Genomic DNA, 57,671 nt, shown 5'->3' with positions numbered 1-57,671 from the left:
GCCTCGCCTACACCAAGTCCGACGAACACGCCTGGTCCCCGGGCACGTTGTGGCTCACCGCCCGCACCCTGCTGTCCGTCGTCGACGACATCGGCCGCTCCCTGGCCGCCGGCCCCGTGCGACGGCTCGCCTTCCTCAACGCGCACGGCGGCAACAGCGCCCTGCTCGGCGTCGCCCTGCGTGAACTGCGCACCCGCCACGGCCTGCGCACCTTCCTGCTGCACGCCTCCCTCCCCGCCGACCAGGGCGGCGCCTCCCCGGCCACGGAACTCGGCATGGGCGTACACGGCGGCCTCAAGGAGACCTCCGCCATGCTCCATCTCCGCCCGGACCTGGTCGACATGAGCCAGGCCCGCCGCGCCGTCCCCGAACACCTCACCGCCTACGAGCACATCGGCTTCGGCAAACCGGTGTCCTTCGGCTGGACCAGCGACGACTTCGCCACCGGCACCGGCGTCGTCGGCGACCCCACCGGCGCCACCCCGGAACTGGGCCGCAAACTCCTCGACGCCTCCATCGCCGCGGCCGCCGCCGCCCTGCGCGAATGCGCGCGCTTCAGGCCCGACCGCCCCGTGTCCTCCTAGGGAGCCCGCCATGGCCAACCCCCCGCTGCACACCCCGCTGCGCGACATCACCGCCCACCACATCACCGCCGGCGACACCGTCAAGCTGGCCGTCCTCACCGGCCCCCGGGACGGCTCGCCCACCACCGTCGTCTTCGAGGTGTGGGAGCCGGGCGGCGCCCAGCCCCTGAACTGGCACCCCGAGTCCGTCGAGACCTTCGTCGTGCTCGCCGGCCACGGCCGTGCCGCCAGCGACGAGCACGAGCGCGACCTCGCCCCCGGTGACGTCCTGGTCCTGCCCACCGGCTCCAAGCACCGCATCGTCAACACCTCCGCCACCGAACGCCTCTACACCCTCACCGTGATGGCCCCCGACGAAGGCTTCGCCGACCTCATCGAACGCGGGCCGCTCGCCACGCTGGACGAGCAGGACCTGGCCGTGCTGCGCGCGGGAACATCGTGACCGTGGATCTTCTCGACGCCTTCTGGGCATACGAACGGGCCCTGGCCGCCAACGACGTGGCGGCCCTGGACCACTGGTTCCTGGACGCACCCGACACCCTGCGGGCCGAGGGCGACACCGTGCTGGTGGGCCGCGCCGCCATCGCCGACTTCCGGCGGGGCAGGGGCGGGGCTCCGGCGCGGGTGGTCGAGCGGGTGCACGTGGTCCGGCCGGCACCGCAGGTCGCCGTCGTCACGGCCGAGACGCTGCGGCCGGACGGGACGCGCGGGCTGCAGACGCAGGTGTGGCAACACACCTACGCCGGGTGGCGGATCGCCGCCGCGCACGTCAGCGCCGTGTCCGCACCCGCGCCGGACGACCGCCCGGATCCGGCGGTGTGGCGGGTGGCCGGCCCGCTGGTGGCGTCCACCGGGAAGGGCCCGCTGGCGCACGTCCGCCTCGCCGTGAAGGATCTGTTCGCCGTGGCGGGACAGCGCGTCGGCGCCGGAAACCCGACGTGGCTGGCGCAGGCCCGTACCGAAGAGGCGCACGCGCAGGCCCTGCGACGCCTGCTGGAGGCGGGTGCCGAACTCACCGGCATCGCCCAGACCGACGAACTCGCCTTCAGCCTCGCCGGGACCAACGCGCACTACGGAACCCCCGTCAACCCCGCCGCACCCGGCCGGATCACCGGCGGCTCCAGCAGTGGCCCGGCCGCCGCCGTGGCCCGCGGCTGGGCGGACCTGGCGCTGGCCACCGACACGGCAGGATCGATCCGCGTCCCCGCCTCCTACTGCGGCCTGTACGGCTGGCGGCCCACGCACGGGACAACTCCCGCCGCAGGCCTGCTGGCCCTGGCGCCCTCCTTCGACACCGCAGGACTCCTGGCCCGCGACCCCGCCCTGCTGAGGACAGCGGCCGAAGAACTGCTGACCGCCGCCGGGACACCCCTGCCGGTCACCGAACTCGTGGTGGACGAGGACCTGGTGGCACTCGCCGAACCCGAGGTCCGCGCCTCCTTCAGGGCCGCCTGCCGCGCGTTGCTCCCGCCTGTGACGACAACGGCCACCGGGGTGGCCGAGCACCTGGACGACTGGTTCGCCGCCTTCCGCACGGTCCAGGCCGCCGAGGCCTGGCAGCAGCACGGCACCTGGATCACCGCACACCCCGGCGCGCTCGCCCCGGACGTCGCCGCACGCTTCGACAACGGCCGCCGGGTGACCGAGGCCGAACGGGCGCAGGCGGAAGAGACCCTGGCGGACGCGCGGAAGGTGCTGGACGCCGTACTCGCACCCGGCACCGCCCTGCTGCTGCCCGCCACCAGCGGCCCGGCCCCCCGTGTCGACGCGCCGCCCGAGGAGGTGGAGGCCGTACGCGCCGCCACTCTCCGCCTGACCTGCCTCGCCTCACTGGCCGGGCTGCCGGCGGTCGTCGCCCCGCTGCTGCGCGTGCGGTCACTGCCCGTGGGTCTGTGCGCGCTGGGCGGCCGGGGGAGCGACCGCGCCCTGCTGGACCTCACCACCGGATGGAGGAGCCCCGCACATGCCTGAGGCCCGGGGCCTGATCGGGCCCAACCCCCGCAACGCCTGGAGAGTCGACGGCAAGACCGTCGTCCTCGCCCGCCCGCACCGGCAACCGCGCCCGGTCACCGTCGAGGCGCTGCCGCAGCGGGTGACCGCCGACCTGGCCGCCACCGCGGTGATCGTCGTCGACATGCAGAACGACTTCTGCTCTCCGAACGGCTGGCTGGCCTCCATCGGCGTGGACGTGACCCCCGCCCGCGCCCCGGTCCCCGTCCTCGCCGGCCTGCTGCCGGCGCTGCGCGCCGCCGGCGTTCCCGTGATCTGGCTCAACTGGGGCAACCGCTCCGACCGGGCCAACCTCCCGCCCGGCGTGCTGCACGTCTACGACCCCGACGGCACCGGCGCCGGCATCGGTGCCCCGCGGCCGGGCGGCCGGGTGCTGGAGCAGGACAGCCCCTCGGCCGCGATCGTCGCGGGGCTGGAGACGGCGGACGGTGACCTGTACGTCTCGAAGTACCGGATGAGCGGCTTCCAGGACACCGTCCTGGACAGCGTGCTGCGCAACCTGCGCGTCGACACCCTGCTGTTCACCGGCGTCAACGCCGACCAGTGCGTCCTGGCCACGCTCATGGACGCCGCGAACCTCGGCTACGACGTCCTCATGGTCCAGGACGCGGTGGCCACCACCTCACCCGCCTACTGCATGGACGCCACGCTCTACAACGTCCGCCAGTGCTTCGGCTTCACCCTCACCGCCGAAGCCCTGAAGGAGGCCCTGAAGGAGGCCCCGGAGTGAAGCTCCTCCAGCCCGGAGCCGGCCCGCTCGACGGCGAGCACTACCTGCCCGCCGACCCTGCCCGGGTGCACTGGGGCCTGCTGCCCAATGCCACCGCGAAACCGGTGCTGACCATCCGCTCGGGCGAGACCGTCACCTTCGACACCATCAGCCATGAGGGCATCCTCGAAGACCAGGGCCGCGACCCGGCCGCCTTCTTCGGCGCGGCCGGCATCCTGACGAGCGATCTGCTGTACGACACCGTCGAACTGGCCGCCTCCGCACGCGAACACCTGCCGCAGACACAGGGCCCGCACGTCGTCACCGGCCCCGTGGCCCTGCACGGTGCACGGCCCGGCGACGTCCTGGAGGCCGAGATCCTCACGCTGCACCGCCGTGCGCCGTACGGCGTGATCAGCAACCGGCACGGCAAGGGCGCCCTGCCCGGCGAATACCCGCAGACCCCCGCGGGCCGGCCTGCCAGCTTCGTCGCGACGGTCGCGGAAGACGGCCGGGGCCGTCTCCCGGTCGGTGACGGCCGCCAACTCGCCTTCCCGCTGCGGCCCTTCCTCGGCATCATGGGGGTCGCTCCGGCCACCGAATCCGCCGTCCACTCCGTCCCACCGGGCCCGCACGGCGGGAACATCGACGTCCGCCACCTCGGCACCGGCGCCCGCCTCTTCCTCCCCGTCCAGGTCCCCGACGCCCTCTTCTACGTCGGCGACCCGCACTTCTCCCAGGGCGACGGCGAAGTCGCCCTCACCGCCTTCGAAGCCCCGCTGCGCGCCACGCTCCGCCTCACCGTCCACAGCGACCCGGCCACCCGCTCCCTGGCCGCCCGCCTGCGCGCCCCCTTCGCGGAAACCCCGACCGAGCACATCGTCCTGGGCCTGGACCACGACCTCGACGAGGCCCTGCGCAACGCCGTACGCGACGCGCTGACGCTGCTGACAGACCGGTTCGGCATCCCCGGCCCGGTCGGCCTCGCCTACCTGAGCGCGGCGGCCGACTTCCATGTCTCCCAGGTGGTGGACATCGTCAAAGGGGTCCACGGCCGGATCTCCAAGGCGGATCTGCCGGGCTGAACCCGGCGTATAGCCTGACTCGTCTGCCGCCAACTGCGGCTTTGCCTGGGAAAGGGCCTATGACCTGTGGCGGAGGCTCCTTTCGGTCTTTCGGGGGCTTGCCGCGTTACGCGGCTGAAAGTCCCTCGGAAGTCCCTCAGACAGGGCTGAAAGTCCCTGAAAAGTCCCTAGCGCAGAGGAGCAGGCCACGCCTCTCAGCTGGTTCGGATTGATCGGACATACAGTTGTTGATCTGCCCGCGGCTCTGCAACTGCCGTGCTGGCGCAAGGGGGGCCCGGTGGACAACCGGTGGACAGGCGTGCGTGACACTCCATCAGGCACCCATGCTGCTCCTAGGGCGATGGGTGAAATCCACCCGTCTCCGATGGGACGACAGGGCGTCGTCGGCACTGTCCGGTCCGGACAGGTCTCGCGTCCGACTCGAGTCCTGGCGATGGTTGGCCGTGAATGCACGCAGTGGCCGCCAGGGATGAGGACGCGAGCACCGGCGCCGGCCTGGAATCCTCCTGAGGGGCCCAGTGTGCGGGCTTCCGCGCCGACCCCCCTCAAAGGAGGAGCTCCCCTCCGCTATGTTGGCCCTCGGCCGGCTCGAGGACGGGATAGGGCTGGGATCGTGGGAGGGGTGAGCGGCACGTGGAAGGAATCGCCCGGATTCCGCTGGACGGTGGGGCCTCGGTGCTGATCGAGGCCGCGCCGGAATTCGACGGGCCGGTGAAGGCCGGGAGGATCAGCGATGCTATCCATGACCTTCCGGTGAGTCTGGCAGCGGCCCTTGAACCAGTGACGGACATGTCCCGGACGGTCCTGAGGCAGCTACGAAGGGCCAGCCCTGACGAGATCGAGGTCGAGTTCGGCGTCAATCTGGCTGCACAGGCTGGAGCGGTGATCGCCAAGACTGAGACCAGTTGTCACCTGCGGGTGAAGGTGGTGTGGAAGGGCGACGAATCCGCTCCGGACGCACCCGAAAGTCAGTGAGATATGGCCTCATGGACGTCGTTCCTGTGTCCTCCGGGCATAGTCAAGGGGCAGGTCTGACCACTGCGGTCGCTCAGATCCTGGACGCCGCGGGCCGTACGGTGGGGGCAGGATTCCTGGCCAGCGAGGGCGTGGTCATCACGTGCGCACATGTGGTGGCGGAGGGCGGAGCCGGTCCTGGTGGCGCCGTTCGGCTCGCCTTCCCGCACGTCGGAGGCAGGCCAGAGGCGTACGGGCTGGTGGTCGCGGAAGCGTGGCGGGCCCCCGAGGACGAGGACATCGCCTTGGTGCGGCTGGAGGAGACACCGGCCGGAGTCCCCGCATTGGCGCTGGGCTCGGCTGACGGTTGCCGGGGGCATCGGGTCCGCACGTTCGGCTTCCCCGGTCAGGCACCACCCGATGGCCACTTCGGCTATGGCGTTGCCGGTGACCTTCTGCCCGCCCACGGGCGCTCGTTACTGCAGCTCACGCACGCCAACGACCTGACCACCGGCTTCAGCGGCGCCCCGGTCGTGGACGATGTGACCGGCCTGGTGATCGGCATGCTCAGCGCCATCACCGCGCCCGACACCTTTCTGAGAGGCCAGGGCATCGCCTATGCGACACCCAGCGAAGCCCTGCGAGAGGTCTGGCCGGCACTGGTCGAACGGCAGGTCTGTCCGTATCGGGGGCTGGAACCATTCACGGCCGCGCATGCCGAGTGGTTCCACGGGCGCGACGAGGCGGTCGATCGGGTACTGACCGGCCTAGCCGAGCACCGTCAGACGCTGCTATTGCTCGGGCCTTCGGGGTCGGGGAAGTCTTCCCTGATTCAAGCTGGAGTGCTGCCCGCTCTGGCCACCGGAAGGCTGCCCGGCAGTGACCGCTGGCTGCCCGTCCTCGTGCGCCCAGGGCACGACCTGCTGGCCGAACTCGATCAAGCCGGGTTATCGGGTGCGAACGCTGATGGGATTCTCGCGGGGGTCACCCGCAGGCTGGACACCGACCCCACCTGTGAGCGCATCGTCCTCGTCATCGATCAATTCGAGGAATTGCTCACCCAGCCGGACAGCGAGCGGCAGCTGGACCAGCTCTCAGCCGTGGTCGGCTCGAGCCCTCGGCTCAGCGTGCTCCTGATCATGCGGGACGACTTCTATCCTCTGCTGGCCTCGACGGCCCCGGAGTTGTTGGAAGCCACCGCACCGGGCCTGGTCAACGTGCCGGCCACCTTGAGCGTTCAGGACCTGAGGGCGATCATCACCCGGCCCGCCGAGGCAGCGGGGGCCCGCTTCGAGGACGGTCTGACCGAACGAATCATCGCCGATGTCCTGGCAGGCGACCGCACCGGTCCAACCGCCCGCAGGGCGCCGGCCACATTACTGCCCCCGCTGGCACTGGTACTCAGCCAACTATGGGAGCGACGCCGCAACGGCTTCCTCACCCACGAGGCATACGACGCCATCGGAGAAGTCACCGGAAGCCTGGCCACCTGGTGCAACGCCGCACTGGACCGATTGTCGAGGGCCCAACGGCCCACCGCAAAGCGCATCCTGACGGCGCTGGTGCGGCCTGCCCCGGATTCCCACCTCGTCCCGGCAGTCCGCCAGCAGCTTCCGCTGTCCGTTCTCCGTGACCTTGCTGTGGACATGAACGCTGGCATCCCGTCGGCGGCCTCCGACGTTGATGAAGTGCTGGCCTCGTTGACCCGGTACCGGATCATCACGACGCGTTCGGAACAATCACCTGGTCACCCTGAGTCGACGCCGGGCAAACCGGTGGCCGAACTGATCCATGACACGCTGATCCGTGACTGGCCCGACCTGCGCGCCTGGGTGGCCGAAGACCACGGTTTCCATGACTGGCTGCGCCGCACGAGCGAGCGGCAGGCCAGATGGGCGGAACTGCCCGGTTCCGGAGAACTGCTCACCGGGCGAGATCTGGCGGAGGGCCTGGAGTATTCCCGGCAGCGGGCGTTGCCCCAGGACATCACCGGGTTCCTCCGCAGAAGCCACCGGCACCAACAATCCGCGATTCGCCGCAGTAGACGCCTCAACGCCTTATTGGCATCAGCTCTCGTGCTGGCTCTGATCTCCGCGGGATCCTTCCTGTGGCAGCGGCAAACCGCTGTCACCGCACAGCGAGTCGCGGAGTCCCGCCAACTCGCCGCGCAGTCAAAGGACCTGATCGACAGCAACCCGGATCTGGCCTCGCTCCTTGCCATCCGCGCCTATCAGCGCAGCCATACCACCGAAGCCATAGCCAGCCTCTACGCTGCGGCCGGCCTTCCCCTCCAGCACCGCCTCACCGGCCACAGAGGCGAAGTGAGCGCAGTGGCCTTCAGCTCTGACCGTCGAACGTTGGCCACCGGCGGCGACCGCACGGTCCGCCTCTGGAGCGTGACCGACGGGCGTGCAAAGACCACGCTGACTGGTGCAACTGACCTTGTTCTCTCCCTCGCCTTCAGCCCGGACGGCCGCACCGTGGCCGCGGGCATGAAAGACGGCACGGCACGCTTGTGGGATGTCGCCACCGGGCAAAGCCATGCCCTCATCGCCGACCGTACGGGCAACTCGGTGGAAGCCATCGCGTTCAGCCCAAGGGGTGGGATTCTGGCCACTGGCGGACAGAACGGTAACGTACAGCTGTGGGACGCGCGCTCCGGGCACCTGCGGACAAAACTCACCGGTCACACCGGTCCTGTGCGCACACTGGCGTTCAGCCCCAAGGGCAGAATTCTGGCCACCGGCAGCGGGGACAAGAGCGTGCGGTTGTGGGACCTCGCCAGCCACCAGACGTTGAAGAAGCTCACCGGCCGCGCCGGCATCGTGACGTCGGTCGCCTTCAGCCCCGACGGAAACACCCTGGCCGCCGCTGACGGCAATCGCACACGGTTGTGGGACACGGCCACAGGGAACGCCCGCGCCACCCTGACCGGCCATACCGACCGCGTACTGTCCGTGGCGTTCAGCCCCGACGGCAAGACACTCGCAACCGCCAGCGCCGACACCACGGCACGACTGTGGAATACGGCGAACGATCAGACGCAGATGGTGCTCAGCGGCCACAGCGGCACGGTGGCGTCGGTCGCCTTCAGTCCCGACGGGCGCCACCTCGCCACCGGAAGCACCGATCACACAGCGCGGCTCTGGGCCCTCCCCACCAACAGTGTCCGGAATGTACTGACCGGCCACACCGGCAGCGTACTGTCCGTGGCGTTCAGCCCCGACGGCAAGTCGCTCGCAACCGGCTCCGACCAAGTTCGGCTGTGGGACGTCGCCACGGGCCGCCCTCACAGAGCCACCTTTCCCAGTAAGGCCTCGTCGCTGGTCTTCGCCCCCGACGGACGCACCCTCGCTACCGCCGCCTTCCTCCAACCAGCGCAAGTGTGGAATCTGTCCACCGGCCACGTCCGGGCGACACTCACCGGCCGGGCAAGCGAGGCGATATCAGTGGCGTTCAGTCCCGACGGCAGGACACTCGCAACCGGCTCCGATGACGGAACGACGGGCCTGTGGGACGTAAACACACTCCATACCCGCATCGTCCTCCCAGCTCGCCCGCACAGCGCTGTGGCATCCGTGGCCTTCACCCCCGACGGACGGACCCTCGCCACGGGCAACTCGGATGGCACAACTCAGCTTTGGGACACGGCCTCCGGTAGGCGCAGGTTCACCCTCCCCGGCGGACACAGCAACGTCACCTCGGTGACTTTCAGTCCCGACGGGCACACCCTGGCCACCGGTGACGACGACGGTACGACGTGCCTGTGGGATGTGGCCACGGGACGCGCTCGCACGCAATTTAGCGGCACGAGCACCATCACATCAGTGGCTTTCAGCCCCGATGGGCACACCTTGGCGACCGGCAGCATCGACGGCGCGGTACGGCTGCGGGACCTGCAAACTGGCCAAGTCCGAGTCACCCTCACCGGCCATGAGGGTGCCGTGGACTCGGTCGCCTTCAGCCCGGACGGAGACACCCTGGCGACCGGCAGCGATGACCATACGGCGCGGTTGTGGGAAGTGTCCCTGCCCGACCCATACGAGGCGATACGGATGATCTGTCGAGCCGTGCATCGTGATCTGACGCGGCAGGAACAGTCCGACTACCTGCCAGGTCAGGCGCGCAGCCCCGCCTGCCTGGGCAAGTGAGAGCAGAGCTGGAAGAGAGTAACGAGTACTCAGACAGAGATCTCCCTCCGGTGCGCCGCTGTCACACCGGTGGGGGACAGTTGGAACATCGGTTCAGCTCGGCAGAAGGCGGGGCGTTGAGATCCTCAAGCCGCTGACAACCCAGCCGTGGGGGCGGCGCCGTTCAGTGTGGCTGTGCGACCCAGACGGCAACATCGTCAATCTCTACCAGGAGGCGTGACGACCGGCCCCCACACCTCGCTTCGCTCATTGAGCTTCTTCGAGTTGGCCACCGATCGGGTGACGGGCCGTGAAGCGCAACGAGCGAGGCCCCCGGGCTGTTGATCGAGATGTCTGACGTCTCAATCACGTTGCTCGGGGGCCTCGTTGGTCATCCATGCTGCCGCACTCGACCTGCCGCATGCACTCGTGGAGTGGGTCACCATGCTGCTCATCACCCGTGAGGGCGACCGGCGCTGCAAGCTCCGTCCGTCCCAGCGCGCGATGGTGGCACTGGTGTACCTGCGCGAACACACCATCCTCGCGAAGATCGCCGCCGGGTTCGGGATCAGCGAGTCCACCGCCCACGCCTACACCAGCGCGGTGGATCTGCTGGCCGAACGTGCACCGGGTCTGCTGAAGACGCTGCGCGAGCACGACCCCGACTTCGTCCTGCTCGACGGCACCCTCGCCGACGGCGACCGGGTCGGCGACGGCCGGGACGACTACTCCCACAACCACCGGCGCCACGGCGTGAACGTGCAGGTCGTCACCGACCCCGGAGGCCAGCTGCTGTGGCTCTCGCCCGCCCTGCCGGCCCGCACCGATGACCTGACTGCAGCCCGCACCCACCGGATCATCCGGATCTGCGAGCGCCAAGGCGTTCCCATCCTGGCCGATCTTGCCTACCAGGGCGCCGGCACATGGCTGACCACCGCTATCGAACGCAAGCCCCTGCAGGAACTCACCCCTACCGAGAGGACTCTCAATCAGGCACTGGCCGCAGCGCGAGCACCCGTCGAACGCGGTGTCGCGAGGCTGAAGTCCTGGCGGATCTTCCGCAGGTCCGATGCAGTCCCCATCGCATGACGTCAATCGCCAAGGCCATCCGCACGCTGGAGCGGCAACGCTGAAGAAGCTCATTGTGGGACAGCTTTTAGGCCACCGAACGCCTATGAATGTGTGACGCACATTGCGATGAGTGTCCATATGTTGAACACTCGTAAGTTCGCCTGACGCGTCTGCGCGACGGTGGCGCGCCCCCGTCCCAAGGGAGCAACGCATCCCGGAGGCACGCGGTGTTGGCAGTGTCGTGGTTATACGCGGCAGCTGTCGATGTGGGTGACATCGCGGAAGTCGGCGATGACGGGGCTGGCCATGGATTCGCGGTAGACGACTACTGCGCGGCCGTAAGGCCAAGTGGTGTCGTTGGAGAAGTCCTGTGCGGCTTCGGAGCAGCCGTCGAACATCAGGCCGCGGACGTTGTCGGTCCAGTTGGCGTCGTCGTGGTAGTCCTGCCCCTCTGGGTACGTCCCGGGGCCGAAGGTGACGAACATGGTCTGCGCTTTGGGGTTGAAGGTCACAGTCACGCTCTCGCCCAAGTACTGCTGCTGCCCCTGAAATATGGAGGCCGTGTCCTTGACCAGACGTCGAGCGGCGGCCCTCTCCGCAGATGTGGCGGGCAGCCGGGCGGCGTACCATTCGTCGACGGTCGGCTGGGCGCTGTCGCTGCGGGTGTATGCCGGTGACGGGGCGCCAGCTTGCGGGTTTACCGACGCGAGTTGTACAGCGGAGACGGATGGCGTGGGGCTGCTGCCTCGACGGCTGGGGGAGGGCTTCGCCGTAAGAGTAGGGGTACCGGTTATCGCTGTCGGCCGGCTACTTGGTGCAGAAGCCTGTTCCCGTGAGGCATGGGATGACTGGGAGGCCGCGACAGTGCCGCCGAGACCACCCAGAATGGCAGCGGCCGCGCCAACGGCCAGATACAGCCGGGCACGGCTGCGGCGTGACAGTCCAGGCCAGGAGGGTTCGTCTTCGGACGGCAGATCCCAGTGCAGGCTGACCAAATCGGATATCAGCGTAGGTGGCTGGTGGCCGACCGGGGAGATGACGGCGGTTGCCTGGGCCGCGAGCAACGTGGTGCAGACGTCTTCGAGTTCGGCGGCACTCGGCCGGTCGGACGGCTTCTTGGACAGGGCCTGTTCCACCAGGGGTCTAAGGTCAGCCGGTATACCCTCCAGATCCGGCTCGGCTGACATGACGCGGAAGGCGACAGCGTCCGCAGCGCCGCTACCGAAGGGAAGACGGGCGGTCGCGGCGTAGGCGATGAGGGCTCCCCAGGCGAAGACGTCGCCTTCCGGGCCGACCGCGCCGGTTCGGTAATGCTCGGGGCTGATCCAGCCCGGTGTACCGGTCATCACTCCGGTGCGTGTGAGGGAAGTGCCGTCCAGGGCGTGGGCGATGCCGAAGTCCAGCACCCGCGGGCCGGACGGGGCCATGATGACGTTCTGCGGTTTCACGTCCCGATGGACGATGCCCGCCGCGTGCACCGCGGTCAGTGCGGCTGCGGTGCCGGCTGCCAGCGCGTACAGATGCGCTCCGACCAGGGGGGCGTTGGCCGCCAGATGTCGATCGAGGGTGGGGCCAGGAATGAAGGGCGTAGCAAGCCACGGGGTCGCAGCTTCGGTGTCGGCGTCATGGACCGGTACCAGACATGGCCCTATGACCCGCTGCGAGAGCTGTACTTCCCGCCGGAAGCGAGCACGGAACTCATCATCCGCAGCCTGCGCCGGATGGACGATCTTGACGGCCATCCGCTCTCCTGCCGCGCTGAGCGCGGCATACACAGTGCCCATGCCCCCAGCGCCAAGTCGTCCCACGATGCGGTAAGGACCTACACGGCGTGGGTCGCCCTGCTGCACTGGCTGAACACGGCTGGACACGACATTTCCCCCTGGTGATCAACGGCGCACATCGGGCCGCAGCAGGATCAATCGTATCGTCTGCCACACTCTGAGCTGGTTCGACTGCTACAGAACTTGTGGCGGAGACGCTCCTTCGCATGGGGCAGGATGGGCAGCGTAAGTAGCCGCCAAGGTAGCCATGGGGAGGTGCATCCTGCGTGTTACGCAGGTGATAGCGCTGCGGAGACTCTCCCCGGCGCACAGGCCGACCTTCCGTCCACAGCAGCCAAGCCGCCCGTCCCCATCCCCCAGACCGAACGCCTGCCGACCCGGCCGAGTCGGCGTCGAGGGGCTGAACGGCAGAGCCGAGAGCCACGGCATCGACAGTGCCGACCCCCGCTGACGCCTCGCCCACGGCCGCGTCGGGGCGGAGTCCTTCCCGCCGACCCGGGTTGTTCCGTACGGGATCCAGCTCAAGGCCGGCCGGCCCGGTTGTTCCCGCCAACGCGGGGGCCGCACGCCCGTCGACGGCTCCAGTGCGCAGATCGCACCGCAACGACCCCCCAAACGCAGGCGAACAAGCCGCTCAACGGCAGCTCCCGGCCCCGCCGACGTTCGGGCATCCCATCGAACAAGCCCCGGAAACCAAAGATCCCGCCCGATCAAGAAGATCAGACGGGATCTCGTCAACTGCTCCTGAGCCGACTCAAGAACAGTCGTGTTGACCAGGACGCGGTCAGCACAGGGGAGGGTGTTCCCCCGTCATGGCCGGTCAGCCGACGGTCAGGGTGAAGGGGCCGCCCAGCACCGAGTAGCCGTCATTGGCGAGGTAGTACACGTCATACGTACCCGCGCCGCTCAGTTTGCCGGTCGAAAAGGTCAGGGCGCCGCTGGCGTTGGGGGCGTAGGACCAGGTGAGGGAAGCCTGCTTGCCGGGGGTGACGCCCGTCGGGTAGATGCCGATCCAGTTTTTGGCGCTCACCTGGGAAGGCGACGGCACCGAGTAGCGGAAGGTGACGTTGCCGCCGCTCGCGACCGCGTTCAGGTCGCCGGTGAGCGTGGGGGTGGTCGCGGTGGACGGCGCGAACGCGGCGTTGAGTGGTGTCGCGTAGGTGTCGTTGGCGGTCAGTGGGGGCAGACCGAGGGCCGCCTCGATGGTGCGGCCTATGCCGTAGTGGTCGTAGTGGATCGGGCTGCTCGTGCCGGCCGGGACGGTGCCCTGGGAACCGACAACGGTGGTGACGATGTGGTTGTAGGCCTCGCCCTGGCTCTCGTCCCACGTCAGAAGCAGGAGCGAGCGCTGCTGGGTGAAGGCCGCAGAGGCGAGGACCGGCGCGAGGGTCTGCTTCAGCCAGCCGTCCTGGGTCTTGAGGCTGGTGGCATTGCCGTTGCCGGAGGCCTCTCCATCGTAGTAGTCGTCGGCGGCGATCCAGGAGAAGTCCGGGGTGGTGGCCGCGGACTTCAGGTCGGTGGTCAGCTGCGTGGTGTCGAACAGGTGGGCCGCGCAGCGGGAGGCGTTGCCGCTGATGTCGGTGTAGTTGATGAAGGGAGCGTCGTCGGGCTCGTAGTAGCTGTCGTGGTCGTTCTTGGTGTTGCAGGGGGTACCCATGCCCTGCTCGTAGGCCTTCCAGGTCTTGCCGGCCGCCTCCAGGGTGTCGCCGAGGTTGCGCTGAGGCGAGTTGATGTTGGGAAAGTACGTGGCGCCCTTGGCGTAGGTGTCGCCGCCGGCGATGGCGAGGTAGTTCTCGTCGCTCGGGTGGTAGACGCCGTGGAAGTCGGTGAGCGTGGCGCCCTGGCTCATGAGGCTGTGCATGTACGGCGTGTCCGCCGGGTCGTTCATGACCTCGGAGTAGTCGGTGTTCTCCATCATGACCATGAACACGTGGTCGTAGCCGGGGACCTTGGAGACCGGCGGGGCGGGCGGGGCCGGCGCGTCGAGCGGGGTGTCCAGGGTGAGGGCGAGGTTGTCGAGGTAGCCGGTCTCACTGCTCGTCGACAGGAACTGCACCTCGACCTGGATGGAACGGGTGCCGGCCGGGACTGCGCCGGTGGTGCTGCGCGAGAGGAACTTGGTGGCGAGGCCCCGGTCGCTCGCGGAGACCGTGGGCAGCTTGGCGACGGGGCCGATCGGGTGGCCGCTGCCGTCGTGGAAGTGGAGGCTCACCGCGGCATAGCCGCCGTAGGTCGTCCAGCCGCCGAGCCAGCCGGAGAGGTCGTAGTGCACACCCCCGCCGTCGATGGCCGAGGCGGCCGAGGAGACGTCGACGGTCTGCGTCATCGCGCCGTCGCCGAAGTTTCCGGGCCCGAAGAAGGCCTTGCCCGGGGCCTTGCCGTCGCTGGGGTACCCGAAGGCGGCGACGGAGTGACACATGACGTTCAAACCGCCGGCCTCGGTGGTCCAGCCGGGGACCGCAGTGGCCGCCGCCCAGTCGCCGGTGCAGTAACCGCCGCTCTCCGCATCGCCGTTGACGATCAGGTTGCCGCTGATTCCGGCCGCCCGGGCGGGGGAGGGAACGACGACGATCAGTGCTCCGAGGAGGGCGAGAAGCCCGCCGAGGGATCTCCAGCGCAGTCGCATACTTGGTACCTCGTCCCCTTTGGTAAGGATGCCGTGCGGGACACGCCTGCACGGCCTGAAGGTGCGCAACGAACGGGACATGACTACTGGTTGTCGCTGTCGAGCGGAAGAACCCCGCCCGAACTTGACCAGACAAGTTCACGGCGGATGAGCCTTGATCGCCGCGCAGGCCATGACGGGATCTCTGGTCGCCGTGGAAGGTGCACGCAACCGACCAGGCCGCCAACCTCAAGACGACGGCCAGGCGGGACGGGCGGCCCCTCGTCCCTCGCACCGCCTTTACCGCGTGGCTGTGCACGCGACAGGGGACTCTGGCCCACTCCATGCGAATGCGCGACGTCAGGCGCCCGCAGCCGGGGCAGGTCCTCTGCCGGGCCGTACTCAGGGACTCCACCCGGACGACCCTGCCGGTCCATCTCATGCACGCTGGCCGACGGCACCGCCGGGGCCCGCCTGCACCCGTACGCCGACCGAAGTGGACGGGGTCCCGAATTCCGGGAGGGGCCTGAGCGGGAACCCGCTGGCCATCGGGGTGAATGACAGCGTGTCTGCAACGGGTTCAGCAACCGTAGTCCGCAGCCGTTCAGGGTATGTAAGAACGCTGTCACCCTGGGGAAAGGGGGTGCCATCGTTACCCGTAGTCCTGCGCCGCCTCGGTTTCCTTCCGCCCTGGGGGACGTCCTTGAAGGCTAGGCGGTGCTTACTCATGAACCGCACCATGCATTCCTGCAGGTCGGCGTACTCCTGTGCGGTCCCAGCCGCATCCCCTGATTCCCCACGCCATCTGGCGACGTTGCCTCGGACAGTGAGGGGTGTGGGGGTGGTCCTCGCCCAGCACCAGCACAACGTGCTCCAGCAGGCCGTTGAACCCTTGCGCGGCCCCGGCTGCATCTCCCGCCCGCCACTGCCATAAGGCAAGGTTGCTTCGGGCGGTGAGAGTGGTGGGACGGTCCACGCCCAGCGTCCGCTCCATGTGGCTCGAGCAGGTCGGCGTACGCCTGCGCGTTTGGCTCCGCACCTGAACCGCTCAACGGTCCCCAGGGGCGTGCTGGGGTGTTGTGGAGCGCTTCGCGGCGTTGTAGGGCGTGCGGGAGGCTCCCGCGAAGAACAGAGTGTGCTCCCATACGCCGGGAACACACAGCGGGCGAAACGTCTGCGGTGGTCGGAAGAGCGGCAGGGGCATTGCATGTTCGGGATCGGTCCGGTTCGCCGGTCTCGTGCATGATGTGACGTCATGTCCCGGCCTGGGCAGGGATGTTCCCCGGGAAGCAGAACAGGCACGGCGCCGATGATGATGTGGTTGTCGAAGACCCATGAGAACCGAGCGAGACCGTGCCTGCCCGAACATCGTCACCCATGCGCTCCGGGCTGGGACAACTGGCCCTCCCGAACCTTCACGGCACCCCACAGGACGCCGCTGACCTGCGTCGGTTCCTGATCTGGGCGCCTGATCCACGCGGCCATCGAGGACGGCGGTATCCGACGCTGCCCTTGTTGTGTGCGGCCGCCGCGGCCGTGCTGGCCGGCGCCCGCTTCCCTTGATTCTTTTCCGACATCGAGGCGATCAGCACGGCCACCCGTTGCGGGCTATCTGAGGGACGCGTCGGTGGTCCCGCACCATGCCCTGCTGCCCGAGGGCTTCTACGACGGTACGGGAGCCGCACCGTTTCCCGGCTACGAGTAGCGACGATTGCGCGGAGTTCCTCGCGTGCCTGCTCGATCCGTTCCTCCAACGCCTCGTACCACTGCTCGCCCTGCGCGCCGCAGTTGTCCCGGATGCCGTGCTTGAGGTCGAAGGTGTTGGCGTTCAGCTAACGGACCATGCCGAGCCCCTGGTCGACCTGCCTCCGCAGCTCACACGCGAGTGGGACAGCTGTGCCACGGCGTCACGTATCTCGGTGCGCGCGTCTGCTCAGATCGACGGCCCACGCCGCAGGGCGGCCCGCACCGTCGGATCGCGCAGCACCGACTCGGCGAAGCCGGCGGGCAGCGCTTCGAGAGCCGGAACCGGCCAGGTCGGCCAAGCCCCCTGAACTCCACCCCGGCTGCCAGCACCACCTCGTGCCCACGAGCCTTCAGCTCAACGCCGAGCACCACGAACGGCTGCACGTCACCGCGCGAACCAATGGTCAGCAGGACGATCCGCGTCGTTCTCCTCGAGTCCGTCACTCCGCCGGACGCGCGTCAGGCCGGGGTCAGCGTCAGGTACCGCTGCTGCCAGAGTTCGTACAGCTCGGCACGCACCTCGTCGGGGACGACGCCGGCCTCCTTCGCCAGCTCGCCGACGGTGCGCACGCCGTCCACGACGCTGAGCAGCGTGAACAGCTCCTCCGACACCCTGGTCACCGGAGCTCCGGCGTAGTCCAGGAAGATCTCGTGCCAGGCGGGACCTGCTGCGGCGGCCCCGGTGCCGAGCCGGCGCGCCAGCCTGGTCACCGGCCGCAACCGGGGAACGAGTGTGTCCAGGTCGGCCGATGGGGCCGCCGAACGCCGGCGCACCAGGAAGTCCTCGACCACCAGGTAATCCAGATCGGTGGTGAGGAAGCACGTCACAACGTCGTCGATGGTCTGCACGATCGGCTCTGCGTTGTTGTTGAAGGACGTGTTGAGCAGCACCGGTGTCCCGGTGCGCTCGCCGAAGGCCGCGACGAGCCGGTGGAACCGTTCGTTCGCGACCGGGTCGACGACCTGCACTCGCGCGGTGCCGTCGATGTGGGTGACCGCGCCCAGTTCCGGCCGGCGCTCCTTGCGGACGGGAACCACGTAGGACATGAAGTCGTAGTTCGCCTCGGTGGCGGGCAGGTCGAAGTAGTCGGCGGCGGCCTCCGCGGTGACCACGGGCGCGAATGGCCGGTAGCTCTCCCGCTGCTTCACCATCGCGTTGATCCTGGTCTGGTTCTCGGCCGGCCGGGCGTCCGCGATGATGCTCCGGTTGCCCAGCGCCCGCGGGCCGAACTCCGAACGTCCTTGTGCCCAGCCCAAGACCGCGCCGTCGGCCAGCAGTCCGGCCGCGACCGGCACGATGTCCTCGTGCCGCTCGAAGTCGAGCACCGCATCCCACGCGCCCAGGCGGTCGCGGACCTCCGCCTCGGTACCCAGTGCGGGGCCTGAGCTCGCGGTGCGGGACCGGCGGACCGGCCGGGCCGCACCGCCGAGCTGGTCGGCCGCGAGGAAAGCGGCACCCTCGCTCGCGCCGGCGTCGTGCGACGCCGGGTGCACGAACACCTCGCGGAACAGCCCGGAGCGCAGGATGTTGCCGTTCAGGGTGGAATTGTGGGCCACGCCGCCGCCGAAACACAGCCGGGACAGGCCGGTCGACTCGGCCCAGTGCGTCAGCACGTGCAGCACGATCTTCTCCAGCGCCTCCTGGGTCGCGGCGGCGAGGTCCTTGTGTTGCTGGGTGAACGGCTCGCCCTTGCGGCGCGGCGTGATGCCTCTCGCGAGCATCGATGGGCCGACCAGGTCGGGCACCGTCATGTTCGGCAGCAGGTTGTAGTCGCCGTTGTCGCCCAACAGGTACAGCGAGCTGAGGGCGTCGCGGAAGGTTGCCGGGTCGCCGTAGGGTGCCAGGCCCATCACCTTGTACTCGTCGCCGAAGCCGTAGCCGAGCAGCTGGGTGGCGTTGAGGTAGAGCATGCCCAGTGACTTGAAGACCGGGTAGTCGGCCAGCTTCTCCAGCTCTCCCCCGCCCGCCCGGTAGACGGTGCCGGAGTTCTCCTCGCCGCGGCCGTCCAGGACCAGCACCAGCGACTCCGGCATCCCGGACCGGGCCACCGCCGCTATCGCGTGCGCGTCGTGGTGCGGGGTGAAGACGAGCTTGTCGTCGCTGAGATCCCAGTCGAACTCCTCGGCGAACCACTGCTTGATCAGCTGGCGGCAGTACACCGTGGGCACCTTCGGGTGGACGGTGTAGAAGAAGTTGAGCGTGGTGTCGACGAAGTCCTCAGGGAAGTAGTACGCCACGCCGTCGAGCTGGTCGACTGTCACCCCCGCCACATCCAGGCACGCGCGGATCGCGTTGACCGGGAACTTGGTGGTCTTCTTGATCCGGTTGAACCGTTCCTCCTCGACGGCGGCGATCACCTCGCCGTCCCGCACCAGACACGCAGCCGAGTCGTGGAACACCTGGTCCGGCAGGAGGGGAACCAGATCCGAGTCCCGCGCGGAGAAGTTTCCGCTCAACCCGAGCACCAACATCGTGACCACCCCAACTCGTCGTTGACTTGACTACCCGCCTGCCGTCAGGCTGCGGCCCTGCCGGACCACGCCACCGAGTGGATGCGGGCCCTGAGAGTTCTGCAGCAGCCTAAGCGGGACGGATAGCGGATGAATATCGCCGACGGCTGGACCGGACGCGCCTGGTCAGGACGACAATCCGTTGCGCGGCAGCGGAAGCCGATACCGCAGGCTCAGGGCTCCCGGTGGCGTCCGTGGCCGGCAGGGTGGCCATTCAGGCGATCCGCACGGCCCCCGCTCTCGAGGCTGCGGAGCTCGGCCTCACCGAGTTCGGCAAGCAGTTCGGCGCGCAATACCCCGGCGCGGCCGATGTATGGCGGAACGCCTGGGACGAGTTCGCCCCGTTCCTCGACTTCCGCCCGAGCTTCGCAAGATCGGGTACACCACCGACGTGATCGAATCCATCACCTTCCGGCCAGCGGGAAACACCGGCTGGGGGCGAGCTCAGCCGGCGTAGTCGGCCACGTACCGATCGAGTAGCCGATCGAGGTGGCCGGCGCCGCCCGGCAGGACGGCGGTCGGCAGCAGGGTCCGCAACCGGGCGGTGGAGACCGTCGTGCGCACCGGCGGGGCGTCGACGACCTCGAGCCGGGCCGGCACGCCCATCCGAGCCCGCACCCCGGCGGCGATCTCGGTCACCGGAACCGGTGTGCCAGAGGCGACGTGCACCACCTCGCCGTGCACGCCGGCCGCCAGCAGACCGTCCACAGCGGACACGACATCGCGCACGTCGACCAGATCTCGGTAGGTGTCCCGGTACAGTCGGACGGTTCCCGAACGCACCTGCTCGACGAACGCGGGCAGCAGTTGGTGCGGCCGCTGTCGTGCGCCGACGACGTGCGCCAGCCGCAGCACGAGCCAGTTCGCGCCCGAGTCCGCCACCTGTCGCTCCAGCCCGAGTTTGTGCCACCCGTAGGGCGAACTCGGCGAGATGGGTTCCCGTTCCTCCACGATGTGGTCGGTCGAGCCGTACATCGCGTGCGACGCGGTCGACAGCACCACCGCGGTCAGGTTCTCTCGCAGGCAGCGCTGCGTCACATCGGCCATGAGTGCCCGCTCCCTGGCGTACTCCGCCGGATCGGTCACCCGTATGCTGGACACACCGGCAGCCACCACCACAGCGTGCGGGTGCCGGTCGGCGATCGTGCTGAGGTGGCTTGCGATGAAGCCCCGGCCGATGACGAGCATCACTGTCCTCCGGACACGGTGACGACGCGAGCCGATGCCCTGATGGCGTCAAGAAGTTCGGCGGTGCGCAGAGTGTCGGCGTTGGACGCCGCTGCCGAGTTCGGCACGCCGGCTCGGCGGGCTCGGACCTCGGCGGTGAAAGCAGCAGCCGATCGGGCGAACTGGTCGGCGGCCGGCGTCACGATCTCCTCGGCATGGTCCTGTTCATCGATGCGCAGCACCGGCTGGTGGGTCGCGGGTGGAGTGAACGCGCGCTCCAGCAGCAGCTGGGCGGACGAGCCCCACAGCCGGTAGCGGGAACCGTAGCTGTGCCGGAAGCCGAACTCGGCCGTCACGACCACGTCGCCGGTCGTGAGCAGCACGCTGCCGGACACGTCGACTCCGGTGACCGGATCCACGTGCAGCACCGCGCCGGCGACCTCGATCTCGTTGCCGAACAACAGTTGTGCCGCCCGGATCGGGTAGACACCGACGTCCAGCAACGCCCCGCCGCCCAGTTCGGGCCGGTATCGCACGTCGGCGACGGGAAGCGGCGGGAAGCAGAACGAGCTGGTGAAGTGCCGAGGCTCGCCGATTCGACCGGCGGTCACCAGCTCCCGCACGACGGCGTGCACCGGGTGGTGCAGGAACGTGAAGTTCTCCCGCAGCACGAGGTTGTTCACTTCGGCCAGGCGCACCAGATCAGCGGTGTCGGCGGCGCACGTCGTCAGCGGTTTCTCCGCCAGGACGTGCTTTCCGGCCGCGAGCGCGGCCGCAGCCCACTCGTGATGGAGGGAGTTCGGCAGCGGGACGTAGACGGCGTCGACGTCGGCGCGCTCCAACAGCGCCGCGTACCCTTCGATCGGCTCGCCCCCGAACCGCTCTGTGAACGCCGCGGCCCTGGACCGATCCCGGCTCGCGATGGCCGCGACCGACACCCCGGCCGTACCGGCCAGAGCAGGTAGCATTCGCCGCCACGCGGTGGATGCCGCCCCCAGCACACCGATCCGCACCGTCGCCGCCGGGTCGAAGTCCGCTCCGGGGACGGGTTCCGCGAGAGGCCGGACCATCAGGCGCCCCCACCCGGCGCGACCGGACTGTCGTCATCGAGGCGAGCCACGAGGCTGTGCAGGCACGCCACCAGAGTGCGGGCCTGCACGTTCACGTAGTGGCTGTGCCGTAGCAACCCGACGATCTGGGCCATGGTCATCCACCGGTGCCGGGCCGGTCCGGCACCGTTCGCCACCACCGGGTCGACCTCGACGATCACGTACCGGCCACGGGCGTGGTAGAACCGTCCGCCCTCCTCGGAGAGTTCGGTCTCGAACCGGATCCGGTCGGCCGGCGCGGCCAGCACGTCGTCCAGGAAGGGCGGCCAGGCCTCGGCCGGCAGGTGCTCGTAGCTGTCCGGCGTGCACTGCACCGTCGGCGCCAGCTCGACGAAGTCCAGATGCCCCGGCTCCACCTGGGCGCCGACCAGTATGTGCAACACCCCGGAGAACCGGGCGACCAGGAACGCCACGACGCCGAGCCCGTGCGGGGCGATGATCGGCTGCGTCCAGCTGTCGATCTCGCGGCCCCCGCCGTCCACCGCGACCGCGCGGATGTCGAAGAAGACACCCGTGTCGTGAGTGATCCGGTCGGGCAGCCGGCGCCAGCCGCGCACCTCGCGCAGCGGGATCGGGGTGGCCTCGACCTCGCGGCGGGACCGCAGGTCGGTGATCCAGCTCAGGATCTCGCCGTCGGTGTGCAGTGCGCCCCACTCCGTTCCGATCGACCGCACGAGGGCCGACCGGAACCCGGACGCGCCACAGCCCAGCTCGCCCACGAGGTTCGGTCCGGAGAAGGACAGGCAGGACAGCACCGTGCGCGTGTTCATGTTGACCAGGTGGTCCTCGGTGAGCAGCGCGTGCACCTGGCCCAGTGACAGCCAGCAGAAGCCGGGCAGCACCTCGACGTCCGCGGTGGCCTCCACGACGATGTTGCGGTTGCGTTTGCGGTAGAACCACGAGCCTTGCTCGGACTGCAGCACGTCGGCGAGCACCGACTGCGGTGGCGCGGACAGGAACATGTCCAAATAGGGCACCGATCGGCCGCGGTGTACTGCGGTGTAGTTGCTCCGCGTGGCCTGCACGGTCGGGGACAGTTGCAGCACGTTGCAGTTGCCCGGCTCCATCTTGGCCTGCATCAGGCAGTGCAGCACCCCGTCGAACTCCTTGACCAGGATGCCCAGCACGCCGGTCTCCGGCTGATTGATGATCGGCTGCGACCAGCTCGCCACCGGGCCGTGAGCGGCGGCCACCGACAGGCCCTCGACGGCGAAGAACTTTCCGCTGTCGTGCACCAGGTTCCCGGTGTCGTCAGCGAAACGCCAGCCGACCAGGTCGGCGAAGTCGATACCGGCGACCGTGGTGGTCCTGGCCACGGCTAGCTGTTCGGCGAACCAGGACCGGAAGTCCGGTGTGGCCGTCACGGTGCCCTGGGTGGACAGTGCTGATCGGACGACACGCAGCGCCGCCGACGGGTCGTGGGTCCGAAGTAGACCACCGGGGGTGACCTGGGATGCGGTCATTCGGACTCCTTCGTGGATACCCCGACCTGCAGGCCGGGAAGAGAACGAACTTCTGCGGAGCAGGACAAGAAACGGGGTTCACCCGGAGGGCGAACGAGCGTCGTGTGCGTTCGGTCAGCCGCTCCGGGGCGAAACCAGGCTGCGGACCGGCCTACCACCGGGCCGGCGGGGATGAAGACTGTGGAGCTCGCGCAAGACCGATGGCCGGCACTCCGGCCATCGCTGTGAAAGCGGGTCGACAACGGGCCGTGAAGCAGAAAGTGCGACTCGCGAGGGTCGGATCTCCCTGCAACAGCCAGGAGAGCGGTCAAGGTTCCTCCAGTTCCCACTGGGGAAGGGCTGCCACCGGAAGCCGTCAGCGCCGGGTGACGGCGTGCTTCTCGATGACGTCTGCGGCGGCGGCCACGCCTCGATCAGCGCGCACCGCCGCCGCCAGCGCCGCCGCCCGAGTGGCGATCGCCGGATCGTCGATGGCGGTTCGCACGGCGGCGGTCAGCCGGTCGCCGGTCAACCGGGAGAACGGCACCGGCTGCGGTGCGACGCCCAGCGTGGCCATCCGGCTCGCCCACACCGGCTGGTCTGCATAGCAAGGTACGACGACCTGTGGCACGCCGGCGGACACCACGGCCGCGGTGGTGCCCTGGCCGCCGTGGTGCAGTACGGCGGCGGCGCGGGGTAGCAGCCAGACGAAGTCGGCGCTTTCGGTCCGGATCGCCTCGACGCCGGCGGGCAGCGGGCCGTCCGGGCCGCCGATGACCACCAGCCGGTGTCCGGTCGCCGCCGCTGCCGCCACGCTCGCCGCGAGCAGGCCGGGACCGTCCACCGCCCAGGCGCTGCCGAAGGTGGCCACCAGCGGCGGATCGCCGCGTTCGACGAACTCGGTCACCTCCGCCGGATTGTCCCAACGCACGTTGTCCGACCAGTACCCGGTGATGTGACAGTGCTCCGGCCAGTCTGCGGGCGGCGCGAACACGTGCGGGCTGAACTGGTACAGCAGCGGCCGGGTGACCCCGTCGTCACGGAAGGGTGAGCGGAGCCCGAGTCGCGGCAGCCCGGCGGCGGTCCGGCCGCGGTTCACGCTGGGCCGGTACACCAGCCACTCCAGCGCGCCCATGGCCCGGTGGGTGAACCGGTTGTAACCGCCGCCCAGCGACAGCTCCGGCGCGCCCAGCGCGGGCCACGCCGCGGTCTCGGTCACCGGCCAGGACGCGACCGAACACCACGGCACATCCGGCCGGGCCAGCGCGCCGATCCGGGTCAGCGTGGTGTTGACGACCATGTCCGCGCCCTCGCCGACGGCCACCATCTCGTCGATCAGGGCCTGCTGTTGGGCACCGGTCAGCCGTGGCGCCGCCAGGGCCATCCGGTATATCGACGGCCCACGCCGCAAGGCGGCCTGCACCTTCGGATCGCGCAGCACCGAGTCGGCGAAGCCGGCGGGCAGCGCTTCGAGAGCCCGGAAGCCGAGACCGGCCCGGTCGGCCATGCTCCTGAACTCCGCCCCGGCTGCCAGCACCACGTCGTGCCCACGAGCCTTCAGCTCAGCGCCGAGCACCACGAACGGCTGCACGTCACCGCGCGAACCAATGGTCAGCAGGACGATCCGCATCGTTCTCCTCGAGTCCGTAACTCCGCCGGACGGGCGTCAGGCCGGGGTCAGCGTCAGGCACCGCTGCTGCCAGTGGTCCTCGCCCGTCGATGAGCTGACAGCCCGCCCGCTATCGAGCAGTCCCGGCCAGGCCGAGCCTAGGCGGGACGGATAGCGTCCGGATATCGCCGGACAGCGGAACCCGGCAACCACGACACACCAGGCATCTCGTGTTCGCCGCGAAGTGCTCACTCGTCTCGCCTTAGAGGTCGTTTTCTCCCGTTGTTTCATCCCGGGATGCGAATTTGATCCGTTGATGTCGCGTCGCGTCAGGAGATGGTGTTCTCGCCGGTGATGCGGCGGGCCATCAGGTCGGTCATGGCGAGATGGATCATGGCTTCGGAGCGGTGCGGGTGGGTTTCGTAGTCGCGCGCCAGACGGCGGTGGAGCATCAGCCAGCCGTAGGTCCGCTCGACCGTCCACCGTTTCGAGATTGGGGTGAATCCCCGGGGCCCGGGCGCGCGTTGGACGACTTCGAGGTCGATGCCGAGGGTGGCGGCCTGCTCGAGGAGGGTGCGGCCGGCGGTGGAGTCCTGGACGCCTGCCGCGGTGACCAGCACCGCCAGCAGCAGGCCGAGCGTGTCGGTGATGATGCTGCGTTTGCGGCCGACGATTCTTCTTGCCCGCGTCGATGCCCTGCGTCCTGGCGGACACGGAGGTGGAGGTCTTGACGCTCTGGGCGTCGATCACACAGGCCGAAGGGTGGCGGTTCTTGCCTTCCTGCTGGCGCACCAACTCGCGTAAGAGGCAGCTGAGCTGGGCGAAGATGCCGTCGGTCTGCCATTTGGCGAAGTAGCCGTAGACCGTCTGGTGGGGCGGGAAGTCGTGCGGGAGGTAGGCCCACTGTCAGTCGGTGCGGTCCACGTAAAGGATCGCGTCATGATCTCGCGCAGGTCGTGCCGGCGGTGCAGAAGTCGACCCGGACGTCGCCGTCCTCCACGACGAAACGGCCCGCGGCCCCGCAGGTGCCGCATTCGGCGCGGCCGCCGCGCAGCACGATCAGGTCGAGGTGGCACATCGGACAGGTGCCGGATTCGCCCAGGAACCGGACCTCGTCGTTGGGCAGGCCGAGCTGCCCGGCAACCGCGCCGCCCAGCCGCTCGGCACGCAACACAACCGCCGGGTCGGTGGCTAGGCCGCCCAGGCCGCCGGGGGTGGGGACTCCCATCTGGTCGGCGACTGCCATGTGCAGGGGGAAGGCCAGGGTGTGCAGAGTTGGCAGGGTCAGCGTGCGCCAGTGGGGCGAATTCCAGACCCTCCTGGTCGCTGAACATGACCGGGTCCCCTGGCTCCGGGACGCCGTGCAGGCGGATACTCTCGGCCGGCTCGCCGCGCAGCTGGGCCTGACGGTCGGTGGGGATGAGAGCTTCCAGCTCCGCGAGGGTGTGGGCCGGTTGGAGGGTGCGTGCGCTCCAGCCGCTGAGCGGGGGGATGATGCTGACGACGGCTTCGACCCGGCGGTCGGTGCCGGCCGTGAAGAGGGAGTTGGCGCCACCGATGCTGACGCCCCACGGGGCGATGCGGTCGGTATCGACGTCCTGGCGCGGGGTCAGATGGGTGATGACGCCGCGCAAGTCCCGGCACTGCTGCCAGGGATCGAACTGCTGACGAGGCTCGCCGTCGCTGTAGCCGGTGTTGCGGTGGTCGTAGATCAGGCAGGCCAGCCCGGCGTCGGTGAAGCCCCGGGCCATGGCGAGCATGGATTCCGCGGGACCGCCCAGGGCGCCCTGGAGGGTGGCGAGGGCAGGGCGTTCGGGGTCGTCGGCGGGGCCGAACAGTAGGCCCCCGCAGGGGCAGTTCCGACACGTGGAACGAGAGTTCTTCGGTGACGGGCATTGTTCTCCTCGTGGTGCGGCTCGTGGCGGGGAGGCGGCGATCAGGTGTGGCTGACGGGGAGGTCGTCGGGCAGGAAATCATGTCGGCGGCCCGCGGGTCGGCCGAAGCACGCAGGATGGGGAAGACCGCGGCGCGCATTTCGGTCTCGTACTCGGCCACGGCCTCCGCCACGGGTGTCTCGCCGTGGGCGGCGCTCCAGGGCCCGGGCGAGAGCCACCGCGTCGCGCAGTGCCGTGTTGGCGCCGGAGCCGAACGAGGGGGCATGGCGTGGATCGTGCTCTTCGGTCGCCGCCGCCCGCACGAACACCGCTGGGCCCAAGCGTAGAGTCTGACTCGCCTCCTGCAGATGTAGAGGAAGGGGTGTGGCCGACAAGGCGACAGCGTCACCGGAAACTGTCCGAGGCAGACTCGGCCCTCATGATCCGGGACGACCTGACCACCGACACATACCGATCCGAGATGGATTGAGGGTCCACGAATGAGGCTCCCGAACACGGAACACACCTCCCGGCCCTGGCGCATTCACGAGATCGCGGGCGACTTCAAGCTTGAGGATGTGTGGGCGTTGCCGACGCCCGGCGGTCCCGACGACCTCGGACGGCTGGTGCGGCAGATCACTGCTGACGGCGAGTCGGACTCCCGTATGGTCCGCACCCTGTTCGCGATCCGCTGGAAGCTGGGAGCACTGCTGGGTTGGGACAAGCCCGACTCAAGTGTCGGGGCAAGGGTGCAGACGCTGCGCGACCGGTTGCCGACGGACCTTCGTCACGCGCCACCCGGACCGGACATGAGCGAGGGTCCGGTTGTGTTCACCTCGGTCTATCAGACGGACAACGAGTGGGCGGCCGAGTTCGCCAACCTGACAACTCACGGGGTGATGCACATCGGCTGGGTCCCGGACCAGGCCGGCGGCTACCGCGGCCAGATGGCCGTGCTGGTGAAAACCAACGGTTTGTTCGGCAGGCTCTACATGGCCGCGATCGCGCCGTTCCGGCACCTGGTGGTGTACCCGATACTGATCCGATCGATCGGACGCGACTGGCAGACACAAGCCGGCGATCCTCATGCGGGTAGGCCGAATCCGGCATAACGGCGCCAGCGCCTCACAAGCGGGACAAAGGCCGGCTGACCGGAATCCTGGCCGCCTCCGGCTACCTCGAACCAGCCATCAGCTGAACCCGCGCCACTGTTCACCGGGGCGCACCCCCACCCGGAACCACCTCACGGACCCCGGCGACGGCATCGCTCCACCCACCAACGAGAAAAGGTGCCTCCCTCAGCGACTTTCGTCCCTTGGCCATGTCCGTGTAGTGGTGTAGCCGGGTCGGAGTACAGCGGCTGGGGCAGCTGCGGGTGGGCGAAACCGTTCGGCACCTCCGCCCGAACGGCTGCCCGACCCCGCTCAGCTCTTCCGCTCACCCAGGACACAGAATTCGTTGCCCTCCGGGTCGAGGAGGGTCACCCAGTGCTGCTCGTCCTGCACGGTGTCGGCGCGCCGGGCACCGAGGGAGAGCAGCCGGGCGACCTCGGCCTCCTGGTCGTCGGGGCGGAAGTCGGGGTGGAGCCGGTTCTTCGACGTCTTGCCCTCGGGGACGGGCACGAAGAGCAGCCCCGGCATCTGGTCCGGCTCAGGCCGGATCTCGATGATCTCCTCGGATTCGTCAACCACTACCCAGCCGAGAGCCTCGGCCCACCAGCGCCCGAGGGCGATGGGGTCGGAGGAGTCGACGATGATCTGTTCCCACTCGAGTGCCATGGGCGTGAGCATAAACAGGGTCGGCTGGCTGCCAGGGCCGGGGGTGACTGCCGCCGACTGCCGGTCCGGTGTGCGGATTGTGTCCCGCAGAGCCGTGTAGCAGCGCGATGCGGCTGAGGAAGTCCTGTTCCGGCTGCGGCCACCCGAAGGACGCCAGAAGGTGTCGATGGAGTGCTCGCCTTGGTAGCGGCCGAAACCGCTGGCCCCTACGCCGCCGAACGGCAGGCCAGCGCGGCGCCGCGCACATCTCCCACGCTCCGGTGTAGGTGCGCGGCGCCATGGTCCTGCGGAAGATCCGCCGGAGCGTCGGCGACGACGCCTTCTGCGACATCCTCCAGGGCTGGGCCGCCCACCGCCACGGCAACGCGGACACGGCCGAGTTCAAGGAGTACACGGCCAAGTTCACGGAGTACACGGCCGAGTTCACGGAGTACGTCGAGAGCCCTGATCGTGTCTCGGTGCCCCGGGCAGATCGTTCAGCGTGCTGCGGGGCCGGTGGTGTGGCGCAGCAGGTCGCTGCGGAGGCGGTGGAGTTCGTGGCTTGGTTCCGTGCCCAGTTCGGAGACGATGTGGTGGCGGGCCGTGGCGTAGGTGCGCAGGGCGGCGGCGTGCTGTCCGGCTGCCGCCTGGGCGCGCATCAGGCCCGCCGCGAGGGACTCGTCGGAGGGGCGGGCGACCAGGATGCCGCGCAGGAGGTGGATCGCCTCCTCCGCGTTTCCCAACTCGACCTGGGATTCGGCGAGTTGGGCCAGGGCGCTGGCACGCTCCTCCTCCAGCCAGGTCCGCACCCGGGCTGCCCAGTCCCCGTCGAGCCCGGTGAGCGGGGTGCCTCGCCACAGGCCGAGGGCCGCGGCGAGGAGTTCGCGGCGGGTCGTGTGGTCGGTCCGCGCGGCTCTCGCCCGGGTGGTGAGTTGCTGGAAGCGGTGCAGGTCCACGGTGTCCGGGTCCGCGTCGAGCCGGTAGCCGCCGCTGGTGTGCACGATCGAGGGCGCGGCCCGATGCCGGTCGGTACCGAGGCCGAGGATCGGACGCAGCCGGGCGATATAGGCATACACGTTCTCCCGGGCGCGGGCCGGCGGGCGGTTGTGCCAGACCCGCCCGATGAGGATTTCCATGGGCACCGGGCGGCCCAGGTCGAATAACAATGCGGCTAATACAGAGCGTTGTTTGGGAGGGCCAAGATCTACGGGCTGGTCGTCGAGGAAAGCTTCTATGGGGCCGAGAACTCGGAGTTCCATGAACACGCGAGTCTAGCCAGTAGGTCGGTACGGACGGATTGCGCTTTGGTTAACGATTCAAACCCGTTTCCTTCCGAAGGTCTCGCAGGTCACGGCGGTGAGATTGGATTCCGCATAGGAATTCTTCCGGTCCTGGAAACGTGCTGTGAACCGGGGGAACGTGGTGCGCGAAACGTTCCTGCCATGGTTCCGGCAAGGTTTTCTCCCATGACCGCCGTGCAGGGTGTGCGCGATGCGTAAGCCGAGACTTCGGAGCGGAGATGTCACAGTCGGCACAGTCACGCGAGCACTCAGGAACATCAGGTGACCCGATCGTCCTGGGCATCACACCCGCCGAACTTCCCGATGCCCGGATGGCCGCGACCCTGTCGAACGCGGGCGCGCTCGGCGTACTCGATCTGACCCGTGGTGGGCCCCGCGCCCGCGAGGCCCTGGCCGACGTCCGCCGCTGGACCACGCGTCCTTTCGGCGTCCGGCTCGGCCGCGCCCCCGGTCCTGGTCCGGCGGACGTGCGTGACGCGGCCCTGGTCGTGCTGGCGGCCGGGGCGCCCTGGCAGCCCTCCGACTTCGCGGCGGGGCAGCGCGTGCTGGCCGAGGTCACCGGTCTCGCCGACGCGCGCGAGGCCGTACACGCCGGAGCGCACGGACTGATTGCGCGCGGCGACGAGTCCGGCGGCCGGGTGGCCGAACAGAGCACGTTCGTGCTGCTGCAGCAACTGCTCGCCGACCCGGACTGCGCACGCGCACCGGTATGGGCGTGCGGCGGCATCGGCCCACGGACGGCCGCCGCAGCCGTCATGGGCGGGGCCACGGGCGTCGTCCTCGACATCCAGCTCGCCCTGCTCGACGAGTCGGACCTGCCGGAGCCGGTCGCACGGGCGATCCGTGCGACGGACGGCACGGACTCCGAACGGGTGGCAGGGCACCGCGTGCTGCGGGCGGTGCCCGCCCCTGGCCGGTCGCTGGCCGGACTGTCCGAGGCGGAGCTGATACGGCGGCTCGGCTCGGACGACACCGCCGAGGCGCTGTTGCCGGTCGGTCAGGACGGATTCCTCGCCGACCGGTTCGCGCGGGAGTACGGCGACGTCAGGACCGCCGTCCGGGCGGTCCGGGACGCGATGGGGGTCCCCCCGCTCGAGCGAAGTCGAGAGTGGGGGAGCGACACCGTCACGAACCCGCAGCTCACCGACGTCCTGCTCGGCACCCCGCTCGGGACCGCCCTGCCGGTGGCGCAGGGGCCGATGACCCGGGTCAGCGACCGGCCGGAGTTCGCCGCCGCGGTGGCCCGGGACGGCGGGCTGCCGTTCGTCGCGCTCGCGCTGTCCGACGGGGCCGCCTCGCGCGACCTGCTGACCCGCACCCGCGACGCGCTGAACGGGCTGCCCTGGGGCGCGGGCATCCTCGGTTTCGTCCCCGAGGAACTGCGCGCCGCCCAGCTCACCGCGATCCGCGAGGTCCGGCCCAGCCATGTGATCATCGCGGGCGGGCGCCCGTCGCAGGCCGCCGCCCTGGAGGCCGAGGGCATCAGCACGTTCCTCCATGTACCGTCACCCGTGCTGCTGCGCCAGTATCTGCGGGCGGGCGCTCGCAAGTTCGTCTTCGAGGGCGCCGAGTGCGGAGGACACGTCGGGCCGCGCAACAGCTTCCCGCTGTGGGAGGCGCAGACCGAGGTCCTGACCGCCTTCCTGGACACCGACGACGGTGACAGCGCCGGTACGGACACCGCGGCCCGGGCCACCGTGCTGTTCGCGGGCGGAGTCCACGACGAGCGCTCGGCCGCCATGGTCGCCGCGCTGGCCGCTCCGCTGGCCGCGCGAGGGGTCGGGACCGGGCTGCTGATGGGCACCGCTTACCTGTTCACCGAGGAGGCCGTGGAACTCGGCGCGGTGGGGCCGGCCTTCCAGCGTCAGGTCGTCACGGCGACCGCGACCGACCTGCTGGAGACGGCGCCTGGGCACGCCACCCGCTGCGTCAGGTCGCCGTTCACCGAGGAGTTCGCCCGGGTGCGCGCGGAGCGTCGTGCGCAGGGCGCCCCAGAGCGGGAGATCTGGGCGGAACTCGAGGCGCTCAACGTCGGCCGGCTCCGGCTGGCGGCCAAGGGCGTCGAGCGGTCCGGCGACCGGCTGGTCACCGCCGACGAGGAACGGCAGCGCGCCGACGGCCTGTTCATGGCCGGCCAGGTGGCCACCCTGCGCGACCGCGTGACGTCCGTGGCGGCCCTGCACCGGGCGGTCACCTCCGGCGCCGCCGAGTTCGCGGCCGTACGCCTGCGCGAGATCGGACGGGCGGCCGGTGTGCCCGTGGCCGACGACGCGGAAACGGTGTCCACGGCTGCCGCCGGCAGCGGCGCCGCTCCCTCCGGCGGCCCGGCGGAGCGGGCGGTCCCCGCCTCCGGCACCCGGCGTCGGCGCGCCGGCGACGTGGCGATCGTCGGCATGGCGTGCCTGTTCCCCGACGCCCCCGACCTGGAGAGCTACTGGTCGCACGTCGTCACCGCGACCGACGCCGTGCGCGAGGTGTCACCCGAACGCTGGGACCCGGACATCTACTTCGACGCCGACGGCGAACCCGGCCGGGCCACGGTCTCCAAGTGGGGCGGCTTCCTGCCCAGGATCCCCTTCGACCCGCTGCGCTACGGCATCCCGCCGACCGCGCTGGCCAGCATCGAACCCGTCCAGCTGCTCGCCCTGGAGGTGGCCCGCCGCGCCCTCGACGACGCCTTCGGCACCCGCGATTTCGCCCGGGAGCGCACCTCCGTCGTGTTCGGCGCCGAGGCCGGCAGCGACCTGGCCAACGCCACCGTGCTGCGCGCCGCCCTCCCGGCCTACTACGGCAGCCTGCCCGAGGCCCTCGACGGCGAATTGCCCCGCCTGACCGCCGACTCCTTCCCGGGCATGCTCGCCAACGTCATCTCCGGGCGGATCGCCAACCGGCTCGACCTCGGCGGGGCCAACTACATCGTGGACGCCGCCTGTGCCTCCTCCCTCGCCGCCCTGGACATCGCCCGCAAGGAACTCGTCGGCGGCAGCAGCGACGTGGTGCTGTGCGGCGGCGCCGACCTGCACAACGGCATCGGCGACTACCTGCTGTTCTCGTCCGTGCACGCACTCTCCCCGACCGGCCGCTCCCGCCCCTTCGACCACGAGGCCGACGGCATCGGCCTCGGTGAGGGCGTCGCCTGCCTCGTCCTCAAACGCCTCGCCGACGCCGAGCGGGACGGCGACCGGATCTACGCCGTGCTCAAAGGGGTGGGCGCCGCCAGTGACGGCAAGTCGCTCGGCCTGACCGCGCCCCGCCGGGAAGGCCAGCGGGCGGCACTGGACCGCGCCTACGCCGACGCCGGCCTGTCCCCGTCCACCGTGGGTCTCGTGGAGGCCCACGGAACCGGCACCGTGGTCGGTGACCGCACCGAACTCGCCGCGCTCACCGACGCGTTCACCGAGGCGGGCGCCCGACCGGGCAGCTGTGCGCTCGGCTCGGTGAAGGCGCTGATCGGACACACCAAGTGCGCGGCCGGTCTGGCCGGCCTCGTCAAGGCGGCGATGGCACTGCACACCGGAGTGCTGCCCCCGGCCGGGAACATCGACCGGCCCAATCCCGCCTGGTCCGCCGAGACAAGCCCGTTCAGCTTCGCCGGCACGGCCCGGCCGTGGACCGCACCGCCCGCCGAACGGGTGGCCGGCGTCAGCGCCTTCGGTTTCGGCGGCACCAACTTCCACGCCGTACTGACGGCTCATCCCTCCGCTCCGCCGCGCAGCGGTCTGCCCGAATGGCCCGCCGAACTCCTCCTCTTCCACGGCAGCGACCTCGCCGCGGCCCGCCGCGACGCCGCTCGCCTGCTGGAACTCGCCGAGGCCGATGACCGGGCCGCCAGGTCCCGCCCGCTGCGCGACCTGGCGGCCACCGCCGCAGCCCTCGCCGCACCACGGGCCGCGCGCCGCGAGCCCGTACGAATCGCCCTGCTCTGCGACGACCTGGACGACCTCACCGCGCTGCTGCGCCGAGCCCTGAGCGAGGACACGTCCGATCCGTCGGCCGGACTCCACATCCGGGACGAGGAGACGGCCGCGGCCCTCGGGGAGAGCGGGCGGGTCGCGTTCCTCTTCCCCGGCCAGGGCAGTCAGACCCCCGGCATGTTCGCCGAACTGACCACCGCCTTCCCGCAGCTTCGCCGGTACGTCGACGAAGGTGCGCGCTGGGCGGCGGCGATGTTCCCGCCCGACGCCTTCGACGAACCAGCCCGGGCCGCCCGCTTCGCCGCGCTCACCGACACCAGGGTCGCCCAGCCCGCCCTCGGCATCGCCGGCCTCGTCGCCCACGACCTGCTGGCTCTGGCCGGCGTGCGCCCCGACATGGCCGCCGGGCACAGCTACGGCGAACTCGTCGCCCTGTGCGTGTCCGGCGCCTACGGCACGGACGCCCTGCTGCGGCTGAGCGAGGCCCGGGCGTCGGCGATCCACGACGCCGCCGCGGACTCGTCCGGCACCATGGCCGCCGTGTCCCTGGGCGCCGCGCGTACCGCCGCCTTCCTCGCCGAGGAAGGCCTGGCGGACCAGGTCGTCGTGGCGAACGTCAACACCCCCCGGCAGACGGTGATCTCCGGCCCGGTCGCCGCGGTGGACTCGGCGGTGGAACGATTCCGGGCCGCCGGTCACGGAGCCAAACGCATCCCCGTGGCCTGTGCCTTCCACAGTCCCGCCGTCGCCGGGGCGGCTTCCCGGTTCGCCCCGGCTCTGGCCGCCGAGCAGGTCGGCGACCCCGCCTTCCCGGTGTTCGCCAACAGGACGACGCTGCCGTACTCCCCGGACCCCGACCTCATACGGCGCGAGCTCACCGAACAGATCGCCGCCCCCGTCCGCTTCGCCGAACAGATCGAGGCGATGTACGAGGCCGGCGCCCGGGTCTTCGTCGAGACCGGACCCGGCACCGTGCTCACCCGCTTCACCGCCACGATCCTCGGCGACCGGCCGCACCTGGCGGTTGCCGTCCGGCCCGGCGGGGCGGCGGGCGAGCTGCACGGCTACCTCGACATGCTCGCCCGGCTGGCCGTCGCCGGCGTCCCCGTCCGGCTCGACCCCCTCTTTCGCGGCCGGGCCGCTCCCGTCGACACCGACGAGCCGCCGGCCCGGGCCGGCTGGCTGGTCGACGGCCACCTGGTACGGACCGCGGACGGCGACCCCCTGCCCGGCGGGCTGCGCCCCGCCCGACGAATCATGGAGCCCAGCGTGACGCAACCTCACGGCGGCAACACCCCGGCGGAACAGCTCGTGGCCGACTTCCTGCGCGCGGGCCGCGACCTGCTGTCCGCCCAACGAGACGTCCTCCTCGGCTACTTCGGCACGATGACCGGCACCCCCGCAGCGCCGATCGCGCCCATCGCTCCCGCAGCCCCGCCGATCCCCGCACTCCCGTCCGCCCTGCCGATCCCCACCCCCGCTCCGGCTCCGACCCCGGTCCCCGCCCTGACCGCCCCACTCGCCTCGCCACCGCCCGCCACGGTCGTCGACACGGCGTCGGTGGTGCGGGAGGTGATCAGTGAGCGGACGGGTTATCCGCCGGAGATGGTGGAGGCGGATCTGGATCTGGAGGCGGATCTGAGCATCGATTCGATCAAACGGATGGAGATCGCGGCGGAGTTGGTGGCGCGGGTGACTCCGGTGGGCGTGGACGCGGATTCGGTGGACCTGGAGGACCTGTCGCGGGCGCGGACGGCGTCGGCGATCGAGGCCTGGCTGACGGAACACGTCGTACCGGCCGCCTCCCCGGCATCCGTTTCCCCCGCCCCCGCCTCCCCGGATCACGCTGCCGTGGCGGAAGGTGTGCCGTCGGCGGGGGAACGGCCCGGGCGGTATCGGTGGTGTTCCGTGCCGTTGGAGGACGTGACGTACGACGGCGCCACGCTCGCGGGTCGTACTGTGCTCCTGCTGCGGGGTGACGGCGGCGTCGAGGCACTCGCCGCGGCCCTGCGCGAGCGGCTCACGGAATGCGGTGCAGCGGTCGAGTCCGGGCAGGACAGGGCCGGTGACGGTCACGTCGGCGTCTTCTGCCTCGCGCCCGTCGACGACCCCGCGCAACCCCTGCTGCCGGAGATGTTCCCGCTGATCCAGCGCGCGCTCACGGGCGGGGCGCGGTTCCTGGTCGTGGTCGCCCCGGCCACCGGCGCCGACCCGGACGACACCGCCGCACGCACCTCGGCCGCCGAAGGGCTGCGCGGTCTGCTGCGCACCGCGGCGCGGGAGTTCCCGGAGGCCACGATCAAGCTCGTAGAGACGGACGAACTCATGGCGCCCGACGGGTCGGCGGATGCCGCCGCGGTGGCTCGCAGGCTGCTCGCCGAGGCCCTCACCCACGACCACCAGCCCGTCGTACGACACCTCGGTGGACGTCGGCTCGGCCTGGGCACCGTCCCGGCCGGTCTGGGCCCGCTCGCCACCGCCGGAGCGGGACCGGCGGACGACGGAACCGCCGAGGCGAGGGCACTCGGCCTGGACACCGAGTCGGTCGTCCTGGTGATCGGCGGCGGGCGCGGCATCACCGCCCAGGTGTCGGCGGCGCTGGCGACGGCGAGCCGCTGCCGGCTCGTGCTGGCCGGCCGCACAGACCTGCCGAACGAGCCCGAAGGACCCGAGACGGCGGCCGCACGCACCCTGCACGAGCTGAGGTCCGCGTTCGTCGCACGCGGCGACACCCCGATCCGGGACATGGAGAAGGCGATCCGCGAGATCCTGGCGCAGCGCGAGCTGACCGGCACCCTCGCCGCCGTCGAACAGGCGGGCGCGGCGGCCGACTACCGCATCCTGGACGTTCTCGACCCGGTCGCCGTACGCCGCCTGGTCAAGGAGGTACACCAGCAGTACGGCCGCCTGGACGGCATCGTCTACGGGGCCGGTGTCACGGTGGACCAGCTCGTCGCGCGCACCACGATGGAATCGTTCCGGCTCGTCTACGACAGCAAGGTCGCCGGCGCGTCCGCGCTCTTGGACGCCGCCGCGCAACTGCCCGTGCCACCGCGCTTCGTGGTCCTGTTCGGCAGCGTCGCCACGGTGATCGGAAGCCGCGGCCAGGTCGGCTACGCCGCCGCCAACGACGTCCTGGAGTCCCTCGCCCATGACTGGACCCGGCGCACCGGCACCCGCGGGGTCACCGTGCACTGGGGGCCGTGGGCGCCGGTCGGGGCCCACCCGGGCATGGTGTCCGAGGAGCTGCAGCGCGACTTCACCCGCCGTGAGCTGGCGTTGATCGACCCCGAGGAGGGGCCGATGTGCCTCCTGCGCGAACTGGCCTGGTACGACGGCCCGCCCGCCGACGCGACGACGGTGATCTACGCCCCGTCCGGCTGGCTCGACTCATGACGACTCAGATCGCCGTCGTGGGCATGGCGGTCCTGCTGCCCGGCGCCCCGGACCTCGACACGTACTGGCACAACATCGTCTCGGGGACCGACGCCATCACCGACGTACCGCCACACCGCTGGGACCCTTGGTTCTACGAACCGGGGGCCGCGGCCGGCGGCCGGGTCCCGGTCGACCGGGTGTACTGCCGCCGGGGCGGCTTCGCCGACGAGTACGCCGCCGTGGCGGCGACCCGCTTCGGCATTCCGCCGGTCGCCGTCCAGGGCACCGAGCCCGACCAGCTCATCGCCCTCAGCGTGGCCGCTGCGGCGATCGAGGACGCGGGTGGGGAGGCACGGCTGCCCGACCGCGACCGTATCGCCGTCGTCCTGGGACGCGGCGGATACGTCACCCCCGCGGCGATCCGGTTCAGCGAGCGGGTCCGCGGCTGCAACCAGCTCGTGCAGACCCTGCGCGAGATCCTGCCCGAGCTGGATCCGGCCGCGCTGGACAAGGTCCGGGCCGCCTACCATGAGGCGCTCGGCCCGTACGCGCCGGAGAACGCGATCGGGCTGGTCTCGAACCTGGCCGCCTCCCGTCTGGCCAACCGCCTCGACCTGCGCGGCCCCGCCTACACCGTCGACGGCGCCTGCGCCTCCTCCCTCATCGCCGTCGACCAGGCGGTGAGCCTGCTGTTGTCCGGCCGTTGCGACGCGGTGCTGGCGGGCGGGGTCCACCACTGCCACGACATCTCCTTCTGGAGCGTGTTCGCGCAGATGCGGGCGCTGTCGCCGAGCCAGCGGATCCGGCCGTTCGACCGGAACGCGGACGGCACGCTCATCGGGGAGGGGACCGCCGTACTGCTGCTCAAGCGGCTCGCCGACGCCGAGCGGGCCGGCGACCGCGTGTACGCGGTGATCCGGGGGACGGGTGTGGCCGGTGACGGGCGGACCGGCAGCCTGATGAGCCCCGACCCGGGGGGCCAGGTGCGGGCGGTGCGGCAGGCCTGGCGCGCGGCCGGGCTGGACCCGGCGCAGCCCGGTTCCGTGGGGCTCATCGAGGCGCACGGCACCGCGACGCCGGCCGGTGACAGCGCGGAGATCGCGACCATGTCGGAGGTCTTCGGACCCGCCGACGCAGGGGGCGGGCCGCGTGCCGTGATCGGTTCCGTGAAGTCGATGATCGGGCACACCATGCCGACGGCCGGGGCGGCGGCCCTGGTGAAGGCGGTCCTCGCGGTCCACCACGGCGTCCTGCCGCCCACCCTGCACTGCGACGACCCGCATCCCGCCCTCGCGTCGACGCGATTCGAGCCCCTGCGGGAGGCGGCGCCCTGGGAGCAGTCGCCCCGGCGGGCCGGGGTGAACGCCTTCGGGTTCGGCGGGATCAACGCCCATGTCGTCGTCGAGCAGCACGGCAGGGCGACTTCGGCGGGGTCCGGGGCGTCCGGGGCGCCGAAGGGTCTGGGGGCGTTGTGGGTGCGGGAGGCGGCGGGGAGCGATGTCGTACGGCTGGCGGCCGACACCCCTTCGGCGCTGGCCCGGCTGCTCGACGCGGACGATGCCGTCGTCCGGGCGTCCGCCCCGGCCGACCGGGACCCGGCCGCGGGCCCGGTACGGCTGGCCGTCGCCGATCCCGACGCGCGGCGGCTGGCCATGGCCCGGCGGGTCGTCGCGGCGGGGGAGCCCTGGCGCGGGCGCGGCGACATGTGGTTCTCGACCCGGCCGCTGCTCGGGTCGGCGGGCGGCGGGCGGCTCGCGTTCGTCTTTCCCGGACTGGACGCGGACTTCGAACCCCGCGTCGACGACGTGGCCGCGTGGCTCGGCGCCGCGCCGGTGACCGCCGACGCCGGTACGGCGGTCACGCACGGGCTGAGCGTCCTCGGCGTCGGCAGACTGCTCGACCGTGCGCTGCGGCGGGCCGGGGTGCGGCCCGACGCGGTGGCCGGGTGCAGCGTGGGGGAGTGGGCCGCGATGATGAGCTCGGGGCATCTGACGGCAGGAGCCGAGGAGGTGTTCGACGGCGTCGACCCCGCTTCCGTCGCCGTGCCCGACCTGATGTTCGCCGCGGTGGGGCTGCCCGCGGAGCGGGTACTGGACGGTGTCGACGCACGACGCGGCATCGTGGTCTCCCACGACAACGCACCCGCCCGCTGTGTCGTCTGCGGTCCGGCAGCCGAGGTGGGGGATCTGGTCGAGGAGTTCCGCGGCCGTGGGGTGTTCGCCCGGGAACTGTCCTTCCGCTCGGGCTTCCACACACCCATGTTCGCCCCCTACGTCGAGCCCTTCCGCCGCTTCGCCGAGGCCCTGCGGACTGGTGAGCCGACCGTTCCGCTCTGGTCGGGCACCACCACCGCCCGTTTCACCGGCCACGGGCCCGCGGTCCGGGAGCTGTTCCTGCGCATGCTGGTCGAGCCGGTCAGGCAGCGCGGGCTGATCGAGGCCATGTACACGGCCGGCCATCGCGCCTTCGTCCAGGTCGGTCTGGGCCAACTCCCCGCCGCCGTCACCGAGACTCTGTCCGCCCGCCCTCACCTGGCCCTCCCCGCGGCCACCCCACACCGCACCGGCATGGCCCAACTGCGCCGGGTGACAGCGGCGTTGTGGGCCGACGGGTACGGGGTGACGGTTCCGGACGGGTCGGTGACGCCTCCGGCAAAACCGTCCCGGACTGCGGGGGACTCGGCCGCGCACCCGCAGGACGCGCCGCCGCACCCGCCGGAGCCGGCCCCACCCCGCAGGGATCCTCTCGTCCGGCTCGATCTCGGCGGTGCGCTCATGTCGCTCGGGGTGTCCGACCGTGCGGCTCTGCGAGCGGCGCTCGACGATGCCGTCGGCGCACGCACCGAAAGGGCCGCGGCAGCGGGGGCGCCTGTGCCGCCGGGCCCCGTCGGGGCCGAACTGCGGGCGCTGCTCACCGAGATGACGCAGACATCGGATCTCGCGCTCACCGCTCTCGCCGGGGTGACCGCGCGAGGTACGCCCCCTGCGCCGGCCCACCCCTGGACCGCCCCCGAAGCGGCGGGGGCACCGACGCAGACCGGCCCTCTCCCCGACGTCGTCGCCTCCCGTACGCACCGGGCCGTGCTGCGGGTGTCCACGGACGCCATGCCCCATCTGCGCGACCACTGCTTCTTCAGGCAACGCGACGGCTGGCCCGACGAGTCCGACCGGCGGCCGGTGATGCCGGGCACCACGATCGTCCAGCACATGACGGAGATCGCCGAGGCCGCGGCGCCGGGGCGGCGCGTGGTGGAGTTGAGGGAGCTGCGGCTGCTGCGCTGGCTCGCCGCCGCACCACCCGTGGACGTCACGGTGACCGCCGAGCCCCTCCCGTCCGATCCGGACCGGCTGCGCCTCGACTTCGGCGGCTACAGCACCGCCGTGGCGACGACCGCACCCGGCTTTCCGACCCACCGCCCGCAGCAGTGGGACTGGGACGCGGCCACCGAGTCCGCGCCCCCGGACACCGCCGAGGAGATGTATGACGGACGGCTGATGTTCCACGGCCCCGCCTTCCAGGGCGTGACCGAGCTGACCGCCATGGGTCCGCGTCATGTGCGGGGCGTGATCACCGCCCCGTCGGCCCCCGGAGCACTGCTCGACTGCGCGGGGCAGATCCTGGGTTACTGGATCATCCGGAGCTTCGACACCCGGACCCGAGTGCTCCCCGTCGGCCTGGACCGCGTCCGCTTCCACGGGCCCCGTCCGGCGCCCGGCACCCGGATCGGCTGCCATGTCCGCATCACCCGGGTCGACGACACCACCGTGGACGCGGACATCCAGCTCACCGAAGACGGCGGACGGGTGTGGGCCGAGCTGTCCGGGTGGCGCAACCGCCGCTTCGACAACCACCCGGAGACCCAGGCCGTGGAGAACTTCCCGGAGTACCGTGCGCTCTCGCGCCCGCAACCCGGCGGCTGGGTCCTGCTCTTCGAGCGCTGGGCCGACCTCGCCTCCCGCGACCTCGTCATGCGCAACCACCTCAACGCCGCCGAACGCGCCGAGTACGAGTCCTGCCCGCCACCGCGCCGCCGGCACTGGCTGCTGGGCCGGATCGCGGCCAAGGACGCGGTCCGTTACCGGCTCTGGGAGGGCGGCGAGGAGACCGTCTTCCCCGCCGAGATCCGGGTGGGGAACGCACCCGACGGCCGCCCCTGGGTGGCCGGGGAACACGGCAGGCAGCTGCCCGCCCTCGACGTGTCGATCGCCCACTGCGCGCAGGCTGCCGTCGCCCTCGTACGACCGCGTTCCGCATCGGGCGCCGGTATCGACATCGAGGAGGTGACCGACCGGCCCCCCACGCTCTCGGCCGCCGCGCTGACCGACAGCGAACGACGGCTGCTGGCCGCGCACCGGAACCGGACCGGGGAGTCGGGGGAGCTGTGGTTCACCCGCTTCTGGGCGGCGAAGGAGGCCGCGGCCAAGGCCGCGGGAACCGGGCTGCAGGGCCGTCCCAGGCGTTTCGAGGTCTGCGAGGTGGAAGAGACCACGGACGGCGACGGCGATCTGCTGGCCACGGTACGGTCCGGCGACGAACGGACGTACCGGATCGGCCTCGCGGTGGTCAGCGCTCCTGCGGACCTGGACCGACGGGAGTACGTGGTGGCGTGGACGAGGTGAGGGAGGGGCCGAGCGAGGGCACGGAACCCACAGCGGACAGCCCGCCGAGGAACGCCCCGACGGCGAGCGCGGCGACGGTGTCCGGCCCGACGACCTCCGGCGACAGCGCGAGCCACTGCACGACCACGGCATCCACATACCCGAGATATCCGCGCACCGCGAGAGCGGTGACCGGCCCCAGCTCCCCCTCGGCCCGCTCTGCGCCCTCGGTCTCCTCGGCGACGGACGCGAGGTCCGCCAGGATCTGCTCGGCGATCTCGTCCCGCAGCCGCTCGACCACCGTGGTGGCCTCCGGCAGCGCGCGCTCGTGGCCGCCGCGCAGCAGGGACAGGAAGCCGGCCCGATGGGCGCGCGCGTACTCCGCGTAGAACCGCACGCCCGCCGCGAGCCGTTCGGGCGAGGGAGGTCCGGGCAGCGCCCGCAGCCCCCGCCGGATGCTGTCCGCGGCGCTCTCGATGACCGCCAGGTACAGCGCCCGCTTGCTCCCGTAGTAGAAGACGACCAGCGGTGGCGAGACCCCGGCCGACCGGGCCACGTCCGCCACCGATACGCCCGCGTACGGATGGTCGCCGAACAGCTCGCGGGCCGCGGCCAGGATCGACTCCCGGCGCTCCTCGGGCTCCAGCCGACGCCGGTTACCACCGTGTGACATGTCTCTGAACCCGTCCTGAGTACGCGGAAGCCGCCGCTAGAGTCCTGTGTGCACGCTATTGAACGCGCATTCAACCGCGAAAGCGAGCGATGTACCCATGAGGTCGACCTCCGCGACATCCGTCCAGACCGTCTGGTGGCAGTTGCACCCGCTGACCTTTCTCGGCGCCGAACCGGAGGCGCTCCCTGCCGACGCTCCCCCCGTGCACCGGCTGGGACGGCTCGAACCCTGGCTCGACTACCTGGTCGAGCTGGGCTGCGACGGACTGGCGCTCGGCCCGGTCTTCGCCTCCTCCACCCATGGCTACGACACCGTCGACCACTTCAGGATCGACCCGCGTCTGGGCACCGACGAGGACTTCGACGACCTGGTGGCGGCTTGCCGCCGGCGCGGGGTGAAGCTGCTGCTGGACGGCGTGTTCCACCATGTGGGCCGGGATTTCGGTGCGTTCCGCGACGTACGGGAGCACGGCGCCTCCTCCGCCCACGCGCCCTGGTTCCGGATCGACTGGTCGGCCGACGGCCCGGAGGGGGACGGGTTCGGATACGACGACTTCGAGGGTCACCGTCAGCTCGTCGCCCTCGACCACACCGAGCCGGCCGTCCGGGACCATGTGCGCCGGGTCATGGACCACTGGCTGCGGCGCGGCGCGCACGGCTGGCGGCTGGACGCGGCCTACGCCGTGCCGTCGTCCTTCTGGCGGGACGTCATCGCCCCGGTGCGTGCCGACCACCCGCACGCATGGTTCGTGGGGGAGACGATCCACGGCGACTACATCGCCGCCGTCCGCGACGGAGGCCTCGACTCGGTCACGCAGTACGAGTTGTGGAAGGCCCTGTGGAGCTGCCTCAACGACCGCAACTTCTTCGAACTGGCCTGGGCGCTGGACCGGCACAACGGCTTCGCCGCCGCCTTCCAGCCGCTCACCTTCGTCGGCAACCACGACGTGACCCGGCTGGCCAGCAGGCTCGACGATCCGCGCCACCTCGCCCACGCGCTGACCGTCCTGTTCACCGTGGCCGGGACGCCGAGCGTCTACGCGGGAGACGAACAGGCCTTCCGCGGCGTCAAGTACGAACGGGCGGACGGCGACGCGGATATCCGCCCCGCGTTCCCCGACCGGCCCGACGACCTCGCCCCCTACGGCTGGCCGGTGTACCGGCTGCACCAGAACCTGATCGGGCTGCGGCGGCGGCACCCCTGGCTGGTGCGGGCCCGCACCGAGGCGCTGCACCTGGACAACCAGGCCTTCGCCTACCGGGTCCACGACCCCGACGGCGGCCCCGGCCTCGCCGTACTCCTCAACGTCTCCGACTCCACCGTCGACTTCCCGGCGGTCGACGCCTCCGCGAAGCGTCTGCTCTGCGCCGACCCGGACGACGACGGTCCGGCACACCGCCTCGCACCACACGGCTGGTCCGTGCTCGAACTCCCCTCACCCGGCGCCCCGTCATGACCCACCCCGCCACCGGACTCCCCAAGACCGCCGCCACCGGAGCCCTCCCCCCTCTCGTCCCGCGACGCCGGCGCCTGGTGCTGGCCACTCTGTGCGCCGGAATGTTCATGGCGATGCTCGACAACGTCGTTGTCTCCAACGCCCTGCCCCGCATCAGCGAGGGACTGGGGGCGGGCCTCACCGGCCTGCAGTGGGCGGTCGAGGGCTACAGCCTGGTCTTCGCGGCCCTGCTGCTCCCCGGCGGCGCCCTCGGCGACCGCTTCGACCGGCGGCTGTGCTACCTCGGCGGCACGGCCCTGTTCACGCTCGGCTCCGCCGCCTGCGCTCTCGCGCCCTCCCTCGGGTTCCTCGTCGCGGCACGGGCCGCGCAGGGCGCGGGCGCGGCGCTGCTCGTCCCGCAGTCGCTGGCCATCCTGCGCGCCACGTACACCGAACCGGCGGACATGGCACGGGCGTTCGCCGCCTGGAGCGGCATCTCCGCCCTCGGCCTCGCCCTCGGTCCGGCGATCGGCGGCCCGTTGGTGGAGGCCTTCGGCTGGCCGAGCGCCTTCTGGATCAACGTACCGATCGGCGCTCTGGCCCTGGCGCTGGGGGCTCGGGCGATTCCCCGCAGGCCCGGCACACCACCCGGGCAAGCCGCAACGACCGCGCCGTCCCCCCGGGCAGCTGTGGCCGGTCCGTCAGGACTCGGGTGTGCGGCGCTGGGGCTGGCCGCCCTGGTCTACGGGCTGATCGAAGGCCCGGTGCGCGGTTGGACCAGCCTCCCGGTCGTCCTCTGCCTGACCGGAGCCGCCGCGGCGGCGGCCTTCGTCGTGGCCACCGCCGGCCGCGGATCCGTTTCCGCGGTCGACCCCGCGCTGTTCCGGGACCGGATCGTGGCGGCGGCGGTGTTCGCCGGTTTCGCGGTCACCTTCGCGATGTTCGGGGTCATCACCTACCTCGGCCTGTTCATGCAGGACGTGCTGGGCTGGTCGCCCACCGGGGCGGGGCTCGCCGCGCTGCCGTCCACCGCGCTGATCATCGCCCTGTCGCCGGTGGCGAGCCGCCTGACCCTCCGCCACGGCCCCGCGCTCCCGCTGTGCACAGGGTTGCTGTGCTGCGCGGCGGCCCTCGGGCTGCTCTCCCTGTTCGGCGCGGGCGCCTCCTACGTCCAGTACTGGTGGGCGCTGCCGCTGATGGGCGCGGGAATGGGGCTGTGCTACACGCCGGTGACCGTGGTCGTGATGACGAGGGTCCCGCTCGACCGGGCCGGGCACGCCTCCGCGGTCACCAACACCGCCCGCGAGGTCGGGGGCGTGGCCGGCATCGCCCTCATGGGCACGCTGCTCACCACCAGGTTCCACGACACCCTGCGCGAACGCCTCCTGCACGCGGGCGTACCGGCGGACACCGCCCGGGAAATCCTCACCACGACGACCACCGGCGGTGCGGGAGGCATCTCGAACGCGACCGCGGCCACCGCTCCCCTGCGCTCCGCGGTCGCCGCGTCCTTCGTGGACGGCCTGCACCTGTCCCTGTGGACCGCCGCGGCCCTGCTCCTGCTGGCCACGGCCGTCGTCGCCCGGACTCCCGCCGCGGCCTCGTGACGCCGACCTCGGCGACGTGTGGGGAGTCGCGCTCACGGGCGAGGCTGCGGGGAGCAGAACAGCCCGCGTCAAGGGGCGATCGCTCCCTGACGGAGTCGGCCGCCCTGGACGGGTCGGTGTAGACATCGCCCCGCCCGGCGGAAGCGTCGATCTTGAGACTGGAGTAGATGTCTGCCTCGCCGGGCGGTTGCCGTTTGCGGCACCGATCCCGGCCGTGTACGGGAGCGGTCTGCCCACACTTCCCCTGTACTCACTGGTCAGAAGACCACCTCCCCGTGGTTCACGAGGCCCGGCGGCGCTACGACACGGCCGGGAACCCGTCCCCGCGTCATCCGCGCTGCCCGGCCATGCTGCGGTTCCCGGCAGATGTCCCTCACTTGCCGGGCAACGTGGTGGCGATGACTATGGCACGCCGGACTCCGGCTCCTGCGGGAACAGGTCGGCGCAGTCTCGGCGTCCCTCGAGCGCCGGCCCGTTTAGCATCCAGGTGCGTTTGCCGCGGCTGCATCGCCGCGAGAGCCCCGCGGGCATGGCCGTGACGGCGCCCATCCGGTCGTCAGGCTCCACGCACAACTTCCTGATCAGCGCCTCACCCGAGCTATGGCACGGATGTCACCCGGTGGGCCGGGTATGAACTCCTCGCAGGGGCCCGCGAATTGCCGATGACGACCGACGCGGCCCAGCACGTCGTAACGCGTCCCGAGTGGCAGGCTGAGGGCGCTCTACCGCGTCGACTGCCTGCGAGGTCGGGCAGAACCTCGTCCCTGGCACTGGAAAGGGATCAGGTAGTGGACCGACTCGACATGTACCCGGTCCAGCGTTCCAGTCAGCGCCTCGGCCGCTGCGAGCTCACTGGTTGCGCAGCGGAGCGTCTTCGGCGGCGAGCAGGGCGCGGGCTGCGGCGGGCTTCTCGCCGACCGCGGCGTAGGCGCGAGCGTGGGTGATGTGCAGCCGCGCCTCGGTCCGCCCGTCGACGTGGCTCCGGCCGCGGGTGAGGGCGCGCATCATCCAGGCGGCGCGTGCGCACAGGCCGGCGCCACGAACATCACCGTCATCAGAGGCAAGTGCACCGGCACGGTACGGGGCGCGGGCAGACTACGCATATGCAGCTCCCCGCTGAAGCCGTAGCCGCCGCTGTGTTGCTTGAGGTCGTAAGGATCTCCAAAATACCCACAAAACGAGGTACTTCGTATCCCGGCAGGGTGGGCGCCCACTGGATCGGGAGCGAGGCAGCCGGCGTCCTGGCCTTGATCGAAGGCTTGCCTGGCAGTGAGCAGCACCGCTGCGGCTTCTCGCCGGGCTGGAGCATCCGGGCATACGCGGACACGCTGACGCGGACGGCCACCGGACTCTTCGAGTCCCTCGGTCTGCAGCGCGCCGGGGTACGGCCCTCACCCTGACCGGCGAACTCACCGACGCGACCCTCGCCACACACCAGTTGTCCTTCGACCCCGACGACAACAAGGCCCGCCGCATCGAGGCCGCCGCCGACCGCGCCCGCCGCTTCGGCCCCGACGCCGTGGTGCCCGCAGCCCTCGCCGGTCGCCGCGCCCGACGATGACCGGGAGGCCGGGCGCCATGGAGACCAAATACCTTGTTCGGCTCGGAGGTTCGTGGCCGATGGCCCGCGTGTGGAGGGGGAGTGGACGCCTTCGACACCGCCCGGGCCCGGCACACGGAGTGGGTTGGTCTCTACAGCAGGCCACGGGTCTGGTGTGAGTGACGATTTGGGGACTCATACCAATCGGCGGCTGTTGTCTATGCCGTACATCATCGGGCAGGTCCAGGTCCGACGGTCTGCCGGGTTCGGCTGCGCCCGTGACCGACCCGCGCTCACGATGGTCAGCGGGGCGGCACGCCATGAGACCGCGGGAGGCTGCGGAGCTGCAGGAGCGGCAGTGGATCACCTCTCGCCGGAGCGAACTGGACGCCCTCGCCGAGCGGTTGACCAAGTAGCCGCAGAAGTTGCAGGTCGAGCAGGGGGAACTGCCGATCACGGAGCGGATGTTTGAATCGTTTGGCCGAGCAGGCCCAGGCGATGTTGAGGCGGTCGCTCCGGTATCGGCGAAGGTGGCCGGGCGGGCGGTCCTGCTGATCCCGCACCGCGGCGACGCGGCCGACGAGGGTGCGCTGCCGGGCGACTCCCGCAAGATCCTGGCGATCGTGCGGGAGGCGGACGGCCCGGTGCAGGTCAGGGCGGTCGGCGAGCGACTGGGCCTGGACGCGTCGGTGCGCGGCAGGCTGGAGCCGCTGCGGGCGAAGACGACCAAGCTCGCCGACCGCGGCTGCTGCACAAGCGCCCCGACGGGCGGTTCACCGCACGTCCATAGCCGGGCGGGCCGGGGGGCCTGCAATCGTCATCCGACAAGGCTCGCCCGATTCTCAACCGGTTTGACGTATTCCGATATGGGAATATCATGGCTGCCATGGCACGAGCAGCGACGACGTCGGACGCGTTCAACGCGATCGCCGAGCCGCAGCGCCGGGACATCCTGGCGCTGCTGCGGGCGGGTGAGCGGCCGGTGACCGACCTGGCCCGGGAGTTGGGGATCAGCCAGCCGGGGGCGTCCAAGCACCTGCGGGTGCTCCGGGAGGTGGGGCTCGTGCGGGTCCGCGGGGCAGGCAAGCAGCGCCTCTACGGCCTGGACGCCCGCGGGCTGCGGCCGGTCCACGAATGGGTCGGCGGATTCGAGCGGTTCTGGAACGAGAGTTTCGACCGGCTGGACACCTACGTGCAGGACCTCAAGCAGGCACGGCAGGAGGAATGACCGATGGCAGGGGCTAGGCAAGAAACGGGGGCGGAGCCGGCGGCGGCCGACCGCGAGATCGTGATCTCCCGGGTCATCGACGCCCCGCGGGAGCTGGTGTTCGAGGCGTTCACCGAGGTCCGGCACCTCTCGCGGTGGTGGGGGCCAGAGGGGTTCACCACCACCACGCGGTCCTTCGAGTTCCGCGAGGGCGGGGAGTGGGACTTCGTGCTGCACGGGCCGGACGGGACCGACTACTCCGAGTGGATCCGCTGGCTGCGGATCGTCCCACCGGAGCGGATCGAGCTGCTGCACGGTGAGTTCCGCGACGACCCCAACGCCTTCGAGTCGGTCCTGACCTTCGCGCCGGACGGTGCGACGACCCGGATCGCGATGCACACGGTGTTCCCCACCAAGGAACTGCGCGACGAGGCGGTCGAGAAGTACCACGCGATCGAGGGCGGCCAGCAGACCCTGAGCAACCTGGCGGCCTACGTCACCGAGATCATTCGGAAGGGGGCGGAGGGCTGATGGCCGGGAAGGTGTTCTTCAGCGTGTCGATGTCGCTGGACGGGTTCATCGCGCCCGAGTCCCTCGGGGACTTGATGGGGCAGCAGTGGATGGAACTGCAGCAGTGGATCTTCCCGCAGCGGTTCTTTCGGGAGAACCTGAAGCTGGGCGAGGGCGGCGAGGAGGGTCGCGACAACGACATCGTGCGGGGGACGTTCGAGCGCACCGGCGCGAGCGTCATGGGCAAGCGCATGTTCGACGCCGGCGAGCAGATGTGGCCGGAGGAGGCGCCGTTCCACACGCCGGTCTTCGTCGTGACGCACACCAAGCGTGACCCCTGGGAGCGGATGGGCGGGACCACGTTCCACTTCGTCAACGACGGCATCGAGACCGCGCTCGACCAGGCCCGCGAGGCCGCCGGCGACCGCGACGTCCGCATCGCAGGTGGCGGCACGACGATCCTGGAGTACGTGAACGCCGGCCTGATCGACGAGTTCTCGATCGCGCTGTCGCCCGTGCTGTTCGGCGCCGGAATCCGCCTGTTCGAGGGCGTGGACGCGTCCAGGGTCGCGCTGGAGCCGGTCCGTTCGGAGCCGTCGTCGCGGGTGACGCACCTGACCTACGCCGTGCACCCACGCTAGCCGCGCCACCTCAGCGCCCCGAGCACCCACGGCGCACACGCTTGAATCAGCAGGCCACCACGGCCAACTGTGAACAGCCGTCAAGGCCGCCCGCAACCGGCCCCTGACCCGTGGTCAGAAGCTGCCCAACAAGGCGTTGGCCGCGGTGCGGGCCCCGGTCGAGCACGGCTTCGCCCACTCAAGAACTGGCGTGTCCTCGGCAAGGTCCGCACGGATCCGAGGTGGGCGACTGCGCTGGTGCGGGCCCTGCTGGTGCTGACGAACCGGGAGGTCGCCCGCTGACGGACGACCGTGTTGGTGGACTGCCGTTGCGGACCTGCCCGAGCTTCCCGACGCCTACGCACACTAGGCCGTCTGACGTGCAGTTTTCACGATGCACCGTGCTCACTGATGGCAGACGAAATGAAGCCTCACCCGACGCCCCTGGGGGTTGAACCATACGAAGGGCTCAACCACCCATGTGCAAGGCAGGGAACGAAATGCGGTTCGCGAGGTGACGGAATGCCGGTCTGGGCGTCAGTGGCTGGGGCGGCTGCCCCTTCTCCGAAGCCCTTTCCCCCGTGCGTTCCCACTTCGGTGGGGAGCGCGAAAGCCTGGCGGGCCTTATCGGCTCTGTGGCCTCGACTTCCGCGCCGCCAGGAACGCCAGCGCGCCGCCCGCCACCAGCAGGAGGGCGGTGCCCGCCCGCAGCAGGACTCCGTCCGCGCCCGTGGCGGCGAGCCCGCCGCCGGTCGTCGTCCCGTTCCCGGTTCCCGCCCCGGAGCCGGACGAGCTCGCGGTGGCCGTGGCCGACGGAGACGCGGAGGCACTGGGTGAGGGGCTGGGCGTCGCCGAGCCAGTGGCGTTCACCGTGATCGCCGCGGTGTCGTTCGCCGAGTCGTCGTCACGGTTGGGGTAGTCGGGGTTGTCCACCGCCTTCACGCTGCCCCGCGCGCCGGGGACGACCCGGTCGATCCGCACCGTGAATTCCTGGGTCACGGAGTCGCCCGGCCGGAAGTCCGTGCTGCCGATGTCGCAGGTGTAGCTCTTCGCTCCGGCCTTGCGCGGGGTGCAGTTCCACTTCGGCCCGGGGTCGCCCTGCTCGTCGGGGCCGGGGGCGCCGGTGATGGTGGTGCCGGCGGGCGGGGTCACCACGAAGGTGCCGGAGTTGTCGGCGTCCATCCACCGGAGGTTCATCCGGCCCGGCCCGTTGTTCCGCACGCCCACGGTGATGCTCACCGTCTCGCCGACCTTGCCCTCGACCGTGTCACCGAGCCCCTGGTAGTCGGCGTGCTGGGTGGTGGCGAAGGTGCCGTACCCGGAGCCGGTGAAGCCGGAGCCGTAGGCGACGGACTTCAGGCCGAGCGGCGCGCCGGTGCCGGTCTGGGGGAAGTCGGACGGGTCGAAGGAGTCGGGCGCGGTGCCGCCGACCGGCCACACGACGTAGGTGTTGTAGCCGTACATGGTGTCCGTGGCGGCGGTGTAGCGCAGCGGCGCGTTGATCTCATAGGCAGACCCGGGCGCGACCGGGGTGTCGAACCGGCACCAGGCCCGGACCTCGGCGTGGTCCGAGTAGTGGCAGTTGGAGTGGTCACGGGCGAGTGAAACGCCTTCTGAATCCTGCACCAGCAGCATGACGCCCTTGGCGGCGGGGGCCGTGCCGGTGTTGGCGAAGGCCGGGGTGCGGTCGAAGACGGTGCCGAGCGCGATGTCCTTCAGCGCCGGGTAGGGCCGACTGGCGAGCTTCGGCCCGCCGACCAGGACGTCCGTCTTCCCCGTCACGGTAGGCGTGTTGGAGGCGGTGGCGGTGTAGGTGATGGCACCGGTGTCGCCCGCCTTGGCGGCCGCGGTGGGCTTCAGGAAGAACGGGTCGATCGACTCCTTGCCCGACAGCGGGCCCACCTCGCACTTGACCTTGAGGGCGCCGGTGCTCACGCAGTCCCCCGTGACCACCATCGTCGCCTTCCCGGCGAGGGACGACGCGTCGACCACCACGGAGACGTCATGGGCGTCCCCGCCCGAGGCGGTGATGCCGAGGTCCAGGTTCGGGCCCTCGCCCTCGATGGGGAGGTAGTAGTCCTCCTGGGCGTCCAGGACGAGCGTCGTTCCGGCGGCGTGCGCGGCCGGGGTTGAGACTGTCAGGGCGGCAGTCGTCAAAGCGGCGGCCGCCGCTGTCCGCCATATTCTAGGTATCGTCAGCACACTTCATGGACACGCCAGATCAACGGATGGTTGCGCCCAAGCAGCTGTCGGCTGACGGACAGGTTCGGCTCTGGGAACGTTCACCGGGAATCTGCACAGACCAGCGTGGCCCCCCACCGGCCGGAGGCCCCGTTTCCGCAGGTCACCGAATTCCGTCGGTAGCCCAAACTGGCGCCGACGCCCCGGATTCCGTCAGGTCCTTCCCGGTGGGGCGGCGGTGAGCGACACCCAAGTCTTTGAAACCGCATCCCAACTGTGCAGCGTCGCACCTTGCGGATCGGCTCCCGAAAGCAGCCACTTCTCGTCCCAAATGAGAGAGGGAGTAGGGGAGTCGCTCAACTGCGGACCGGACGTCTGGTCCATGTCCTGCAGTTGACCAATGGCCTCAGCAGGGAGGTCGGCGTGCACCCTGACTTGCCAGCCCAAACGTGAGGTCATCCAGACCGGAGACGGAGCATCGTCACTGGCAGTAGACGAGCTGTTCAACCGGCGGCGCAGGAAGATACGCAGGGTCAATCGGGTCGTGTCATCAATAGCCCCAGCCAGCCGCGTACCGAAATGGACGGCAACAGCTTGCAGGAAGGGGCTGAGGGTCGCACCGACAATGAAGGCATTGATGGCTGAGGCCTGATCGGCAACCTGATGGCTGCCACCGCTGGTGCTGCCGATATGGAACTCAGCCATCGCGTCCCCTTCCCCGTGTCGCCGAGCATGGCAGGTGGAAGGCGGCAACGCCATCGAACTGCCGTACTTGGGAGTGACGCGCCCCTCGTGCTTCGCCCCCGACGCCGTGATGCCCGCCGCCCACGCCGGAGCCACGTCCGTGTGAACCTGCCGAGGAACAGGCCACCGCTGGCGTCGATGACCTGACCCGTGACCCAGCGTGCGGCGTCGGAGGCGAGGAAGGCGACCACGTCGGCCACGTCCTGGGTCCGCCCAGCCTGTTGAGGGCCGTCATGCCGGCACTCTGGTCGGCAAGCCCTAGGTCGACATCGTTCTGGCGGCCGCGGCCGCGCCCACCGGCCATGGCCTCGCCCAGGGCTCGCCAAGACCTCCCCAGGACCATTGCGCGGAACCCGTGCCTTCCGGCAGCGGCCGCCCTGCCCGGGCGGCGGACCCTCGATGATCTCCGACGCGCCACGGTCCCGTACCTGCCCCAGGCGACCGTGGAGCCATCATGGGAACCGTGAGGATCCTCAGAAGCCATCCTCCCGAGGTGCCCGGCGACGACAGCAACGACCTGGCACGGTTCGGCTACCGCCAGGAGCTGCAGCGTTCACTGGGACCGCTGTCCAGTTTCGCCGCGAGTTTCAGCTACATCTCGGTGCTGACCGGAGTATTCCAGCTCTTCGGCTTCGGCTTCGCCGCCGGCGGGCCGGCGTTCGTCTGGACCTGGCCTCTGGTGTTCCTCGGGCAACTCGCCGTCGCCCTGTGCTTCGCCGAGATGGCCGGGCAGTTCCCGCTGGCCGGCTCGGTGTACCAGTGGTCCAAGCACCTCGCCCGGCCCCTCACCTCGTGGCTGTCGGGCTGGATCATGGCCGGCGGCGCGGTGGTGACCGCAGCCGCCGTCGCGGTCGCCTACCAGGTCATCCTGCCGCAGATCTCGGCGGCGTTCCAGATCCTCGGCAGCCCCGCCGACGCGGGCGTGACCAACACCCGCGGCGGATCCGAGAACGCCATCGTGCTCGCTCTCGGCCTGGTGGTCTTCACCACCGTGGTCAACATCTGCGGCGTCCGGCTGATGGCGAGGATCAACGACTTCGGCGTGCTGGTCGAGCTGGTCGCCGTGACACTGCTCATCGCCACGCTGGCCCTGCACGTCAAACGGGGACCGCAGGTCGTCCTGCAGACCAACGGCACCGGTGCCGGCCACTCCTCGGGCTATGCCGGCGCCTTCCTGGTCGCCTCTCTCGCGAGCGCGTACGTCTTCTACGGCTTCGACACCGCAGGATCGCTGGCGGAGGAGACGAAAGACGCCAGACGCCACGCGCCCCGCGCCATCCTGCGGGCGCTCGCTGCGGCGTTCGCCGCCGGTGCGCTGCTGATGGTGGTCGCGATGATGGCGGTCGGCGACATCAAGGCCCGGGAACTGGGCAACCTGGGCATGCCCTACCTCGTCAAGTCCACACTCGGCATCGGGCTCGGCAAAGCCTTCCTGGTGTGCGTGGCGATCGCCGTCACCGTCTGCTGCCTGGCCGTACAGACCGCGGCCATCCGGCTGCTGTTCTCCATGGCCCGCGACGACCGACTGCCCTTCAGCCGGGTCATCGCCCAGGTGTCCCCGCATTCCAGGACCCCCCTGGTACCGGCCCTCCTCACCTGCCTGCTGACCATCGCCCTGCTGGTGGTCAACCTCGGCAACCGGCACCTGTTCTACACCCTGACCTCGGCCGGCATCGTACTGTTCTACGTCCCCTATCTGCTGGTCACCGGCCCCATGCTGGTGTGCCGACTGCGCGGCACCTGGCCGCGTGCCGACCACGGGCCGTACTTCTCACTGGGCCGCTGGGGGCTCTCCGTGAACCTCTTCGCCGTGCTGTACGGCACGGCCATGACCGTGAACATGGCCTGGCCGCGGGCGGCGGTGTACCCCGGTGACCACTGGTACTACCGGTGGGGCGCCCTGTTCTTCCCCGCTGTCATCACCGCCGTCGGCGGGGCCCTCTACCTCGTCCGCCGCCGCCCCTGCCGCACGGCGCGTCGAGCCGATCCGTGAGCGGTGGCGGTGGGTCCGTGGCGCATGCGCCCGTGGGCAGGAGGCCTTCATCCGGCGCCCGGGTGGTGGTGGAACTCGACGGGATCGGGCGGCAGGGGCGCCGAACGGCGGTCGGACCGCAGGTCAGCCCCGGGGTATCGGCTGCTCGGCCCAGATGACCTTGCCGCGGGGCGTGTGACGGGTTCCCCAGCGCTGGGCGAGCTGGGCGACGAGGAACAGACCGCGGCCGCCTTCGTCGGTCGTGGTGGCCTGGCGCAGGTGGGGGGAGGTGCTGCTGGTGTCGGTGACCTCGCAGATGAGCGTCCGGTCGCGCAGCAACCGCACCTGGACGGGTCCGGTGGCGTGACGGATGGCGTTGGTGAGCAGTTCGCTGAGGATCAGCTCGGTGGTGAAGCCGATCTCCTCCAGGTCCCAGCAGGCGAGTTGCCGCAGGACCGCTCCGCGTATCTCGGACACGATGGCTGGGTCCAGGGGCAGGTCGTCCCAGCAGGCCATGTCCGACGGGTCCAGGCTGCGGGGGCGGACGACGAGCAGGGTGACGTCGTCCTCGTTCGGCCGGGAGGACGGCAGGGCTGCGAGGGCGGCCTGGCAGGTCTCCTCCGGCGAGCGGCCGGGGTGGCCGAGAGTCTGCCGGAGTTCCTCCAGCCCGGTCTCGATGCACCGTTCGCGGTCCTCGACGAGCCCGTCGGTGTAGAGCACCAGCTGGCTGGCGTCCGGCAGTTCGATCTCGACCGTCTCGAAGGGGAATCCGCCCAGTCCGAGCGGCGGTGCGGCGGGCACCTCCGGGAAGGTCACTGTCCCGTCGCGGGAGATGAGCGCCGGGGGGAGGTGCCCCGCACGGGCGAGGCTGCAGCGGCGGGTGGTCGGGTCGTACACCCCGTACAGGCAGGTGGCTCCGATGAAGGTGTCCGTGCCGCTCTCCTCCTCGGCCATCCGGGCGACCAGGTCGTCCAGATGCGTGAGGAGCTCGTCGGGGGTGAGTTCGAAGGAGGAGAAGTTCTGCACGGCGGTGCGCAGACGCCCCATGGTGGCGGCGGCGTGGACGCCGTGGCCGACCACATCGCCCACAACGAGTGCGACGCGGGCCCCCGACAGGGGGATCACGTCGAACCAGTCGCCGCTGACTGCGATGTGTGCGGGGAGGTAACGGTAAGCGACCTCAAGTGCGTTCTGTTCGGGCAGGTCCCGGGGGAGCAGGCTGCGCTGAAGGGCGAGGGCCGTGGCGTGCTCGCGCGTGTAGCGGCGCGCGTTGTCGATGCAGAGGGAGGCGCAGGCGACCAGCTCCGCGGCGAGGCAGACGTCGTCGTCCTCGAAGGGCGCGGATCTGCGCGAACGGTAGAGGCTGGCCACCCCCAGGGCCACGCCGCGGGCGCTCAGCGGGACGGTGATGAGGGAGTGCACACCCCGGTCGAGGATCTCCGCGGTGCGTATCGGGTCATGGGTTGCCCAACATCGCGCCGCCTTCAGGTCCGCCTCGATCGCCGGGGAGCCGCTGGCCAGACACTGGGCCTGGGGGCTGGTGGGGTCGAAGCCGATCTGCTCGTCCACCCCGGGGAAGGGGAGGCCGTCCGCCCCGCTCACCGCGGCGCGCTGCATCAGCAGCCCGTCGGAGGCCGAGGGCTCGTCTCCCTGGAGCACGGGAGGGTACAGGTCGACAGTGACCGCGTCGGCGAAGTTCTCGACCATCACCTCGGCCAGTTCCCCTGCGGTGCGGACCACGTCCAGGGTGGTGCCGATGCGGCGGCTGGACTCGCGCAGCAGCTCCAGACGGTGCCGCGCAGTGAGGGCGAGCCTGCCGATCCCCGGTTCCCCGACGGCCAGCACCCATCGGTGGCACTGCGGCTGGCTCTCGTCGGCCGCCGTAACCGCCGTGGGAGCCGTAACCGCCGTGGGGGCCGGAACCGCGGTGGGAGGCGGAACGTCAGGGGGAGGGCCGTGCCGGGCACCGGGAAGCTCGACCGTCCCGAGCGTTCCGACCGTGTCGGTCCGCGGCACGGGCGGCTTGGAAGCGGGCGTCCCGTCCATGGCGAACAGCGCGCGGCCCGCGGGAACGATGACCTCGACCGCGACCCCCTCGCACGCGTCCACCACCGGCCGCGCAAGGAGTGTGGCCACCCGGCCGCCGGACACGGGTACCTCGATGGCGGCTCTGCGGCCCGAGGCGATCAGCCCTGCCGCCTTCTCCTCCAGGAGCAGCCGGTCGGACCCGGTCAGTATGTCCTCGGGCGGGGTGCCGAGGGCATAGCGCCTGCCTTCCATGAAGTCGGGTGCCTCTGCTTGGCGCGCGATCTGCATGTAGGCCCGCAGGAGGGCACGCTCCCGGTCGGTCTTCTGCTTCAGCAACCTTCGTTCAATGGCGCGAACGGCCTTGCGCGCCGTGGTTTCCAGCGTCGGGGTGAACTCGGACCGCTCGGTCGCAAGGTCAACAATGCCGACGATGCGCCCGCTCAAGGGGTCGTGCACGGGCACGGCCACGCAGCCCTGCACGATCCATGCGTCAGCGAAGTGCTCATGACCGTAGACGCGGCTGGCACGCCGCTCCACGAGCGCGAGGCCGATGGATGTCGTACCGGCGAGGGACTCGTGGAAGCTGAAGCCGGGAGCCCCTCCGCCCGCATCGTCGAGGTAGCGGGTCATCTGCGGCTGACCGGCCAGGCAGCGGAGCACCAGGCCCTCGCCATCGGTGAGGATCACAGTCGACCAGGTGCCGGCGATCGCGGTCGCCAGTTCGTCGAGCACCGGCTGTGCCGCGTGGACGAGCTCGGTGTTGAGGTCCGGTTCGCCCTGGTAGGTGGTCCCGAGGCTCGGAAGCAGGCCCAGGGACTGACAGCGGCTCCAGGAGGACAGGATCTCGCTGCGCACTCCCGGGCCCGCCGGCTCACCGGCCAGGAAGCGCTCACGGCTGCGCGCCATGATGTCGTCGCTCCGACCGCAGCGAGCCATTCGGACCACTTCCTACCTGTAGACAATCCAGGCGACGCTATGAAAATACACTAAAGGTGGGCGAATGTGACCAAATGGGTGAAGGGGTGGCTCCGTGCCCATGCGGAGCCCGTGCGGTAGCAACCGCCCGCACACCTGCCGTTTCCAGCGGCCAACGGCCAGCGCTCGCCCTTGGTAGAAGCCTTCCTTCTCCTCGACGGCGCGTAGGCGCGCGGCAGGCCCTCTGGATAGGGGGCGGGGCGCCAGGCCTGCTCGAAGTCCTCCAGCGTGTCCGGCCGGATACGGCGTGTCGACACCCAGACGAACTGCTCCTCCATCACGGTCTCCTCCGCACTGCACGTTCGCCACAGGAAGGGGACGGCCCTTGATGAGGTGCCGCCGTAGCAGGACATCCGCGACTCGTGGTCTGCCCCAACCCTTCAGCTAGTGCGTCGCGTTGGGTAATTGCCCAGGGCGAGGCTCGGGACGAAGCCCCGGGCGAGCACTGGATCGCCCGGGCCGTTGGCCGTCCGCGCACTTCGGGGAGAACTACGAAGCCGTTGACACTGCACATCCAGGAGCGCCATCGCGGAAGGGATACAGCCGGGCCGCGATGACGGTCGGCGAACAGGCGACGCTCCCAGCCGGCGACTCCGAGCCGACCTGTATGCCAACGCCCACGTTCACGTCATCGGGATTCCCACTCCGTTGGGCCTCCGGGTCAGGGGTGGCGAAGACTGCGCTCTCCGTCGCCTCGAGGCGGACATGTCGACTGCGCTTCGAGTCGATGGTGGGCGGTGAGGCGGTCGACCGAGGCCTTCACCAGGCCGGCGAAGAGCGGGTGCGGGCGGGTCGGGCGGGAGCGCAGCTCGGGGTGTGCCTGGGTCGCCACCAGGTAAGG

37 protein-coding genes and 7 pseudogenes (1 of these 44 running past the window's edge) are annotated in these 57,671 nt (G+C 70.6%); 23 read left to right on the top strand and 21 right to left on the bottom strand.

What is annotated here, in order from left to right; all coding sequences use genetic code 11:
• The 9 genes and pseudogenes from ACFY1U_RS48215 to ACFY1U_RS48175 all read left to right on the top strand — a co-directional run.
• Positions 1–584: the 3' portion of a creatininase family protein gene (locus ACFY1U_RS48215; protein WP_390700449.1), read on the top strand. The gene continues 202 nt to the left of window position 1, outside the view; the window shows 584 of its 786 coding nt (coding positions 203–786); its start codon lies beyond the left edge, outside the window; its stop codon occupies positions 582–584.
• Positions 585–594: 10 nt separating this feature from the next.
• A complete protein-coding gene (locus ACFY1U_RS48210; RefSeq protein WP_390700448.1) occupies positions 595–1,026 on the top strand; it encodes a cupin domain-containing protein in 432 nt (143 codons plus the stop codon).
• A gap of 2 nt (positions 1,027–1,028) precedes the next feature.
• Positions 1,029–2,555 (top strand): amidase, encoded by a 1,527-nt coding sequence (locus ACFY1U_RS48205; RefSeq protein WP_390700447.1) that lies wholly within the window; start codon positions 1,029–1,031, stop codon positions 2,553–2,555.
• A complete protein-coding gene (locus ACFY1U_RS48200) occupies positions 2,548–3,324 on the top strand; it encodes a cysteine hydrolase family protein (RefSeq protein WP_390700446.1) in 777 nt (258 codons plus the stop codon). Before ACFY1U_RS48205 ends, ACFY1U_RS48200 begins: the two co-directional genes overlap by 8 nt.
• Positions 3,321–4,388 carry an acetamidase/formamidase family protein gene (locus tag ACFY1U_RS48195; protein WP_390700445.1) on the top strand — a complete coding sequence of 356 codons (1,068 nt, stop codon included), beginning with the start codon at positions 3,321–3,323 and terminating at the stop codon, positions 4,386–4,388. The genes ACFY1U_RS48200 and ACFY1U_RS48195 overlap by 4 nt, the downstream gene beginning before the upstream one ends.
• Positions 4,389–5,021: 633 nt before the next feature.
• Positions 5,022–5,363 (top strand): CU044_2847 family protein, encoded by a 342-nt coding sequence (locus ACFY1U_RS48190; RefSeq protein WP_390700444.1) that lies wholly within the window; start codon positions 5,022–5,024, stop codon positions 5,361–5,363.
• Between the two features lie 11 nt (positions 5,364–5,374).
• Positions 5,375–9,493 carry a trypsin-like peptidase domain-containing protein gene (locus ACFY1U_RS48185; RefSeq protein WP_390700443.1) on the top strand — a complete coding sequence of 1,373 codons (4,119 nt, stop codon included), beginning with the start codon at positions 5,375–5,377 and terminating at the stop codon, positions 9,491–9,493.
• 58 nt (positions 9,494–9,551) lie between these two features.
• Positions 9,552–9,713, top strand: a complete 162-nt coding sequence (locus ACFY1U_RS48180) for a VOC family protein (RefSeq protein WP_390700496.1) — start codon at positions 9,552–9,554, stop codon at positions 9,711–9,713.
• 146 nt (positions 9,714–9,859) lie between these two features.
• Positions 9,860–10,605, top strand: a pseudogene (locus ACFY1U_RS48175) (transposase family protein).
• A gap of 183 nt (positions 10,606–10,788) precedes the next feature.
• On the opposite strand, the gene ACFY1U_RS48170 reads toward ACFY1U_RS48175, so the two are convergent.
• From ACFY1U_RS48170 to ACFY1U_RS48155, 4 genes are all read right to left on the bottom strand, one after another.
• A complete protein-coding gene (locus ACFY1U_RS48170; protein ID WP_390700495.1) occupies positions 10,789–12,393 on the bottom strand; it encodes a protein kinase in 1,605 nt (534 codons plus the stop codon).
• 754 nt (positions 12,394–13,147) lie between these two features.
• Positions 13,148–14,953, bottom strand: coding sequence for an alkaline phosphatase family protein (locus tag ACFY1U_RS48165; RefSeq protein WP_390700442.1), 1,806 nt, complete (start codon positions 14,951–14,953; stop codon positions 13,148–13,150).
• A gap of 1,854 nt (positions 14,954–16,807) precedes the next feature.
• The gene (locus ACFY1U_RS48160) at positions 16,808–17,122 is read right to left on the bottom strand and encodes a glycosyltransferase (protein ID WP_390700441.1); all 315 of its coding nucleotides are present in this window, start codon (positions 17,120–17,122) and stop codon (positions 16,808–16,810) included.
• A 15-nt stretch (positions 17,123–17,137) separates the two neighbouring features.
• Entirely contained in the window at positions 17,138–19,144 is a 2,007-nt protein-coding gene (locus tag ACFY1U_RS48155) for a carbamoyltransferase (protein WP_390700494.1), read from the bottom strand.
• Positions 19,145–19,383: 239 nt separating this feature from the next.
• Between ACFY1U_RS48155 and ACFY1U_RS48150 the strand changes: the two genes are divergently transcribed.
• Positions 19,384–19,584 (top strand): hypothetical protein, encoded by a 201-nt coding sequence (locus ACFY1U_RS48150; protein WP_390700440.1) that lies wholly within the window; start codon positions 19,384–19,386, stop codon positions 19,582–19,584.
• A gap of 49 nt (positions 19,585–19,633) precedes the next feature.
• On the opposite strand, the gene ACFY1U_RS48145 is transcribed toward ACFY1U_RS48150, so the two are convergent.
• From ACFY1U_RS48145 to ACFY1U_RS48115, 7 genes and pseudogenes are all read right to left on the bottom strand, one after another.
• Positions 19,634–20,377 (bottom strand): NAD-dependent epimerase/dehydratase family protein, encoded by a 744-nt coding sequence (locus ACFY1U_RS48145; RefSeq protein ID WP_390700439.1) that lies wholly within the window; start codon positions 20,375–20,377, stop codon positions 19,634–19,636.
• Positions 20,377–21,426, bottom strand: coding sequence for a Gfo/Idh/MocA family protein (locus ACFY1U_RS48140; RefSeq protein WP_390700438.1), 1,050 nt, complete (start codon positions 21,424–21,426; stop codon positions 20,377–20,379). Before ACFY1U_RS48140 ends, ACFY1U_RS48145 begins: the two co-directional genes overlap by 1 nt.
• Entirely contained in the window at positions 21,426–22,928 is a 1,503-nt protein-coding gene (locus ACFY1U_RS48135) for an NDP-hexose 2,3-dehydratase family protein (RefSeq protein ID WP_390700437.1), read from the bottom strand. The genes ACFY1U_RS48140 and ACFY1U_RS48135 overlap by 1 nt, the downstream gene beginning before the upstream one ends.
• A 355-nt stretch (positions 22,929–23,283) precedes the next feature.
• The gene (locus ACFY1U_RS48130; protein WP_390700436.1) at positions 23,284–24,537 is read right to left on the bottom strand and encodes a glycosyltransferase; all 1,254 of its coding nucleotides are present in this window, start codon (positions 24,535–24,537) and stop codon (positions 23,284–23,286) included.
• A gap of 308 nt (positions 24,538–24,845) precedes the next feature.
• Positions 24,846–25,524, bottom strand: a pseudogene (locus tag ACFY1U_RS48125) (transposase); the annotation flags it as partial.
• Positions 25,454–25,762: a hypothetical protein gene (locus ACFY1U_RS48120; protein ID WP_390700499.1), complete on the bottom strand. Its 309-nt coding sequence runs from the start codon at positions 25,760–25,762 to the stop codon at positions 25,454–25,456. The gene ACFY1U_RS48120 and the pseudogene ACFY1U_RS48125, both read right to left, overlap by 71 nt.
• Before the next feature lie 127 nt (positions 25,763–25,889).
• Positions 25,890–26,267: pseudogene (locus tag ACFY1U_RS48115) on the bottom strand (alpha/beta hydrolase); the annotation flags it as partial.
• A 623-nt stretch (positions 26,268–26,890) separates the two neighbouring features.
• Here ACFY1U_RS48115 and ACFY1U_RS48110 point away from each other — a divergent pair.
• On the top strand, positions 26,891–27,502 hold the full coding sequence (locus ACFY1U_RS48110; RefSeq protein WP_390700435.1) for a DUF2867 domain-containing protein: 612 nt from the start codon (positions 26,891–26,893) through the stop codon (positions 27,500–27,502).
• Between the two features lie 312 nt (positions 27,503–27,814).
• Here ACFY1U_RS48110 and ACFY1U_RS48105 read toward each other — a convergent pair whose 3' ends face one another.
• Positions 27,815–28,168 (bottom strand): VOC family protein, encoded by a 354-nt coding sequence (locus ACFY1U_RS48105; protein ID WP_261680111.1) that lies wholly within the window; start codon positions 28,166–28,168, stop codon positions 27,815–27,817.
• A 236-nt stretch (positions 28,169–28,404) separates the two neighbouring features.
• Between ACFY1U_RS48105 and ACFY1U_RS48100 the strand changes: the two are divergent.
• A pseudogene (locus tag ACFY1U_RS48100) lies at positions 28,405–28,569 on the top strand (M1 family peptidase); the annotation flags it as partial.
• A 75-nt stretch (positions 28,570–28,644) separates the two neighbouring features.
• Here ACFY1U_RS48100 and ACFY1U_RS48095 read toward each other — a convergent pair.
• Positions 28,645–29,283: a BTAD domain-containing putative transcriptional regulator gene (locus ACFY1U_RS48095; RefSeq protein WP_390700434.1), complete on the bottom strand. Its 639-nt coding sequence runs from the start codon at positions 29,281–29,283 to the stop codon at positions 28,645–28,647.
• 476 nt (positions 29,284–29,759) lie between these two features.
• Between ACFY1U_RS48095 and ACFY1U_RS48090 the strand changes: the two genes are divergently transcribed.
• Positions 29,760–36,758 (top strand): SDR family oxidoreductase, encoded by a 6,999-nt coding sequence (locus ACFY1U_RS48090; protein WP_390700433.1) that lies wholly within the window; start codon positions 29,760–29,762, stop codon positions 36,756–36,758.
• Entirely contained in the window at positions 36,755–41,359 is a 4,605-nt protein-coding gene (locus ACFY1U_RS48085; RefSeq protein WP_390700432.1) for a beta-ketoacyl synthase N-terminal-like domain-containing protein, read from the top strand. Before ACFY1U_RS48090 ends, ACFY1U_RS48085 begins: the two co-directional genes overlap by 4 nt.
• On the opposite strand, the gene ACFY1U_RS48080 is transcribed toward ACFY1U_RS48085, so the two are convergent.
• Positions 41,304–42,011 carry a TetR/AcrR family transcriptional regulator gene (locus ACFY1U_RS48080; protein WP_390700431.1) on the bottom strand — a complete coding sequence of 236 codons (708 nt, stop codon included), beginning with the start codon at positions 42,009–42,011 and terminating at the stop codon, positions 41,304–41,306. The genes ACFY1U_RS48085 and ACFY1U_RS48080 overlap by 56 nt on opposite strands.
• A gap of 97 nt (positions 42,012–42,108) precedes the next feature.
• Between ACFY1U_RS48080 and ACFY1U_RS48075 the strand changes: the two genes are divergently transcribed.
• Both ACFY1U_RS48075 and ACFY1U_RS48070 read left to right on the top strand, forming a co-directional pair.
• The gene (locus tag ACFY1U_RS48075) at positions 42,109–43,467 is read left to right on the top strand and encodes an alpha-amylase family glycosyl hydrolase (protein ID WP_390700430.1); all 1,359 of its coding nucleotides are present in this window, start codon (positions 42,109–42,111) and stop codon (positions 43,465–43,467) included.
• Complete coding sequence (locus ACFY1U_RS48070) at positions 43,464–45,053, top strand: MFS transporter (RefSeq protein ID WP_390700429.1); 1,590 nt, start codon at positions 43,464–43,466, stop codon at positions 45,051–45,053. Before ACFY1U_RS48075 ends, ACFY1U_RS48070 begins: the two co-directional genes overlap by 4 nt.
• 855 nt (positions 45,054–45,908) lie before the next feature.
• Here the strand turns inward: ACFY1U_RS48070 and ACFY1U_RS48065 are convergent.
• Positions 45,909–46,148: pseudogene (locus tag ACFY1U_RS48065) on the bottom strand (tetratricopeptide repeat protein); the annotation flags it as partial.
• A gap of 164 nt (positions 46,149–46,312) precedes the next feature.
• On the opposite strand from ACFY1U_RS48065, the gene ACFY1U_RS48060 reads away from it, so the two are divergent.
• From ACFY1U_RS48060 to ACFY1U_RS48035, 6 genes and pseudogenes are all read left to right on the top strand, one after another.
• Positions 46,313–46,453 (top strand): hypothetical protein, encoded by a 141-nt coding sequence (locus tag ACFY1U_RS48060; protein WP_390700428.1) that lies wholly within the window; start codon positions 46,313–46,315, stop codon positions 46,451–46,453.
• A gap of 38 nt (positions 46,454–46,491) precedes the next feature.
• Positions 46,492–46,614, top strand: coding sequence for a hypothetical protein (locus tag ACFY1U_RS48055; protein WP_390700427.1), 123 nt, complete (start codon positions 46,492–46,494; stop codon positions 46,612–46,614).
• Between the two features lie 865 nt (positions 46,615–47,479).
• Positions 47,480–47,821: an ArsR/SmtB family transcription factor gene (locus ACFY1U_RS48050; protein ID WP_390700426.1), complete on the top strand. Its 342-nt coding sequence runs from the start codon at positions 47,480–47,482 to the stop codon at positions 47,819–47,821.
• 3 nt (positions 47,822–47,824) lie between these two features.
• Positions 47,825–48,331 carry an SRPBCC family protein gene (locus ACFY1U_RS48045; RefSeq protein ID WP_390700425.1) on the top strand — a complete coding sequence of 169 codons (507 nt, stop codon included), beginning with the start codon at positions 47,825–47,827 and terminating at the stop codon, positions 48,329–48,331.
• On the top strand, positions 48,331–48,951 hold the full coding sequence (locus tag ACFY1U_RS48040) for a dihydrofolate reductase family protein (protein WP_390700424.1): 621 nt from the start codon (positions 48,331–48,333) through the stop codon (positions 48,949–48,951). Before ACFY1U_RS48045 ends, ACFY1U_RS48040 begins: the two co-directional genes overlap by 1 nt.
• A 73-nt stretch (positions 48,952–49,024) precedes the next feature.
• A pseudogene (locus ACFY1U_RS48035) lies at positions 49,025–49,233 on the top strand (transposase family protein); the annotation flags it as partial.
• Positions 49,234–49,554: 321 nt separating this feature from the next.
• Here the strand turns inward: ACFY1U_RS48035 and ACFY1U_RS48030 are convergent.
• The 3 genes and pseudogenes from ACFY1U_RS48030 to ACFY1U_RS48020 form a co-directional block, all read right to left on the bottom strand.
• Complete coding sequence (locus ACFY1U_RS48030) at positions 49,555–51,087, bottom strand: hypothetical protein (protein WP_390700423.1); 1,533 nt, start codon at positions 51,085–51,087, stop codon at positions 49,555–49,557.
• A 237-nt stretch (positions 51,088–51,324) separates the two neighbouring features.
• Positions 51,325–51,816 (bottom strand): hypothetical protein, encoded by a 492-nt coding sequence (locus tag ACFY1U_RS48025; protein ID WP_390700498.1) that lies wholly within the window; start codon positions 51,814–51,816, stop codon positions 51,325–51,327.
• 149 nt (positions 51,817–51,965) lie between these two features.
• Positions 51,966–52,099, bottom strand: a pseudogene (locus ACFY1U_RS48020) (SDR family oxidoreductase); the annotation flags it as partial.
• Positions 52,100–52,318: 219 nt separating this feature from the next.
• Here ACFY1U_RS48020 and ACFY1U_RS48015 point away from each other — a divergent pair.
• The gene (locus ACFY1U_RS48015) at positions 52,319–53,848 is read left to right on the top strand and encodes an amino acid permease (RefSeq protein ID WP_390700422.1); all 1,530 of its coding nucleotides are present in this window, start codon (positions 52,319–52,321) and stop codon (positions 53,846–53,848) included.
• 123 nt (positions 53,849–53,971) lie between these two features.
• Here the strand turns inward: ACFY1U_RS48015 and ACFY1U_RS48010 are convergent, their stop codons facing one another.
• The 3 genes from ACFY1U_RS48010 to ACFY1U_RS48000 all read right to left on the bottom strand — a co-directional run.
• Positions 53,972–56,761 carry a SpoIIE family protein phosphatase gene (locus ACFY1U_RS48010; RefSeq protein ID WP_390700421.1) on the bottom strand — a complete coding sequence of 930 codons (2,790 nt, stop codon included), beginning with the start codon at positions 56,759–56,761 and terminating at the stop codon, positions 53,972–53,974.
• Between the two features lie 80 nt (positions 56,762–56,841).
• The gene (locus tag ACFY1U_RS48005; protein WP_390700420.1) at positions 56,842–57,108 is read right to left on the bottom strand and encodes a hypothetical protein; all 267 of its coding nucleotides are present in this window, start codon (positions 57,106–57,108) and stop codon (positions 56,842–56,844) included.
• Positions 57,109–57,491: 383 nt separating this feature from the next.
• The coding region (locus tag ACFY1U_RS48000; RefSeq protein ID WP_390700419.1) for a hypothetical protein at positions 57,492–57,671 on the bottom strand (180 nt) is incomplete at its 5' end.

This window comes from Streptomyces sp. NPDC001351 (assembly GCF_042896045.1).
In the GTDB taxonomy this organism is placed as follows: Bacteria; Actinomycetota; Actinomycetes; order Streptomycetales; family Streptomycetaceae; genus Streptomyces.
The sequence above is the reverse complement of the archived record's forward strand: the minus strand, read 5'-3'. Positions and strand labels throughout refer to the sequence as shown.

Bases quoted from the DNA above. Each gene is read 5' to 3' on its own strand.
- ACFY1U_RS48145 (WP_390700439.1), bottom strand. From the start codon at position 20,377: ATGCTCGTCATCGGCCGGGGCTTCATCGCAAGCCACCTCAGCACGATC.
- ACFY1U_RS48045 (WP_390700425.1), top strand. From the start codon at position 47,825: ATGGCAGGGGCTAGGCAAGAAACGGGGGCGGAGCCGGCGGCGGCCGAC.
- ACFY1U_RS48075 (WP_390700430.1), top strand. From the start codon at position 42,109: ATGAGGTCGACCTCCGCGACATCCGTCCAGACCGTCTGGTGGCAGTTG.
- ACFY1U_RS48110 (WP_390700435.1), top strand. From the start codon at position 26,891: ATGAGGCTCCCGAACACGGAACACACCTCCCGGCCCTGGCGCATTCAC.
- ACFY1U_RS48005 (WP_390700420.1), bottom strand. From the start codon at position 57,108: ATGGAGGAGCAGTTCGTCTGGGTGTCGACACGCCGTATCCGGCCGGAC.
- ACFY1U_RS48010 (WP_390700421.1), bottom strand. From the start codon at position 56,761: ATGGCGCGCAGCCGTGAGCGCTTCCTGGCCGGTGAGCCGGCGGGCCCG.
- ACFY1U_RS48040 (WP_390700424.1), top strand. From the start codon at position 48,331: ATGGCCGGGAAGGTGTTCTTCAGCGTGTCGATGTCGCTGGACGGGTTC.
- ACFY1U_RS48140 (WP_390700438.1), bottom strand. From the start codon at position 21,426: ATGGTCCGGCCTCTCGCGGAACCCGTCCCCGGAGCGGACTTCGACCCG.
- ACFY1U_RS48070 (WP_390700429.1), top strand. From the start codon at position 43,464: ATGACCCACCCCGCCACCGGACTCCCCAAGACCGCCGCCACCGGAGCC.
- ACFY1U_RS48135 (WP_390700437.1), bottom strand. From the start codon at position 22,928: ATGACCGCATCCCAGGTCACCCCCGGTGGTCTACTTCGGACCCACGAC.
- ACFY1U_RS48120 (WP_390700499.1), bottom strand. From the start codon at position 25,762: ATGGCAGTCGCCGACCAGATGGGAGTCCCCACCCCCGGCGGCCTGGGC.
- ACFY1U_RS48185 (WP_390700443.1), top strand. From the start codon at position 5,375: ATGGACGTCGTTCCTGTGTCCTCCGGGCATAGTCAAGGGGCAGGTCTG.
- ACFY1U_RS48090 (WP_390700433.1), top strand. From the start codon at position 29,760: ATGGCCGCGACCCTGTCGAACGCGGGCGCGCTCGGCGTACTCGATCTG.
- ACFY1U_RS48025 (WP_390700498.1), bottom strand. From the start codon at position 51,816: ATGGCTGAGTTCCATATCGGCAGCACCAGCGGTGGCAGCCATCAGGTT.
- ACFY1U_RS48200 (WP_390700446.1), top strand. From the start codon at position 2,548: ATGCCTGAGGCCCGGGGCCTGATCGGGCCCAACCCCCGCAACGCCTGG.
- ACFY1U_RS48080 (WP_390700431.1), bottom strand. From the start codon at position 42,011: ATGTCACACGGTGGTAACCGGCGTCGGCTGGAGCCCGAGGAGCGCCGG.
- ACFY1U_RS48085 (WP_390700432.1), top strand. From the start codon at position 36,755: ATGACGACTCAGATCGCCGTCGTGGGCATGGCGGTCCTGCTGCCCGGC.
- ACFY1U_RS48165 (WP_390700442.1), bottom strand. From the start codon at position 14,953: ATGCGACTGCGCTGGAGATCCCTCGGCGGGCTTCTCGCCCTCCTCGGA.
- ACFY1U_RS48210 (WP_390700448.1), top strand. From the start codon at position 595: ATGGCCAACCCCCCGCTGCACACCCCGCTGCGCGACATCACCGCCCAC.
- ACFY1U_RS48105 (WP_261680111.1), bottom strand. From the start codon at position 28,168: ATGGCACTCGAGTGGGAACAGATCATCGTCGACTCCTCCGACCCCATC.
- ACFY1U_RS48095 (WP_390700434.1), bottom strand. From the start codon at position 29,283: ATGGAAATCCTCATCGGGCGGGTCTGGCACAACCGCCCGCCGGCCCGC.
- ACFY1U_RS48130 (WP_390700436.1), bottom strand. From the start codon at position 24,537: ATGCGGATCGTCCTGCTGACCATTGGTTCGCGCGGTGACGTGCAGCCG.
- ACFY1U_RS48050 (WP_390700426.1), top strand. From the start codon at position 47,480: ATGGCACGAGCAGCGACGACGTCGGACGCGTTCAACGCGATCGCCGAG.